General features: G+C 52.2%; 42 protein-coding genes, 1 tRNA gene and 1 pseudogene (1 of these 44 running past the window's edge). 21 read left to right on the top strand and 23 right to left on the bottom strand.

Features of this window, described 5'->3' with window-relative positions; genetic code table 11:
- Nucleotides 1-1,654, bottom strand: partial view of a glycoside hydrolase family 3 protein gene (locus ACFO3I_RS13570; protein ID WP_377334741.1) — the 5' portion only. 86 nt of this gene lie to the left of the window's left edge; 1,654 of the gene's 1,740 nt are visible here — the first part of the coding sequence; its start codon is at nt 1,652-1,654; the stop codon falls past the left edge of the window.
- Between the two features lie 215 nt (nt 1,655-1,869).
- Here ACFO3I_RS13570 and ACFO3I_RS13565 point away from each other — a divergent pair, with 215 nt between their 5' ends.
- Nucleotides 1,870-2,352: a hypothetical protein gene (locus tag ACFO3I_RS13565; RefSeq protein ID WP_377334739.1), complete on the top strand. Its 483-nt coding sequence runs from the start codon at nt 1,870-1,872 to the stop codon at nt 2,350-2,352.
- Here the strand turns inward: ACFO3I_RS13565 and ACFO3I_RS13560 are convergent.
- Complete coding sequence (locus ACFO3I_RS13560; protein ID WP_377334737.1) at nt 2,327-2,962, bottom strand: DUF2959 family protein; 636 nt, start codon at nt 2,960-2,962, stop codon at nt 2,327-2,329. The two genes, ACFO3I_RS13565 and ACFO3I_RS13560, sit on opposite strands and share 26 nt — an antisense overlap.
- Nucleotides 2,963-3,135: 173 nt before the next feature.
- Here ACFO3I_RS13560 and ACFO3I_RS13555 point away from each other — a divergent pair, with 173 nt between their 5' ends.
- Together ACFO3I_RS13555 and ACFO3I_RS13550 are read left to right on the top strand one after the other, a co-directional pair.
- The gene (locus tag ACFO3I_RS13555; RefSeq protein WP_377334735.1) at nt 3,136-5,040 is read left to right on the top strand and encodes a methyl-accepting chemotaxis protein; all 1,905 of its coding nucleotides are present in this window, start codon (nt 3,136-3,138) and stop codon (nt 5,038-5,040) included.
- 238 nt (nt 5,041-5,278) lie between these two features.
- Nucleotides 5,279-6,181 carry an EF-hand domain-containing protein gene (locus ACFO3I_RS13550; protein WP_377334733.1) on the top strand — a complete coding sequence of 301 codons (903 nt, stop codon included), beginning with the start codon at nt 5,279-5,281 and terminating at the stop codon, nt 6,179-6,181.
- Nucleotides 6,182-6,248: 67 nt separating this feature from the next.
- Here ACFO3I_RS13550 and ACFO3I_RS13545 read toward each other — a convergent pair whose 3' ends face one another.
- From ACFO3I_RS13545 to rapA, 3 genes are all read right to left on the bottom strand, one after another.
- Nucleotides 6,249-7,307: an OmpA family protein gene (locus ACFO3I_RS13545; protein WP_377334731.1), complete on the bottom strand. Its 1,059-nt coding sequence runs from the start codon at nt 7,305-7,307 to the stop codon at nt 6,249-6,251.
- 184 nt (nt 7,308-7,491) lie between these two features.
- Nucleotides 7,492-8,145 (bottom strand): RluA family pseudouridine synthase, encoded by a 654-nt coding sequence (locus tag ACFO3I_RS13540; protein WP_377334729.1) that lies wholly within the window; start codon nt 8,143-8,145, stop codon nt 7,492-7,494.
- 8 nt (nt 8,146-8,153) lie between these two features.
- The gene (gene rapA / locus ACFO3I_RS13535; RefSeq protein ID WP_377334727.1) at nt 8,154-11,063 is read right to left on the bottom strand and encodes an RNA polymerase-associated protein RapA; all 2,910 of its coding nucleotides are present in this window, start codon (nt 11,061-11,063) and stop codon (nt 8,154-8,156) included.
- A 268-nt stretch (nt 11,064-11,331) separates the two neighbouring features.
- Between rapA and ACFO3I_RS13530 the strand changes: the two genes are divergently transcribed.
- Complete coding sequence (locus ACFO3I_RS13530) at nt 11,332-12,723, top strand: PhoH family protein (RefSeq protein WP_377334725.1); 1,392 nt, start codon at nt 11,332-11,334, stop codon at nt 12,721-12,723.
- Between the two features lie 26 nt (nt 12,724-12,749).
- On the opposite strand, the gene ACFO3I_RS13525 is transcribed toward ACFO3I_RS13530, so the two are convergent.
- Nucleotides 12,750-13,415 carry a choice-of-anchor H family protein gene (locus ACFO3I_RS13525; RefSeq protein ID WP_377334723.1) on the bottom strand — a complete coding sequence of 222 codons (666 nt, stop codon included), beginning with the start codon at nt 13,413-13,415 and terminating at the stop codon, nt 12,750-12,752.
- 81 nt (nt 13,416-13,496) lie between these two features.
- Between ACFO3I_RS13525 and ACFO3I_RS13520 the strand changes: the two genes are divergently transcribed.
- Nucleotides 13,497-14,318 carry a pseudouridine synthase gene (locus ACFO3I_RS13520; RefSeq protein WP_377334721.1) on the top strand — a complete coding sequence of 274 codons (822 nt, stop codon included), beginning with the start codon at nt 13,497-13,499 and terminating at the stop codon, nt 14,316-14,318.
- Here the strand turns inward: ACFO3I_RS13520 and ACFO3I_RS13515 are convergent.
- A complete protein-coding gene (locus ACFO3I_RS13515; RefSeq protein WP_377334719.1) occupies nt 14,315-16,276 on the bottom strand; it encodes a tetratricopeptide repeat protein in 1,962 nt (653 codons plus the stop codon). The genes ACFO3I_RS13520 and ACFO3I_RS13515 overlap by 4 nt on opposite strands.
- Before the next feature lie 71 nt (nt 16,277-16,347).
- On the opposite strand from ACFO3I_RS13515, the gene ACFO3I_RS13510 reads away from it, so the two are divergent.
- Nucleotides 16,348-17,169 carry a kinase gene (locus tag ACFO3I_RS13510; RefSeq protein ID WP_377334717.1) on the top strand — a complete coding sequence of 274 codons (822 nt, stop codon included), beginning with the start codon at nt 16,348-16,350 and terminating at the stop codon, nt 17,167-17,169.
- 25 nt (nt 17,170-17,194) lie between these two features.
- Here ACFO3I_RS13510 and ACFO3I_RS13505 read toward each other — a convergent pair whose 3' ends face one another.
- From ACFO3I_RS13505 to ACFO3I_RS13495, 3 genes are read right to left on the bottom strand one after another with little or no spacing between them, the layout of a single operon-like run.
- Nucleotides 17,195-17,614: a group I truncated hemoglobin gene (locus tag ACFO3I_RS13505; RefSeq protein ID WP_377334715.1), complete on the bottom strand. Its 420-nt coding sequence runs from the start codon at nt 17,612-17,614 to the stop codon at nt 17,195-17,197.
- The gene (locus tag ACFO3I_RS13500; RefSeq protein ID WP_377334713.1) at nt 17,608-18,435 is read right to left on the bottom strand and encodes a DUF3034 family protein; all 828 of its coding nucleotides are present in this window, start codon (nt 18,433-18,435) and stop codon (nt 17,608-17,610) included. The genes ACFO3I_RS13505 and ACFO3I_RS13500 overlap by 7 nt, the downstream gene beginning before the upstream one ends.
- A complete protein-coding gene (locus ACFO3I_RS13495) occupies nt 18,432-20,762 on the bottom strand; it encodes a bifunctional diguanylate cyclase/phosphodiesterase (protein WP_377334711.1) in 2,331 nt (776 codons plus the stop codon). The genes ACFO3I_RS13500 and ACFO3I_RS13495 overlap by 4 nt, the downstream gene beginning before the upstream one ends.
- Before the next feature lie 232 nt (nt 20,763-20,994).
- Here ACFO3I_RS13495 and ACFO3I_RS13490 point away from each other — a divergent pair, with 232 nt between their 5' ends.
- Complete coding sequence (locus ACFO3I_RS13490) at nt 20,995-23,256, top strand: patatin-like phospholipase family protein (protein ID WP_377334709.1); 2,262 nt, start codon at nt 20,995-20,997, stop codon at nt 23,254-23,256.
- A gap of 13 nt (nt 23,257-23,269) precedes the next feature.
- The gene (locus ACFO3I_RS13485) at nt 23,270-23,995 is read left to right on the top strand and encodes a hypothetical protein (RefSeq protein WP_377334707.1); all 726 of its coding nucleotides are present in this window, start codon (nt 23,270-23,272) and stop codon (nt 23,993-23,995) included.
- 11 nt (nt 23,996-24,006) lie between these two features.
- Here ACFO3I_RS13485 and ACFO3I_RS13480 read toward each other — a convergent pair whose 3' ends face one another.
- Entirely contained in the window at nt 24,007-24,471 is a 465-nt protein-coding gene (locus ACFO3I_RS13480; protein ID WP_377334705.1) for a hypothetical protein, read from the bottom strand.
- Nucleotides 24,472-24,605: 134 nt separating this feature from the next.
- Complete coding sequence (locus ACFO3I_RS13475; protein ID WP_377334703.1) at nt 24,606-25,550, bottom strand: helix-turn-helix domain-containing protein; 945 nt, start codon at nt 25,548-25,550, stop codon at nt 24,606-24,608.
- 115 nt (nt 25,551-25,665) lie between these two features.
- On the opposite strand from ACFO3I_RS13475, the gene ACFO3I_RS13470 reads away from it, so the two are divergent.
- The 3 genes from ACFO3I_RS13470 to ACFO3I_RS13460 all read left to right on the top strand — a co-directional run bounded on the left by ACFO3I_RS13470 (nt 25,666) and on the right by ACFO3I_RS13460 (nt 27,581).
- Complete coding sequence (locus ACFO3I_RS13470) at nt 25,666-26,058, top strand: rhodanese-like domain-containing protein (RefSeq protein WP_377334701.1); 393 nt, start codon at nt 25,666-25,668, stop codon at nt 26,056-26,058.
- A gap of 190 nt (nt 26,059-26,248) precedes the next feature.
- A complete protein-coding gene (locus ACFO3I_RS13465) occupies nt 26,249-27,061 on the top strand; it encodes a hypothetical protein (RefSeq protein WP_377334699.1) in 813 nt (270 codons plus the stop codon).
- Between the two features lie 73 nt (nt 27,062-27,134).
- On the top strand, nt 27,135-27,581 hold the full coding sequence (locus ACFO3I_RS13460; RefSeq protein WP_377334697.1) for a hypothetical protein: 447 nt from the start codon (nt 27,135-27,137) through the stop codon (nt 27,579-27,581).
- A 3-nt stretch (nt 27,582-27,584) separates the two neighbouring features.
- On the opposite strand, the gene ACFO3I_RS13455 is transcribed toward ACFO3I_RS13460, so the two are convergent.
- Complete coding sequence (locus ACFO3I_RS13455; RefSeq protein ID WP_377334695.1) at nt 27,585-28,442, bottom strand: AraC family transcriptional regulator; 858 nt, start codon at nt 28,440-28,442, stop codon at nt 27,585-27,587.
- A gap of 72 nt (nt 28,443-28,514) precedes the next feature.
- Here ACFO3I_RS13455 and ACFO3I_RS13450 point away from each other — a divergent pair, with 72 nt between their 5' ends.
- Nucleotides 28,515-29,063 (top strand): acyloxyacyl hydrolase, encoded by a 549-nt coding sequence (locus ACFO3I_RS13450; RefSeq protein WP_377334693.1) that lies wholly within the window; start codon nt 28,515-28,517, stop codon nt 29,061-29,063.
- 69 nt (nt 29,064-29,132) lie between these two features.
- Here ACFO3I_RS13450 and ACFO3I_RS13445 read toward each other — a convergent pair whose 3' ends face one another.
- From ACFO3I_RS13445 to ACFO3I_RS13430, 4 genes are read right to left on the bottom strand one after another with little or no spacing between them, the layout of a single operon-like run.
- Nucleotides 29,133-29,744 (bottom strand): TetR/AcrR family transcriptional regulator, encoded by a 612-nt coding sequence (locus tag ACFO3I_RS13445; protein WP_377334691.1) that lies wholly within the window; start codon nt 29,742-29,744, stop codon nt 29,133-29,135.
- Nucleotides 29,745-29,792: 48 nt separating this feature from the next.
- Nucleotides 29,793-31,205: an efflux transporter outer membrane subunit gene (locus tag ACFO3I_RS13440; protein WP_377334689.1), complete on the bottom strand. Its 1,413-nt coding sequence runs from the start codon at nt 31,203-31,205 to the stop codon at nt 29,793-29,795.
- Nucleotides 31,206-31,215: 10 nt separating this feature from the next.
- Nucleotides 31,216-34,332 carry an efflux RND transporter permease subunit gene (locus ACFO3I_RS13435; RefSeq protein WP_377334687.1) on the bottom strand — a complete coding sequence of 1,039 codons (3,117 nt, stop codon included), beginning with the start codon at nt 34,330-34,332 and terminating at the stop codon, nt 31,216-31,218.
- A gap of 12 nt (nt 34,333-34,344) precedes the next feature.
- A complete protein-coding gene (locus tag ACFO3I_RS13430; protein WP_377334685.1) occupies nt 34,345-35,508 on the bottom strand; it encodes an efflux RND transporter periplasmic adaptor subunit in 1,164 nt (387 codons plus the stop codon).
- A 191-nt stretch (nt 35,509-35,699) separates the two neighbouring features.
- Here ACFO3I_RS13430 and hemN point away from each other — a divergent pair, with 191 nt between their 5' ends.
- The 6 genes and pseudogenes from hemN (at nt 35,700) to ACFO3I_RS13400 (ending at nt 43,319) form a co-directional block, all read left to right on the top strand.
- A complete protein-coding gene (gene hemN, locus ACFO3I_RS13425) occupies nt 35,700-37,064 on the top strand; it encodes an oxygen-independent coproporphyrinogen III oxidase (RefSeq protein ID WP_377334683.1) in 1,365 nt (454 codons plus the stop codon).
- 60 nt (nt 37,065-37,124) lie between these two features.
- The gene (trhP, locus tag ACFO3I_RS13420; protein ID WP_377334681.1) at nt 37,125-38,459 is read left to right on the top strand and encodes a prephenate-dependent tRNA uridine(34) hydroxylase TrhP; all 1,335 of its coding nucleotides are present in this window, start codon (nt 37,125-37,127) and stop codon (nt 38,457-38,459) included.
- On the top strand, nt 38,444-38,641 hold the full coding sequence (locus tag ACFO3I_RS13415; protein ID WP_377334679.1) for a YfhL family 4Fe-4S dicluster ferredoxin: 198 nt from the start codon (nt 38,444-38,446) through the stop codon (nt 38,639-38,641). Before trhP ends, ACFO3I_RS13415 begins: the two co-directional genes overlap by 16 nt.
- A 73-nt stretch (nt 38,642-38,714) precedes the next feature.
- A complete protein-coding gene (locus ACFO3I_RS13410) occupies nt 38,715-39,155 on the top strand; it encodes a nucleoside deaminase (RefSeq protein WP_377334677.1) in 441 nt (146 codons plus the stop codon).
- Nucleotides 39,156-39,238: 83 nt separating this feature from the next.
- A pseudogene (locus tag ACFO3I_RS13405) lies at nt 39,239-40,669 on the top strand (diguanylate cyclase domain-containing protein).
- 232 nt (nt 40,670-40,901) lie between these two features.
- Entirely contained in the window at nt 40,902-43,319 is a 2,418-nt protein-coding gene (locus ACFO3I_RS13400) for a TonB-dependent receptor (protein WP_377334675.1), read from the top strand.
- A gap of 83 nt (nt 43,320-43,402) precedes the next feature.
- Here the strand turns inward: ACFO3I_RS13400 and ACFO3I_RS13395 are convergent, their stop codons facing one another.
- From ACFO3I_RS13395 to ACFO3I_RS13375, 5 genes are all read right to left on the bottom strand, one after another.
- Nucleotides 43,403-43,954, bottom strand: coding sequence for a hypothetical protein (locus ACFO3I_RS13395; protein ID WP_377334673.1), 552 nt, complete (start codon nt 43,952-43,954; stop codon nt 43,403-43,405).
- Nucleotides 43,955-44,028: 74 nt separating this feature from the next.
- Nucleotides 44,029-46,458, bottom strand: coding sequence for a TonB-dependent receptor (locus ACFO3I_RS13390; RefSeq protein WP_377334671.1), 2,430 nt, complete (start codon nt 46,456-46,458; stop codon nt 44,029-44,031).
- Nucleotides 46,439-47,692, bottom strand: a complete 1,254-nt coding sequence (locus tag ACFO3I_RS13385) for a sterol desaturase family protein (protein WP_377334669.1) — start codon at nt 47,690-47,692, stop codon at nt 46,439-46,441. Before ACFO3I_RS13385 ends, ACFO3I_RS13390 begins: the two co-directional genes overlap by 20 nt.
- Nucleotides 47,693-47,911: 219 nt before the next feature.
- Nucleotides 47,912-49,279, bottom strand: a complete 1,368-nt coding sequence (locus tag ACFO3I_RS13380) for a sensor histidine kinase (RefSeq protein WP_377334667.1) — start codon at nt 49,277-49,279, stop codon at nt 47,912-47,914.
- Nucleotides 49,280-49,365: 86 nt separating this feature from the next.
- Nucleotides 49,366-50,472, bottom strand: a complete 1,107-nt coding sequence (locus ACFO3I_RS13375; protein WP_377334665.1) for a DUF3369 domain-containing protein — start codon at nt 50,470-50,472, stop codon at nt 49,366-49,368.
- A gap of 244 nt (nt 50,473-50,716) precedes the next feature.
- On the opposite strand from ACFO3I_RS13375, the gene ACFO3I_RS13370 reads away from it, so the two are divergent.
- Nucleotides 50,717-52,021: a methyl-accepting chemotaxis protein gene (locus tag ACFO3I_RS13370; protein ID WP_377334663.1), complete on the top strand. Its 1,305-nt coding sequence runs from the start codon at nt 50,717-50,719 to the stop codon at nt 52,019-52,021.
- A gap of 33 nt (nt 52,022-52,054) precedes the next feature.
- Here ACFO3I_RS13370 and ACFO3I_RS13365 read toward each other — a convergent pair.
- A tRNA-Ile gene (locus tag ACFO3I_RS13365) sits at nt 52,055-52,128 on the bottom strand.
- Nucleotides 52,129-52,263: 135 nt separating this feature from the next.
- Between ACFO3I_RS13365 and ACFO3I_RS13360 the strand changes: the two genes are divergently transcribed.
- Nucleotides 52,264-53,580, top strand: coding sequence for a tyrosine-type recombinase/integrase (locus tag ACFO3I_RS13360; protein ID WP_377334661.1), 1,317 nt, complete (start codon nt 52,264-52,266; stop codon nt 53,578-53,580).
- A gap of 709 nt (nt 53,581-54,289) precedes the next feature.
- Entirely contained in the window at nt 54,290-56,548 is a 2,259-nt protein-coding gene (locus tag ACFO3I_RS13355) for a nitric-oxide reductase large subunit (RefSeq protein WP_377334659.1), read from the top strand.
- The last annotated feature ends 1,123 nt before the right edge of the window (nt 56,549-57,671 follow it).

The raw sequence follows: 57,671 nt of genomic DNA, 5'->3' as shown, positions 1-57,671 counted from the left end.
AAGGCCTGTCAGCGGTCAGCGGCTGCTGGTTGTAGCTGTAGGTAGCCAGACGTAAGTCGGTCACAGCGGTAAATTCGGCAAGCTCATAGGGTGTGCGCAGTGCGACCAGCAGATTCTGTTTGCCTTGTTGTCTGGCGTAGGTCAGTGCCTGCAGCATTTTTTGTTTTTGGGCGGCCGGGCTCAGCTGTACAGGCTTGAGTGCCAGCAAATCGGCAAGGACCCCAAGCTCTGCAGCGCTTTGTACCGGGCTTATCAGCGAACCCAACACTGTGTCTGCCTGGTCGATAAGTGCTTTCAGTTCCGCGTCTGACTGCTCCAGCGTTGCGCAAGTGAGTTGGCTTAACTGCACCTGATGCAGCGCCAGTGCCTGCTGCCAGCCCCGGCATTTGGTTTGTTCCGGTGCAATCAGCAGCAGGCGTTGTCCATTCAGCTGCCAGTGCTCAGGAAGTTGATTGTTGCCGACCTGGGTCAGGCTGGCTTCGGCCAGTTGCTGCTCCAGCAGTCGATCGGCGGCTAACCGCTCTGGTTGTGGGCTGAAATGGCTGGCAGAGGAAAGTGCGTTGCGCAGCTTCAGCACCCGTTCGGCGGATTGCCGCAACTCTGTCGCTGACAGCTGGCCTTGTTGTACAGCACTGACAACCGCATCGATCAGTTGCTCCAGTTCGGTCAGGTCCTGCAACGAGCGGATTTCATAAGGCATCAGGGCAATATCTGCCCCGGCGGCAAAGGTTTGGATCACGGCATCGGCAGGCGAAAAGAACTGGCTGATACCGGCCATATTCAGTGCATCTGTGATGATCACGCCATCAAAACCCAGCTGTTGTCGTAATAAGCCGGTCAGCATCTGCCGCGACAGCGTGGCGGGCCTAAGCATGCTGTCACCTTGTTTATTCAGCAGGGTGCTGCTGTCCAGTGCCGGGTATTGAATATGGGCGGTCATTACCATGGCCGGCTGACTTTGCTGCAGCACCTGAGCGAAAGGGGCTAAGTCTGTGTTCAGCACCTGCTGCATGGAATGATCGACCCGAGGCAGGCCGGTATGACTGTCGACATGGGTATCGCCATGGCCGGGAAAATGCTTAATGGTGGCCAGCACACCATGCTGCTGCATGGCTTCCACCATGGCAGCACCCGCCTGAGCCACCAGCGCCGGTTGATCGCCAAAAGAGCGGACATTGATCACCGGGTTGGCCTGATTGTTGTTGACGTCTAAAGTCGGGGCGAAATTCAGGTTAATGCCAAGTTCGCGTAACTGCAGCGCCATCGCCGTTGCCACCTGCCGCGGGTAATGGTCGCCAGAGTGAGCCAGAGTGGCGCCCAGTGCCATAGCGCCGGCAAAAGCCGGGTACTCAGCGACCGGCAAACGGGCGACCCGGCCGCCTTCCTGATCAATGCCAATCAGCAGTGGCAGACCATCGCTGCTGCTTTGTGCCAGCTCAGCTGTCAGCTGACGGATTTGCTCGCTGTGCTTGAGGTTGTTGGCAAACAGGATCACCCCACCTAACTGCATGTTCCGGATGCCAGCGGCGTACTCAGCCGGCAACTGGGTGAGGTCCTCACAGCGTTGATCCGGGCCACAGATCTGACGGATATCGATCATCAGCTTCTGTCCTATCCAATAACGCAATTGGGATTCGGTGGGGTTTGGGGTCATACATCCTCCGGCGAACAGGCTGCTGGCGCAGAGCAACAAGAGTGGGAACTTCAAAGCCAGCCTCTTTATTAAAGTCAGTTGCCGCTACTATATCAGCCCTGACTCAGCGCAGCAGCTTTGCAAGCCCAAATTCACACCGCCTTCCGCTAGAAAAAGGTCGCGCCGCGGATCCTGACAGGTATAATCGCAGTTGCCTGTTTGCAGTGGAGTTCAAGATGTACAAGCCAACACCTTTATTGAGTTTTTTCTGGGGGTTATTCAGCGGCCTGATTATTTCCGCATTCTTAGTGAATAGCCTGACGGCGACGGAAAAAGTACCGGTAAAAGAGCAGAAGCCAGCTACAGTGCAAACAGAACCGAAAGCTGTGGCCGCCAAAACTGTTGAATTAAGTCTGGCTGCTAGGGCTGAATTACTGCAAAAGTATTACACCATTCGTGATGGTGCTGAAGATACCAATCTGGCGCCGGCGTTAGAACGGAATGGTCACCTGGTGATTTTTCAGCAGATGCTGGCGCAAAGTAATGCCGATGTCAGCGATCTGATCCAATCGACACAATCCTTCACCGCTGCGCAGTTTTATGCAGCTTTGGTTCGTATTAAACAAAAAGACGAAGAAACTCAGGCCAAAGCGGCTCTGGAACTGCTGAAACCAGCCCAGAGCGAGCGCAACACTAGTCCTGCTGTAAGCGGGCAATAAATTTATTTGATTCATTGATCGCCTGGTTCATCTCCTGAACCAGGCTTCTCAGATCCCGTTGCAAGCCCGAAAAATCCTGCTGTACGGCGCCTATCGCTTTGGCATTCAGATTGTGCTTTAAGAACAGCACATTGTCGTTCAGCACCCTCAGCACAGGCTGGGTTTTGCTTTGGGCAGAGCGCATTTTTTTCAGCAACTGCTGAAATTGGCGTTCGGTTTGGACCAGCTGCTGCTGGCTTTGTCGTTTTAGTTGCTGGCTTTGGTACTGCTCGAGTTCGTCACGCCATTCGTCAAACAGCGCCTCTGCCACCGACTGCACTTTATCGACCCGGCTGCCTATCAGCTCGGCCGCCTTTTTGCTTTGCTGGTATTGGCTGCTCAGTTGCTCGTACTGGGTTTGTAAATCGCCACCGTCAAAGTTCAGCAACTGACTGAGTTCGTCCAGTGCATCTTTAAATTGCTGTTGCCCTTCTTGCTGGGCGTCCCGCGCATCTTTTACCCGGTCAACCAGGATTTCCCGTTTTTCGACCCCAAATTTTTCCATTGTTGCGTAATAGGCTTGCTGACAACCGGTCAGTGCCAGCACACAAATGAACCAGAGTGCTTTCATTGGCTTCTCCATGATGTTTTGAGGCACCTTAGCATAGCTGTCGGACAAGTCGCGAATTTGTGTGAAATCAATGCGAAAAAACGGGATTTCATGAAAACTTAATGAATCTATTTTTACAGCGAATGATAATAGCGGCTTTCTAGTGCAGTCATTGTAGTGAGCAGGAGTCACTGATGGGGAACTGGTCGATTCGGCAGAAATTGTTAGTGAGTTTAAGTGGTGCCGTCTTAGTGGCTACCTTACTGATTAGCCTGATAAGTCAGGTCATGACGGAACGCGTATTGACGGAACGCAGCTTACAAAAGGATTTACCCGCCAGCCTGAAACAGATCAAACATAACATCGAAGCAGAAATTCGCAGCCTGGAACAAATTGCCGAGCAGCTCGCCACGTCGGTCGTGTTGCATCAACTCACGGCCAATGGCCGCGAACCTGCCGCTGAAGCGCAACTGGTGGCGGAGCTGGAGCAGGTTCGGCAGGTGCATGGGCTGCAGGCCGCGTCATTTTGTGACCGACAGTCAGCCGATTACTGGAACGAGCGTGGTTTTTTGCGCCGTCTGACACCAGCAGAGGATGCCTGGTTTTTTGCCTTTAAAGATTCGGGCAAAGCCCGGCAGGTGTCTGTGTATAACAGCCCTGAAGTGGGTTACCAGATATTTGTGAATTTCCAGCAGACCGACGGGCGCGGGTTATCAGGTATTGCTAAACCTTTGACTGATATGGTCAAAATGATTAGCCAGTACAAAATTGAGCAGACTGGTTTTGTTTTTTTAGCCAACCAGCAGGGGCAAATTCAGCTGCACCCAACACAGTCAATTGGTACTGAACTGAGCAGTCAGTTTGCCGCTGGCGTTGCAGCGCAGCTGTTAAAGCCGGGCCAGGTGAATCTGGTGACAACAGAGCTAAACGGCGAAGCCACAGTGCTGGCCTCCACCTACATTGAAGCGCTGGATTGGTACCTGATTGCGCAGGTTCCGGAGCAGGAAATTTTTGCCGTGATGCAGCAAATTAAGCTGACCAGCTATTTCACCGCCGCAGTGGTGACGGCTCTGATTGGTTTCTTATCTTTGTTTATCAGCCAAAGCATCAGTGCACCTATCCGCCGGCTCGGGCAGTTATTTCAGCAACTGGGGCAGGGTGAAGCCGACTTGTCGGTGCGGCTGGACCAGAATGGTGGCCGTGAGTTGCAAGAGCTGACGCAGGGTTTTAACCAGTTTGTCGCTAATATCAATCAACTGGTGACGGATATCCAGCACAGTAGCCGTGAGCTGGCCGGTGAATCGAAGGAACTGAACAATGCGGCAGGACATAGCCTGCAACACAATCAGCAGCAGCTGGATGCCAGTGCTAAAGTGGAAGCCGCTATTGGGCAGATGGCCGCTACCGTAGCAGAAATAGCGCAGAATGCTTCGTTGTCGGCTGACAGTACCAGCAAAGCCAGTCAGTCGGTAGTCGCAGGGCAGCAGCAGGTTGGTTTGAGTCTGCAAGGTATTAAACAGCTGGCCGGTCATGTGGAAACTGCGCAGCAGGTGATCCGCCAGCTGGCTGACAAGGCGGGCAGTATTGGCCAGATCCTGGATGTGATCCAGGGCATTGCCGAGCAGACCAATCTGTTGGCGCTGAATGCGGCCATTGAAGCGGCCAGAGCGGGGGAGCATGGGCGTGGTTTTGCCGTTGTTGCAGATGAAGTGCGGCAATTGGCTGCCAGAACCCAGGGTTCAACCAAAGAAATTCAGCAGGTGATCAGTGACTTACTCAGTCAGACTGAGCAGGCGGTGCAGGCCACTGCGTCGGCCAGTCAACAGGCACTGGACAATGTCCGTCGGAGTGATGCTGTCGAGACGTCTTTGCAGCAAATTACTTCGCAAATTCAGCAGCTTGAAGGGATGAGCATTCAAATAGCTGCTGCTACAGAAGAGCAGGCTATGGTGGTGCAGGATGTTGGTCAGCAGGTGCAGACCATGCATCAGATCAGTGAATCAAACCTGCAAAATGCTGGCGAATTGCAACAGCTTGCCGCCCGATTGGGGGATTTGTCTTCAACCCTGACCCAGTTGACCGGGCGGTTTTCTGCGTGATAGCACTAGTTGGGCGGCAGTTTTTTGCCGCCCACCACTGCTCAATTCCTTCATCTTACCAAGGTGCTTGCTTTAGGGCACAAAACTCTGGGCGAAGCTGCGCTGACAATGGCGCTCTGCATCTTAAAATCTGACTCAACTTTACCCTGCCTTTACTTTTCTCAACCTGGACTGGCCGTGACATTGCAACCAAACAGGGGCGATTAATTCTGATCGCGCTATGAAAAGGAGCCAGTCTATGGCGATTCAATTTTCATCAGTCTCCAGTGGAGGCTATGCAGCTATGAGGTCGACGCCGACTGCTGAGCAACTGCAACAAAAAAGTCAGCAGTTGTTCAGCCAGTTGGATCAGTCCCAAAAGGGTTATCTGGAGCAATCTGATTTTGACAGCCTGCTCAGCGGTTTGAAGGACAGTGCCGCCAGCGAAAACAGCACAGAGCTGTTTGCCAGCATGGATAGCGACGGTGACGGCAAGCTGACCAGCGCTGAATTCAGCGACCAGGCCAGCCAGTTAATGTACAACGCACAGGGCAAGATGCCACCTCCACCATCTGGTGGTCCGCAGGGGCAACAGGATAACGGCAAAACCGCCGATGAACTGTCTGCGATGCTGGAAGAGGTCGACAGTGACGATCCAATGGCTTCGATGCTGCAGAATCTGGTGGATAACTTTGATGAAGCAGACAGCGACGGTGATGGCAAAGTCACCATGGATGAAGCCAAGGCTTATCAAGAGAGTCAGGATACATCTTCGGCTCAAATGATGCCGCCTCCACCACCACCTGGCGGTATGCAAGGTCAGGAAGACACAGGCAAAACTGCGGATGAGCTGAGTGCGATGCTTGAAGGGGCGGACAGCAGCAACCCGATGGCAAGCATGCTGCAGAGTCTGATTGATAACTTCGATGAGGCGGACGCAGACGGTGACGGTAAAGTCACTATGCAGGAAGCCAAGGCCTATCAGGAGTCTCAGCAATCTGACAGCACGGCCAGCACCAGTAGCACCACAACCGAAACGCAAAGTACAGAATCAGATTCTATGGGCCAGCTGTTACAGCGAACCCTGCAGCAACTGATGAAGACTTACGGTTCTGTTGCCCAGCAATCGGGCAATGAGTCGGCGTTGCAGTTAACGGCCTGATCTGCCTCAAAAGAAAAGGCCAGCTGCATTGCTGCAGCTGGCCTGTACTCACAGTCAGCAAAACAGATTAACGTTCTACTTTCTCTTTTACTGTGGCCGTTACTTTCGCTTCGATGCGACGGTTAGCCGCGTGAGCAGCAGGGGTATTTCCTGCTACTTTTGGCTGAGTAATACCGTAACCACGGGCAGAAACGCGGTTAGAAGCAATACCGTGTTGCTCGACCAGGATCTTGGCAATAGCGTCTGCACGGCGTTGTGATAACTTCAGGTTGTACGCAGGAGTACCTACGTTTGACGCGTGGCCGCCCACTTCAACGTCAGTACCTGGGAAGCGTTTCAGGAACGCAGCCAGCTCAGCAATTTCAGCGTCGTATTCTGGTTTGACTACAGCAGAGTCGTTGGCAAACTGTGCTTTCAGGGCGAAGCTGACTTCTTTTTCCATGAAAATTGAACAACCAGTCGCATCGACTTTGTCTGTGATCGGAGTGCCTGGGCACAGATCGCTGCTATCTGGAACGCCGTCTTTGTCGCTGTCTACCGGGGCCTGAACCGGAGCTACTGGCTCTGGTGCCGCTGTAGGTTCTGGTGCCGCTGGAGCGTCACCAAACAGCACTGACATACCCAGTTTTACGTTGGCATCAGCAAAGCTTTCGCCTAAACCCTGGAAGCGGTTCATCTCACCGAACAGAGAAACGCGTTCAGTCAGGTAAGCGCGGTAACCCACACCGATATTCACTGCTGATTCGTCACCTGCATCTTCCACGTCCAGACGGTTTAAACCACCTAATACATAGAAGTTGCTGCCAGTGAAGTTATGCACAACGTTCAGACCAATACGGTCACCGTCGATTTTGTCGTCAGTGGTCGTTTGAGGTAAACGTTGTTTTACCAGATCCAGGCGTAAAGCCCAGTTTTCATCCAGGTGGTAACCCAGCTCCAGACCGTAACCCCATCCTTCATGGATATAGCCATAGTCTGCAGTTTCACCTTTGTCCTGATCTGGCAGGTAATACTCAGTGAACACAGAACCAAAGACACGGTCGGACACTAAAGGTTTGTCAGCGGCGACTGCGGCTGATGCAGATAAAGCAGCCAAAATGGCTAATGCGCTAGTACTTAGTTTCATCCTTCTCTCCTAAGAGTAAATTGCGGCCACATTTTATTTGATTACACCGAGTTAAACAAATAGTGACCATCGGTTATTACAAAAATAGGATTATTTTTGTGTTTATTTAATACTCTGTGTCCAAGTTTACTTTGAAAAACTGAACCTTAAGTTAATAGAACGGCATTTTTTCTGGTCATTCCCTTTAAAAAGGGCAAGATGCTTCAAAATATAGTTCATTTGCGGTCGAAGGGTGAACAAAGCGCAAGCTAAAAGCATGAAGCAACAGGCGATCTGCTTTTTGATAGCCTTGCTCTGAAGCATAAAATTTATCCCCCAGGATAGGATGCCCCAGCCACTGCATATGAACTCTTAATTGATGAGAGCGACCAGTGACTGGTTTTAATAAAACCCGGCTGCAGTCCGTATTCTTTTCCAGCAGCTCAAAATAAGTCAGAGCCTGCTTACCATGCTCAAAGCAGACTTTTTGTTTGGGCCGCTTTGGCCAGTCACAGATTAAAGGTAGCTCAACAGCCCCTTGTTCAGAGATCACTTGTCCCTCTAAAACTGCCAAATAGCGTTTTTGCGTCTGGCGCTGTTGGAACTGTCGGTTCAGGTGACGTTGCGCTTCAATATGCATGGCCATTACTACCAGGCCTGAAGTGGCCATATCCAGCCGATGCACAATACGGGCCTGTGGCCAGACCCGGCGTACCCGGTAATCCAGGCTGTCAAAATGTTCAGGCGCTTTACCCGGTACCGTCAGCAGCCCACTCGGTTTATTCAGCACCAGAATGTCTTCATCCTGGTACAGGATCTCCAGATAAGGTGTCTGTGGTGGGTGGTAGTCCAACAGCATGGCTGTCCTTAGTCGTGGCTGACGATAACAACTCGCAGTGCGTCCAGTTTTAACCGGGCTTTTTGCATATAGAGCGCGAGCTGCTGTTGACGGTGTTGCAGATGCACAATTTCTTCTTCGCGCACCAGTGGGTTTAATTGCCGTAACGCGGTCAGCCGTTCAATTTGCGCATCCAGTTCGCTGTTCATTTTCTGCTCTGCCTGTTGCACCAAAGCCGGGACTTGTGCCTGCGCTTGCTGCAAGCCTTGCTGTAACAGTGGATGCACCAGAGTCTGTAGCGCTTTCACCAGTTTGGATGCAGTCTGACGACCTATTGGCTTTAACTGTTTGTTGAACTGCTCGAAGGCGACATTGGCCGACAGGTTCTTGCCTGTTTTCTCCAGCAGCAGACGGATTGGCGTGACCGGCAGGTAGCGTCCAAGCTGCAGCTCTGGTGGTGCACTGGCTTCGAGGATGTACAGCAGCTCAACAAAATAAGTGCCTGCCGGCAGCGCTTTGTTGGGTAGCAAGGCGACAGAACTGTTGCCGAGCTCAGCATTTGTCAGTATGTCCAGAGTGCCCAGCACCATCGGGTGATCCCAGCTTAATAACTGCAAATCTTCCTGCGCCAGCGCGGTGGCCCGGTCGAAGGTCACGCTGATGCCATCGTCATCCAGCATTGGGTAATGGCTGTGCAGTTGCTCGGAAATACTCAGCACTATGCTGTTTTCGCCGCGGTCATCCTGATTCACACCCAAGACATCCCAGGCTTTGAGCATAAACATCGGCAGACGCACATCGCCATCCTGTGCACTGATTTGTTCTGCCAGTTGCTGCGCCTGCTGGCCTCCTGAGCTGTTCAGTTCCAACAGCTTATCACGGCCCTGTTCCAGCTTTTCTTTTAACGTCTGGTTCAGGGCGGCGCTTTGGCTGACAAGTTGTGTCAGTTCGGCTGGCTCTGTTTGTCCAGCCAGCAGGTTTAGCAAAGCTTCGCTGACTTCGTCGTACACAGCCCGGCCAGTCTGGCAGGTGTGCGCGAACGCATTCAAACCCTGTTGATACCATTGGTACAGCCAGTCTTGTGGTTCACCGGCAAAGTAAGGCAGGTGAATTTGGATATCTTGGGTTTGGCCAATACGGTCAAGGCGACCAATACGCTGTTCCAGCAGGTCCGGATTGAGCGGCAAATCGAACAGTATCAGATGGTGAGCAAACTGGAAGTTACGGCCTTCGCTGCCTATTTCTGAGCAAAGCAGGATTTGCGCACTGTTGTCTTCCTGAGCGAAATACGCGGCCGCCTGGTCGCGCTCCAGAATGCTCATGCCTTCATGGAACACTGCTGCCCGGATGCCTTCTCGCACCCTTAACGCTTCTTCCAAAGCGACAGCGGTGTCGGCATGGGCACAAATCAGCAGGAATTTTTCCCGTTTAAATTGTTTCAGCAATTGGATCAGCGTGTCGACGCGTGGATCGAATTGCCACCAGCTGCTTTTGCTGCCTTCAAACTCCTGAAACACCCGCTCCGGGAACAGGCTGGCTTTGGCCCGTTGCTGAACCGTTTGCTGGCCGCTGAAACTGCGTTGTACTTTCAGCGCGTTTTTGTATTGGTCTGGCAGCTGCAGCGCAATAGGATTCGGCTGGCGCTTTGGAAAGCCCTGAATAGTATGGCGGCTGTTACGGAACAGCACCCGGCCTGTGCCGTGTCGGTCCAGCAATTTGCGCAGTACAGTTTCGCGGGCTGTGCCAACGTCTTGGGCGTCACTGTTTTGCTGCAACATTGCCAATTCGTTGTGAATATCGGTTTCGCCCAGTATGGCTGTCAGTGCTTTGGCAGAGTCGGCAGTTAACGGCTGCTCTTGTTGTAACGCTGCGGCCAGGCTGGCAATTTGTTTATAGCTTTGTTCTTCGGCCAAAAAGGCCTGGTAATCGTAAAAGCGGTTCGGGTCCAGCAAGCGCAGACGGGCGAAATGGCTTTGATGGCCTAACTGATCCGGAGTTGCTGTCAGCAGAATTAAACCCGGTGTATCCTGCGCAAGCTCTTCAATACGCTGGTATTCGGTACTGGCCTTTTCTTCGCTCCAGTGCAGGTGGTGCGCTTCGTCGACCACCAGCAAGTCCCAGTCTGCGTCGACGGCATGCTGGTGCGCGTTACGCTTTTTGCAGAGAAACTCCAGGCTGGTCAGGACCAGTTGTTCGGTTTCGAACGGGTTGCCGCCATCGGCCAGGGATTCGGTGTAGCGCTCGTCATCAAAAATAGAAAACTTCAGATTAAAGCGGCGCAGCATTTCGACCAGCCATTGGTGCTGCAGGGATTCGGGCACCACAATCAGCACCCGTTTTGCCAGCGAGGCCAGCAGTTGCTGATGAATAATCAGACCGGCTTCAATGGTTTTACCCAGGCCCACTTCGTCGGCCAGCAGAACACGAGGCGCATGCCGGCTGCTGACTTCGTTGGCGATATACAGCTGGTGCGGTATTAAGCTCATCCGGCCGCCCGTCAGGCCACGTAACGGGCTTTGTTGCAATTGGTGCAGGTGAGACCAGCTCTGGTAACGCAGTGGGAAGGTTTCAAAGCGGTCAATCTGGCCGGCAAACAAGCGGTCTTGTGGCTGGCTGAAACTGATAAAGTGGTCGAGGAACATTTCCCGCAGTTCAACCAGTTCGCCGTTGTCGGTGCGCTGACCCAGATACACCAGGCAGTCATTTTTTTCCTGCACTGAGCTGACTGTCAGCTCAAAGCCGTCGGCGCTTTTGATGGTGTCACCCGGATTAAATAACACCCGGGTTAATGGGGCTTCCTGCATCGAGTACAGCCGGGTTTCGCCACTGGCCGGGAATAGCAGCGTCAGCATCCGTCCTTCCAGAGCGACCACTGTTCCTAATCCCAAATCGGATTCACTGTCACTGATCCAACGTTGACCTAAAGCGAATTTATTCATGCTGTCCTCACTGCAAAAAATGGCGCGCCATGGTACAGGGAAACCGGGCTCACTGCATCTGCTGGATGCGCTAAGTCGTCTGACAGATTAAAAAACGTCATCTTATTGTCATACCTCTTCAGCGATTTTTGCTCTAAGCTTAGATTATCAAAACGAAAAACTGGCCCGGCACATGAACTTAGCTCAGTTCTCCGAGGTCATGTAACTATCAGGATTGTTGTAACAGCTGTGCCCCAGGCATGGCGTCCCCTGTCGCTAAGGAGCTCTTATGGCGCGAAGACGATCTAAAGATAAAAAAATCTACGTTCTGGACACCAACATTCTACTGCACGAACCATTCGCCTTCTTAAATTTTCAGGAACACGATGTAGTCATCCCGATGACGGTTCTTGAAGAACTCGACCATATCAAAGACAAGCACAAAGACGTCAGCCGGGAAGCCCGGGTGGCCATTCGTGCAATGGAAGATGCGCTCAAAGACGCCACCCCGGAGCAAATGCTGCAAGGGGTGGCGATGCCATCCCATGGCGAGCAAAAGAGCTCCGGTCACTTGTTTATCGTCAACGACCACCATATCAGTGACCAGATCCCTGGTTTGCCCGGTGGCGAAAATGATCACCTGATCATCAACACGGCCCTCTACCTGCAACGCGAAAAAGCGCCGGCCAAAGTGGTGCTGGTGACCAAAGACATCAATATGCGGCTCAAAGCCAAAGGTGCAGGCCTGAAGCATGTGGAAGATTACCGCACCGACCAGCTGATTGATGACGTCCGTTTTTTGTATAAGGGTTATCACAAGTTTCCCGGTGATTTCTGGTCGCAGGTAAAAGACTGCCGCAGCCACAATCAGGGCAGCGATACTTACCACTTTGTGCCCCGTTCTGTGTTGCCCAATGCCTATATCAACGAATACCTGATTGACGAGGCCAAAACCTTTGCCGGCCGGGTGCTGGATATTTTTGATAACGAAATCAAAATTCTTGATTTAGGTTTTGAACGGCTGATGCACAAGCATGCCTGGGGTATCCATCCGAAAAATATCTATCAGGCGATGGCGATGAATGCTTTGCTGGACCCGGATATGGACCTGGTGATCCTGACCGGCCCGGCTGGCTGCGGCAAAACCCTGATTGCGCTGGCGGCAGCTCTCGAGCTGGTGATTGAAAAAGGCGTCTACGACAAAGTGATTGTCACCCGAAATACCCCGGAAATTGCCGAGTCCATCGGTTTTTTACCTGGCACCGAAGAAGAGAAAATGGCGCCCTGGCTGGCGGCCATTACCGATTCGCTGGAAGTGCTGCATAAAACCGACGAACACCCGCATGCCAGTGTGAATTACATTATGGAAAAGGCCAATATTCAGTTTAAGTCGGTTAACTTTATGCGCGGGCGCAGCATTCAGAATGCCATCGTGCTGCTGGATGAATGCCAGAACCTGAGCGCCGCTCAGCTGAAAACCATTATTACCCGCTGTGGCGAAGGCACTAAACTGATCTGTTCAGGCAACCTGTCACAAATTGACAGCAACTACCTGACGGCGGTGACTTCGGGTTTGACCTATATAGTGGAGCGGTTTAAAAACTTCGAAGGCAGCACCACCATTAATCTCAATGGGGTGGTGCGTAGCCGGTTGGCTTCTTTCGCCGAAGCCAACCTCTGAATGCGTGAATCCGGTTGTGGTTATACTCAGGCTCTGCGGCGACGCAGGGCCTGTTTTCTGAGCGGAGCCAACAGCAGCAAAGCCATCAACCAGCTCCAGTGCAGACTGCCACTGTCTTCTTCGATAATCACCACGGGTTCCCGGTCATAACTTAAATCTTCCAGTGCTAAATCGGCCAATGCGCCACTGTCGTTGCCGCTGATTTCGGCCAGCAGGTCGCCATAATCGGCGTCGTACACCCTCAGTACTAAATCGTAATAGCCGGTGGGTATTGAATGGAGCAGCTCAGATTCAATGGCGAACCAGTCATTGGCACTGGTGCCGTACAGGGTAAATACCGAACTGGTGTGAATAATCACTTCCGCCTGGCCTGGGCGGCGCAGCGCGTAGTGCACAAAAACCGGTACTTCGTTGTAGGCGGTGTCGGCGTCAAAGCGCACATAGATGTTGTGGAAAAAACCGTTGTCGTTGCGATCACCGCTTAACGAGATATCAATGCTGTCAAACCAGACATTATTTTCCACCGCCTGGATCAGGTCAGAGCCGGCTTTCAGCGGCTGCGTTTTTGGCGTGGCTGTTCTCGCTACTTCAGAAGGCTGGACAAAGGACTCGGTATTGTTGGCGACCGGCGTTTCGGCTGCCAGGCTGAACCAGGGTAACAACAGAAAAACGAACGGACTGATTTTACGCATACATAGCCTCCTGTGCTTTGGTATCATTACAGGCGTGAGGCGCTGAATAGCGGCTGAATTTCTCAGGGTACGGAATTTATTTTGAAGATCAGTAAAAAGTTTGTGGTCACAGCGCCAGGTCTGGCAATTGACCTGCTGGTGACGAAGTTTCCAGAGCTCAGTAAAGCCCGGCTGAAAGACGCCATGACCAAAGGGGCTTTGTTGTGGCGTCGTGGCAAACAAAACAAAAGACTGCGCCGGGCGCAGACCGACTTGCAGGCCGGTGATTCGCTGGAGTTGCACTACGACGATGAACTGTTGTCCAGAAGCTGTGACGCCGCAGTACTGCTGCAGGATGAACGGCACTACAGCCTTTGGTTTAAACCGGCCGGCATGTTGTCGCAAGGCAATGAGTGGGGCGACCACTTAAGTTTGCTGCGTTTTGCTGAGCAGCATTGGCAAAACAAAAGGCCGGTGTTTTTATTGCATCGGTTGGACAGAGAAGCCAGTGGTCTGGTGTTGCTGGCGCACAACAAGGCGGCTGCGGCGGCGCTGGGCCAACTGATTCAGCAGCAGCAAATCAATAAAACCTACCATATTCAGGTGAAAGGCCTGGTGGCTGAGCAGGGCAAAATTGAGTTGCCGCTGGATGACAAAGCCTGCCTGACCCGTTACCAACGCCTGGCGATAGATGAGCAGGCCCAGCAGAGTCTGGTTGAAGTTGACCTGGTGACTGGGCGTAAACATCAGATCCGCCGGCATTTTGCCGCAGTGGGTCATCCGGTGATGGGTGACCCTGCTTATGGCAGTGGCAATAAGAACCAACAGGGGTTGATGCTGCAGGCGGTGCGGCTGAGCTTTCGCTGCCCGCTGCTGAAGAAATTGCAGCTGTTCGAGCTGCCAGCCCAGTTACGGCAGGGTTAAATCTGCCGTAACTGGTACTGTAAACGGGCGCCGATCGATTCCTGATTAATCACCAGTTCCAGTTGCCCCAGACTGATGGCATTAAACAGGTCCTGCTTCAGGCTGTCTTTATGCCAGGACAGGCTGATAGGCGAGGGGCAGAATAGCGTGGCATGGTAAGGCGCGGTCAGGGTTTGTTGTTGGGCCAACGCCCAGCATTGCCAAATCAGGTAGCGGATATCGGCCAGATCCGGTAAGGCCTGTGCTGAACCGGCAAACTGCTTTAATTGCACCAGTGCGGTATGGCAGGGCAAGCCAAGCTGCGCAGCCTGATGGGCCAGGCGTTCAGCCAGATCCAACTGGTGGCTGTACAACCACAGTTCCTGCTCATGCCAGCAATAAAACAGCGCCAACTGACTGAGCGGAGCATAGTGTGCGGGTAACTGCTGGTATAGATCCGGTCCCTGTCTCAGTAATTGCTGACTGAGATCCGCCGGTGTAATCACCAGCACGCAGGCTTCCATCTGGCCAGGCGCAGATTGCGCCACCAGCTCCTGAAACTGACGCCAGCCCGACTGCTGTGGAACTGTCTGGGGAGCGCTAAAACGACGTTTTAACCAGAGCAGCGTTGTGGCCAGGGCCAGGATCAGGCTTAACAGCATTGCCCACAGACTGTATTGCTTTTGACTGGCCAATTGGCTTTCCGCCAGGTCCACAGCCCGATGTAAATCCAGACTTTGCTGCAGGCTGTTGGCTTGCAGTTGTTGTTGGGCTTTAAATTCAACTTGCTCTTGTTCATTGGCCAGGCGTTCGAACTGATAGGCCTGCTGCCAGTTTTGCTGCTGCTCCGCCAGCTGTGCGCTCAGTTCGTAGTAGCGTTTTTGTAAGAATTTGGGGGCGGCCGAAATACCTTCACCCACTTCAGTCAGCAACTGTGCAGCAGCAGCCAGATCCTGCTGTTTGATATAGAGACTGACCAGAAACAGGCTGACTTCTTTCAGTGAACTTAAACTATTGTTCTGACTGAACAGTTGGTAGGCTTTTTCCAGTAACTCTTTGGCCTGCACCAGATCGCCGCGTTCAGTGGCCAGTTCAGACTGGCTGACATAGACAGTGCCAATGACAAAAGGATCCTGCGCCTGTTGCGCCAGTTCCAGCGCCTGTTGATACTGCTGCTCCGCCGCTTCCTGCTGATGATCGCTGAGTAATGAATCGCCCAGATTGGTCAGGGTATTAATTAAGTTCGAGGTAAACTGCAGCTGTTTATAGAGTTCGACCGCCTGACTGAATTGAGCTATGGCTGCTTTATGTTGATTAATCTTCTGGTATAGCATGCCAAGGCGGACATAAATGGCGGCCAGGGCTTTGTCATTTTTCTGTGTCCGTGCCAGCACCAGTGCCAGTTCAAATTCATTCAATGCAGTCGCCAGCTGATTATTCTGCAGTTCCAACCGGCCCAACATCACCCGGGCGTCCAGTTCTCGTTGCGGCGCCTGGTGCTTTAGCGCCAACGCCAGGCTTTGCCTGGCGTACTCCAGCGCTTTGTCCTGCAGGCCTTTTTGGTTGTAGGCCTGGGCAAAACTTTCCAGAATGTCCATTTTCAGCCGCAGTACGTCAGGGTCCTGTGATTCAGGTAACGACTGCTCGGCTTGTTCCAGCAGCGCCAGCGCTTTATTGGTATCCCGTTTGTGTACACCAAAATTCAGCGCCTGCAGTAAATAGAGACGGCTGCGCAGTTCTGGGTCGCTGGTTTTATCCAGCGCCGTCTGGCTGTGGCTTTGGGTATTGTCGGCATTGCCAATCCGGTAGTAGGCATAGGCCAGATAAAAATGGTGCTCTGGCATATCTTGCGGTGAATCCAGCAGCTTTTGCAGCTGCTCTTGCGGTTGCTGATTAATTAAATCCATTTGTTGTTGCCGCATGGAGTCTGCTTGTACCCAAGCACTGAACCCCAGCAGGCAGATGATCAGAAAACGCATGCAATTTACCTGTTGTCGGGAGATACTGCAGTGTACTTGAGGTCAACAACAGCGCCAAGCAGGTTATTGAAATGTCATCTGTTTCCAGTTCCGGTTCGTCGTATTGGCGGCGGATTTTAGAATCTTTTTCGTTAAACCAGCCATTACCCATGCCGACCGACCAGCAGCCTTTGCTGCTGGCGCTCAGTGCTGCTCAGGGCAGCGGCAAAAGCACCTTGTGTCAGAAACTGCAGCAACAATGGCAGAAACAAGGACTGAAGGTTGCAGTGGTGTCGCTGGACGACTATTACCTGGACCGCGCTGAACGTCAGGTACTGGCGCAGCTGGTGCATCCGCTTTGTCTGCAACGTGGCGTGCCAGGCACTCATCATAGTGGTCAGCTGATTGATGATTTGCAGGCATTCCTGCGGGGGCAGGCGGTGGCCTGGCGGCGCTTTGATAAGGGCACTGAGCAAAGTTATCTGGATACGCCAGTGCAAGCGGACATTGTGTTGCTGGAAGGCTGGTGCCTTGGCTTACCGGCACAGCCGGACGAGGATCTGCGGCAGGCGATCAATCAACTGGAACGCCAGCAGGACCCGCAGCTGATCTGGCGACGTTGGGTCAACCAGCATCTGGCAGGCGACTATGCGCAGCTGAATGCGCTGGCGGCTGAACTGGTCTGGCTGCAGGCGCCGGATTGGGCAACCGTCTGCCGCTGGCGGTCACAGCAAGAAGAAGCATTATGGCAAAAAGGCCAGGGGCAAGACCCGGCTGAACTGGCTGAGTTTATGCTGTATTTTGAACGATTGACCCGTTTTAGCCCGGTACTGACCACTATTGCTGACTGCCGGTTACAGCTGGGACCAGAACGGCAATGGCTGCAGCTGAGCAGCCGTTCTTCGCAGCGCTGAGCAGCGAAGAATGGCTCAGGCCTGATTAACGGTAAACCACATCCTTGTACATAGGTGCCAGCATGCCCAGCAATTCATTTTGTGCGCTGATGCTGACGCCTTGATGCTGCATGGCATCGATGAGCAGGTTGACCAAGGCATCAAAATTGGCTTTGCTGATCTGAAATCCGGTATGGCTTTCTTGCATGGTGACGCCGCTGTATTTGCAGGGGCCCTGGCTTAATTCGCATAATTGCTCGATTAGCAGCCGGCGGAAATTCGCAATATCGGTATCTTCAAAATGACGGGCAATGCTGGGGTCGTTGGCAATGCCTTGCAGCAGATGATCAACAATCTGCTCCAGGCCTGTCTGCCCGCCCAGGCGCTGATACAATGGCTGGGGTGGCGTTGGCTGGCAGGCGGCCAGCATCAGACTAAACCCAAGCAATGTGAGCCATTTCACCATGTCCCCTCCAGCGATAAATACCAACCGTCCTGCGCCTGAAATCCGGCAATGTCACCCAAGTCGACAAAACCCAGCACTACAGATAAATGTTTATTAACAAAATAAGCGGCAAACAGGTCCCGCCAATGCTGCTCATCGGCAAAGCCAAGCTGATTGGGTTTTTGCCGAAACTCGGTGCCTAAGGCCCATTGGTAGTCCAACAGCAGTACAGCTGATGCTTCCAGCAGCCATTTACGCTCTGCACCCTGGCCACCAAAACCCAGCAGGCCAATCTGGTTGGCGTCGGTATTTCGCAAGGTGGCGTTGAGCAGTACATTGCGACCAGCGGTGGAATGGAAAAAGACTTTGCTGGCAGCCAGGTAATAATCCACACCCGAATCCTCTGCTGCACCGACCGCAGCAGGCAGAGTAAAATCCCGATGTTTTTTATACTGCAGGCCCAGGCTGAGCTGAGGCATGCTGCTATACAGCAGCTCACCGGCCAGCCGGTATTTCACACCCCAAACGTCCTGGCGCAATTCGCCGCCCAGACTGTCGAGCTGAAATTTTTGCCTGGCAAAGGACCATTCCCAGCGATCGTCGTAGCTCAGTCCTAACCCGACATTGTGCAGACTGAAGTCGTCTACCTGTACAGTGGACGCAAAGGTATTGACGGACCACTGCTCGCTGCTGGCGTAACCGTTAATGACAGCCCAGGGCACAATGCCACCACCGGCAGCGCCTTCAATGCTGGTGGCGCCTCCTGTTGCTATCACTTTGTCGGCCGCGGCCAGCACCGGCATCGACAGGGCCAGACAAAGGAGGCTTAAAGCTTTATTCATCCGATGTCCTCCGGAGTAAACCATTGATTCTGTTTTGCGCTGAAACCGCCCAGCCAAATACCAAATTGTTCGGCAGTGAGCGGTTTGGAAAAATAATAGCCTTGCACAATATTGCACTGATGCTGCAGTAAAATAGCTAAACCAGCTTTATTTTCCAATCCTTCTGCGGTGACCTTTAAACCCAGCCCATGAGCCAGCTGCACTGTGGCGCTGACGATCAGCTCGTCCTGGTGGTTGTGCTCAATGTCTTTCACAAAGGCCCGGTCAATTTTCACTTCATGAACCGGCAGTTGCTTCAGGTAAGCCAGCGACGACTGTCCGGTACCAAAGTCATCAATCGCCAGGTCAATTCCCATTTGTCTGAGTTGATGCAGCACGCGGATCACTTGTTTGGGGTCTCTCATCACAGCCCCTTCGGTAACCTCCAATGCCAGTGCTTTGGAAGGCAACTGGTGTTGCTGCAGGATAGATGCAATATGTTCGGGTAATCCTGGGTTACTTAAATCGTGAGCAGATAAATTAACGGCCACTTGCAGTTCGATGCCTTGCTGACGCCAGGATGCCAGTTGCCGGATCACCGCGCTCAGCATCCAGTCCGTCACCTGATTGATTAAACCGGCATGTTCGGCCAATTGAATAAATTCGTCCGGCGGGACAAAACCCAACTCCGGGTGTACCCAGCGGATCAGGGCTTCCGCCGCATCACACTGATACTGGTGCAAATCAACCTTTGGCTGATACACCACAAACAACTGGTTGCTCTGCAACGCCAGTGGCAGATCGCGCAGTATGGTCAGGCGGCGCTGGTGATGTTCGTCCTGACCTTGCTGATAAAAGCTGTATTGTTCCTGCAGTTGCTTGGCGTTACTCAGCGCAATGTCCAGCCGGCGCAGTGCATCGCTGACTGGCAGGCTGTCAGCTTCAATGCAATAAATACCGAGCACAAAACTCAGGCTCAGGGAGGAACCATCCAGGTAATAGCCCTGCTGCAGCTGCATTTTCAGGATCAAGGCGTCAGAATCCTGAAAAGGTCTGGGGTAGGCCATCAGGAATTCATCTCCACCCAGTCGGGCCAACAAGCTGGCCGATGGTTTGACCAGCTGTAAACGCTCAGCCACTTGTTGCAGTAACGAATCCCCTGAATTAAAGCCGAGTGAATCGTTGATATGGCGGAAATTTTTAATGTTCAGCAAGATCAGGCTGCAATGGTGTTGACTGAGTATTTGCTGCAATTCCTGCTCGGCAAAAGTGCGGTTTTTCAGGCCAGTTAAATGGTCATGCCGTGCCTGTTGCACCAACTGTTCTTCCCGTTGCTGGACGGCCTGCTGCATTTTGCAAAGGGTCTGTCCCAATACACCGACTTCGCCGGTTGCCTGTGGCAAGCGGACATTGGACTGGCCCTGAGCAATGGCAGTGGCAAACTGAGTCAGCTGTTTCAATGGTTGAGTAATACTGCGCGCCACGACCAACGCCAGGATGAGCGCCAGTGTCAGACTGACACCAAAAATGGTCAGGAGTTGCTGGCGGATTTGCTGGTAGCTGCTTTGCCAGCGCTCCGTTGGGTAATGCAATAAGGCCCAAAGGATATGGTGCTGATCCAGCGGCAATGCCAGCGACAGGTACTGCTCATCTGCGCTGGAAAACGGAATTTGTGGGCCTGCTTTGAACTCAGGCAGTGAGGTCAGCACCGACGGCTGCAGATGAGAGGCCAGTGTCGAGTTATTGGCAACGGCGCTCGGACCACCAGCATTGGTAAAGCTGATATCCAGTCCGGTAATGCCTTTAATCTGCTCTGCCAGTTGTTGATCCAACTGAAACCCCATGCCAATCCAGGCGATGGTTTGTGGCGCCCGCACCGGCACCAGCACCAATTGATACGACTCGTCGCCTAACTTTTGAATATCATTAAAGTCGGTTGCACTGCGGCTTTGACCTTGCGTGAAAAAAGAGCTGAAGTCGGTGCTGCTGAGGGCTGGATTGGTACTGGCGAGTAACTGACCTTCAGGTGAAAACAACACCGCCAGTGCTGCATCGACCCGGCTGCCATGGTTATCCAGCACCGATAAAATAGTTTCCTGCTCTGCAGTCGCAATGGCACGACGAAAGCCATAATCGCTGGCCAGCAAGCGAACCGAGTTGTTCAGCTGAGTTGCTCTGTTATCCAGCGCCTGCAACAGTACATTGGCAGCAACCTGCAGTGCCTGTTCTGCCTGTTGCCGGCTGTCTTGTTTCATCGTTGTTAACGTGGCCAACCCACTGGCGATGGCCAGCACAGTCAGCAGGCTGAGTAATGTCAGGATCAGGCGGCTGCGCAGTGAATCGAACATCTGACCTCGTGAAAAGAATTTAACTGGCTACCTGTCTCAGTATCTGCGACCTGTGTCGGCCTGTTCGTCATGCTTGACCTGTGGCACCCAAGAGGGGGAGCGTCCTGTTCTTGTACTGCAACAAACATTAGCAATAAGCACCGCCGACCTCAACCTTAAAACAACAAAAGCATTGGAAAAGTGGCTGATTTTACACAGAATAACCTAGGTAGCTTTGGTAAGGGTTGACGACATGAAACTGAACTTCATCGCTGGATTAAGTCTTTTGCTGTGTTGCAGTTTTGCACTCTCAGCGACCGATGCGCAACCTATCTGTGCCCAGGCGCTGCAGCGGCCTTGTACGGCGCTGGTGCTGGGCGGCGGCGGTGCCCGCGGTGGTGCCCATCTTGGCGTGTTGCGTCAGCTGGAGCAGCAAGGGGTCGCGATAGACCTGATTGTCGGCACCAGTATTGGCGCATTTATTGGGGGCTTGTATGCCACAGGCCACAGTCCGGACCAGATAGAACAAATTTTGCGGCAGCTGGAATGGGGCTCAGGCTTTCGTGACAAAGTCTACCGTGACGAAATGCCACTGCGACAAAAGGAGCAGCAGGATGCCTTTCCAATTCGCTTAGCTTTGGGGGTCGATGAAACCGGTTTGAAAGCTCCCAAAGGGGTATTGCTTGGCCAGGCCATGGCGGAGCTTATCTTGCAGGCCTATGGTGCGGAGCTTAATCATGCGGATTTTAATCAGCTGGCCATTCCGTTCAGGGCGGTAGCGACCGATCTGACCAACAGGGGGACTGTAGTGCTGGCAAAGGGCAGTCTGTTGCATGCGGTGCAAGCGTCGATGTCGATCCCCGGTGTTGTTCGTCCAATGGAGCTGGATGGCCGTTTACTGGTCGATGGTGGTGTGGCGAACAATCTGCCGGTCAGTATCGCTCGCGGCTTGGGAGCTGAACGGGTCATTGCGGTCAGTATTGATGCGCCTTTGCTGAATAAAAACCAACTGGATTCAGCTTTTGCTGTCACAGACCAGCTGACCAACTTTTTGGTGCGGCAAGTGGTGGAGCAGGAGATTGCATCATTGGGGTCGGATGATCTGCTGATCGAGCCTGAGCTTGGCACTATTGGCACCCTGGATTTTGGCCGTTTTCCTGAGTCGATTGCCGCTGGTACTGCAGCGGCACAGGCGCTGCATCAACAAGTGCAGCGTTTTGCCGCCGCGCCGGCAGACTATCAGCAGTGGCTGGTGCAGCAACGGGCAGAGCGTTCCGAGCGGGTACAGATTGATCGGATTACGCTGGATAACCAAAGCCGGATGGGCGATCAGCTGATCCTGGACCGGCTGGCATTGCAACCGGGCCAGCAGTACCGCAGTTCGGATTTAAAAGAAGGTCTGCGGCAGGTTTATGGTGTGGATACCTTTGAGCGGGTGTCGATGCAATTGGTGGAAGCTGAGGATGGCACTGAACTTAAAGTGCAGGCGCAGGAAAAATCCTGGGGGCCAGGTTATCTGAACTTTCGTTTTGCGCTGGAAGATGATTTTCAGGCAAATCGTTATTACCAGTTAGCGGCCTCTTATACCTACACCAATTTGTCGCCTCTGGGCGCCGAGTGGCACAGCGCTCTTGCGTTGGGGTCAGATAAACAGCTGCAGACAGAACTGTACTGGCCTGTATTGAGTGCCCGGACCTATGTCAGTGTCGGTGCTGTGCATAACAACAATGTGCTAGGAGTGCAGGACCAGGGCTTGCTGTCATTGGGAGAGCTTCTCAATGAAGAAAACCTGCTGTACTCCGAAACCGGCTGGGATTTATCTGATCATGCCCGGCTCAGCCTGAAATGGCAGCAAATTCGCGGCCGCTATGAATTTCCCCGTTTTGTCGGTGAGCAACTGGGCACGCATTACCTGGCGTACCGGCGCGATGGCCCGGGCATGGAGTTTGTATGGGACCGCTTAAATAACCCGGCGTTTCCAAGCCGCGGCTGGCGGATCAGCATAGCTAAACATTGGCTGGAAGATGATGTGCTGGCACAACGCACGTCCAGCCAAAGCCAGGACTTTGACGTGATGGCGGCCCGCAGCTGGCAGCCGCATACGCTGAGAGCGCGCTGGCATTGGCAAAAGTACCAAAGCGCAGAAGGGGCACTGGCGCTGGAGCAGCATTCATTGGGTGGTTTGCTGAATCTATCCGGTTACCCGAAAAACTACCTGTTTGGGTCGGAAATCCGTTTTGCCAGCCTGGTCTACCTGTACCGGATGAATGAAAACCGGTTTAGCATTGTCAACGCGCCGTTTTATCTGGGGACATCAATTGAGCGCGGCAAAGTGGCTGGCAATATGATTAATTTGCGCGAGCTGGCCAACCAGACAGACTGGATTTGGGCGGGCAGCCTGTTTGCTGGCTGGGATAGTCCAATAGGCCCGATTTACCTGGGCTATGGTGTGGCTGAGCAGGAGCATGGCCACCGTACTCAGCGCTATTATCTGAGCATTGGGCAGAATTATTAGGAGTGATGGCGGGATGAAACCAGGCGTATTGCTGTTGGCTTTGTGTTGCAGTCTGAGTTTGTCTGCCCGGCCTTTACTGGTGGGGATCAGTCAGGATGTGTTGCCGGACCAACGGAGTAACACCATCAGCTTTGAGCAGCAGTTGTTGCAACAGCTGTTGACTGAAATGGGCTACCAGGTGGAATTTGTGCCAGCACCCCATGCCCGAATGACCCGGATGTTACAGCAACATCAATTGGATATCGCCGCCAGGCAAGGCGGCGCGCCACAGCAAGGCTTGTTTTACACTCAGCCGTACCTGCAGGTTGACAACAGGGTGTTTGCGCTGGCGTCTTTTCATGGCGCCCTGAACTCAGTGCAGGATCTCAGCCGTTATCACCTGGCCAGTTTTCAGAACGCGAGGACGATCCTCGGGCCTGAATATGCCGCCGTCGTGCACAAGGCACCGTCGTACCGCGAAGTGATTCATCATGCCCAACTGGTCGACTTGTTAAAGAAGCAACGCACCGAGTTGCTGGTGCTGGATAAAGTGACATTTGAACGGCGCTGGCTGGAAACGGGTGGTACGCTCAGTGAGGTGAAAAGTTATGTGTTGTTCCCTGCTGCCAGCCATCGTTTTGGTTGCCATCAGGCCGACGTATGCCGCGTACTGGATCTGCACTTGCAAAAGTGGCAACAAAGCGGGGCTTTGCAGCAGTTACGCCAGCAAATCCGGGCGCAGCAGAATTCGCAAAACTAAAGCTGCTCAGGTTAGTTTTGCTCAGCGGCCAGTTTCTCTGCCGCTTGTTTTATAATGGCTTCTTTTTGCTGTTGCAACAGTTCCAGCTGCTTCTGCTCAGCATCACTGAGTTCGCCTTCTTTGTTCATCAAGGCATCAATTTTTTCTTGCAGTTCTTCCAGCTTTTTCCGGTCCAGGCCTGTTTTATTGTCCAGCACCTGCTGCAGCATTTTTTCCAGCTGGTCTGAATCGATCGCGTTTTGAGACTCCTGCGGCTCTGCCTCTGCAGCTTGCGCCTGCTGTTTCTGGTTGGCTGCAGCATTGGCCTGGTTCAGCAGTCGTTGGTAGCTGTAATCCGGGTCTCTGACGCCGTTCGATAAAGTCACTTTGACCGACTCGGTGCCGGTGTTCTGCTGCTCCGGTTGCATGGACGTACTTTTGGGTTGCAGCTGGTAGCTGGCAAGGGAGTTCAGTGCACTCAGGGCTGTACTGATCATCAGGGCATCTCCTGCTTAGTGGTTGCTCTGCTACAGAGCAAAACCAATGCCATCCTGATAACCTATTGAAATTAAAAGATAATTCTACTCTTGGGCTGTTGATGGCCGCCACAGGGCGGCAATAAAAAGCCGCCTCATACCTGCGAGCGGCAAAATTGCTGCTGGTAATGCCGTGGCGTGACACCGTAATGTTTTCTGAATTGCTGGCGCAGGTTGAGTACAGAGCCGAGCCCGGTTAAGTCGGCAATTTGTTCCAGCGAATATTGCTCTTGTTCCAGATAATGCCGCACCAGTTGCAGCCGTTGCTGGGTCAGCCATTGCAGCGGGCTTAAACCGGTACTGGCTTTGAACTGGCGATCGAAGCTGCGTCTGGACATACAGGCTTGTTGGGCCAGCTGGTCGACCGTTAATGCGGTGGCAAGGCGACTGATGGCCCAGTCCAGTGTCTGGCTAAACAAATTGGCTTTTTTCTGCAAGGGCATTTCAACAAACTGAGCCTGACCACCCTGACGGTGAGAGGCGATGACCGCACGTTTGGCCACCTGGTTGGCTTTTTCGAAACCATAGTCCCGCCGGATCAGTTCCAGGCCTAAATCCAGAGCGGCGGCACTGCCGGCCGAACAGCCAATCTGGCCGTCAAAGCAATACAGCACATTGTCCTGGTAACGACATTCCGGATACCGACGTTGAAATTCTGCCGCATAACGCCAGTGGGTGGTAGCCGCTTTGCCGGTCAGTAGCCCCAGTTCCGCCAATAAAAAAGCACCGGAACAAAACGATATCAAACGACAGCCACGCTGATGCGCCTGCAGCAATTGCTGGTGCAGCAATGCCGGAGGTTGCGGTGAGCTGACGGACCAGTTGGGAATGACGATGGTCTGGTAGCTGCTCAAATCCTGTATTTGCGGTACCAGCAGTTGCAAGCCACCTGTCGCCAGCAAAGGGCCCGGGTGGAAGCTGATGATATCGGTCTGATACCAGTCGTCATATTCAGGTCGGGTCAATGCAAAGAGTTCACTGGCACAACCCAGTTCAAAGCTGGAGACCGCAGGTCCCAGTAAAATTGCCACTTTGTGCATAATCACCCCTTTTTGGCCTGAATGTAACTTAATATGGTATTTTAGCCAGGTGTGGGCAAGTCGCCAAGGCCTTAGACTGATTTGGTTTTGCCACTCAACTAAAAGGAAAACTAAGATGTCCTCTATGGTATCCAGGCCCCAAGTCGCTTCCGCCGATCTGGCGTTGGCACATTTTTCGGCATTATTGCAGTGTGAAACCGATTGTTATGATGTTCATCACGCGATAAGCAATGGTCGGCAAGACTTTGTGTTGCTGGACGTACGGGGCGAAGCCGCTTATCAGGCCGGCCATATACCGCAGGCCCTGTTATTGCCGCACCCACGTATTAGCGCTGATGCCCTGACAGAGTATCCAACTGATACTTTATTTGTGGTGTACTGTGCTGGCCCGCATTGCAATGGCGCCGATAAAGCGGCGCTGAAACTGGCGAAGCTGGGACGACCGGTTAAAAAAATGCTCGGTGGTATTACTGGTTGGCTGGATGAAGGTTTTTTGCTGCAGAGTTGAAAAAAAAAAGGAGGCAGGGTGATGCACCTTGCCTCCGCAAAAAATCCAGGACAATCCAGAGAGAAACAACACAACAGGGTGTCTTTTCCGGGCGTTATCATGCCGCCTTTCGATGACATATTTATGACCTGAAAATAAAACTTTGGCGGCAGTGGAACTGCAGGTCAGAATAGTCAGAGAAGGAGGCGTCATGCTGAAGAAATATCTGCAACAGATCCGTCAGGGCAAAGCGGTGCATTACGGTCGGATGCTGGAGTTCTTACCGCCAGATTTTGTGCGACGAAAATCTGAACTGTTCAAAGTACGTCAGTTGGGCTCAGGTCGCTGGCAGGTGCATATTCTTTCCGAACCGCTGTTTGCTGAGCTGGAGCGTTATGCCATTCATCCGTCATCACGGCGCGAAGCTGCATTACTGGGCGATTCACACCAATTAGGCACCGGAGTGTTGTTTCAGCTGGTGTACCACCAGCAGTGCCAGAACCAACAGCCTGAAGCTGTGGTGCTGACCTCCACTCAGCAGTGGCAAAGTTATCAGCCAAAAAACAATTTGCTGCTGATTGAAAACGAGCACTGCTTTTTCCGCTATCCCGAGTTTCTGCCGGTATTGAGCCAGATGCTGGCGTTGCCAGTAGATGTATCGGAATTTGATCTGGCTTATGCGGCGGGCAGTAAAGCCAGTTCGGCCCTGTTAACCCGGTTCTATCAGCAATACCAGCGGATTTTTTGTGCCTTTGATTTTGATGCAGCCGGGCTTGAGCTGTATGACTTATTGCGCCAGCGTCAGGGCGAGAAAGTGCGGTTTGTCGCCCCGGCTGATTGCAGCCCCTGGCTGGATTTATTTGTACACAAAGCCAAACAGCCGACCGCTATGGTCAAAGCGCTGGCGCTTTGTGAGAAGCATCAGCTGTTTGGCTTGCAACAGGCGCTGCAGCAAAAGGACTGTTTTTTGGAGCAGGAAGCGTTGCTGCAAACGAAGCACAGAGACAGGGCTGTAGTTGACTGAGCCGCGTCAAAATTTTGCTGGCTCGGATTTTGCTTAATCTCGACACCTATCGCGGTAAAGGCAGGAATAGCAGATGAATGTAGGGACTTCACTTTTTGACACATTGTTCCAGATCCGCCAGCAGTCTCAGAGCCAGGCGCAGACGCTGACCGAAAAATACTCAGCCTTGTATCAGGACAAACTGAAGGGCAGTGACAGTACGTCGCAGACCGAACAACCCAATACCAGCAAAACACTGGATTTCAGCCAAATTCAGCGTGGTCAGGCTGAGCAGTGGCTGGATAAGCAGGTAAAGGCGGGAACCTTAAACCAAACTGAAATTACCGCAATGCGGACACTGCTCTATAGTGGCAGCAATGACAGTGGTGACTCGGAGCAGCTGGCAAAAGAGCAGCTGGATCTGATGGACAAAGCCAAAACAGGCTTACGATCTGCCATTCTGCGCAAAGACAGCAGTGGCATGGCGTTTTGGGCTCAGGCGCTGGGCGCGATGAAGAAGTTCCAGGGCGAAACGGCCTGATCTTCAAGCCGCCTGTTGGCTCTGCTGTAACCATTCTTTCGGTGACAGGCCTAGTTTTTGTTTAAAAGCCCGGTGAAATGAGGTCAGGCTCTGATAACCGACGGCTGGCGCTATTTGTTTTAATTCGGCGCCTTGCAACAGCTTTTTTCTGGCAAGGCTGAGTCGCCAACCCAGTAAATAATCGGCTGGAGTCTGGCCAACCACAGCGCGAAAGTGCTCGGCAAAGCGGGCGCGTGACATGCCTGTTTCTAACGCCATCAATTCCAGTGTCCAATGGCGCTCGGGCTGCAGGTGCAACAAATTAAACAGTGGGGCGAGTTTTTTATCGGCAAGACCGGCCAAAACCCCTTGCTCGGGTGGGCTCGACGTCATGATCCAGCGCAATAACAACACCAGCAAATACTCTGTCAAGCGCTGTACCGCAGTGTGGTGGCCACACTGTTGCTGCTGATTCTCCTGCCAAATCATACACATCACCGCTCTGAGTTCAGGGCATTGTTGCAGCGGGATCAGGCTGATGTCCGGCAAAGCGTTTAACAGCGGGTTACCTGCCTGGCCACCGCAATCCAGGGTTGCACAGTGGAAGGCCAGGCTGGCCCCCGGTTCGACGGCAAACTGATGCGCCAGGCCTTGTGGAATAAACAGCAGGCAGGGCTCACTGATCGCCAGTTGCTCAGCACCGAGCCGGATCAGGCCCTGGCCGGATTCAATCAAATGCAGGTAAGCGCGTTGTTGTTGTGGGCAAAAGTCTGTTTTCTGGCAACTGCTGCCATGAAAATACAGAGTAGCTTGTGGGGCAAACTGGGTGAGTAAAGGGCTGAGTCGGTCCATTTGATACGATTTGGTAGTGAATTGATACATATTGTTTCTTATCGTTCCTGATAATAGCAGCACAAATTGAGCCTGGCTAGTGCCAGAGTAAATGAGGTTGTTATGAATTCCGGTAGTAAATCAGGTCGCACAGTGCTGTGGGCTCTGGGCTTGGTGTTTGGACTAGGTGCGGCTTCTGCCCATGCAGAAAACCAGCAGGCGCTGGCGGTCGATTACCTGCAAGGGGAAGGCGATGTGCAAGGCATTAAACTGGCTTATCAGTACCGGGTGACAAACCCGACGTGGGTGCCTGAGCAGGTCGAGCTCTGGCTGGAAAGCAGCGCCAATTTCTGGCGTTATGGACCACACAACAGCTCAGATCGTAATCTGGTCGTGGCGGCGTCGCCTGTGTTGCGTTGGTCGTTGGGGCGCGTCTGGGATCTGGACTGGCAGGGCGAGTTTGGTATTGGGGTGTCTTTTTTGGATGACACCTATTTTGCCGGTAAAAACGTCAGCACCCATTACCAGTTTGAAGACAGGCTTGGCCTGATGGTCTGGATCTCCGACCATGAAAGCCTGAGCCTGCGGTACCTGCATTATTCCAATGCGGGTTTAAAACATCCGAACCCAGGGTTGGATTTTGTTAGCTTGTCCTATGGCTATTACTTCTGAAAAAAACAGCCTGGCACGTGCCAGGCTGTTTTTTTGAAGTGCAAATTCAGCGGCGTGTTGCTGAGATAGTTAGGGCGTCAATAAGGTTTTAAGAACAGGGTTCAGTGCCAGCAGAATCGTGTCTTTATCCAGTTCCGGGTGCAACACCCGGCGCATGGTCAGTCCGGTGATCATCGAAAACATTACGGCAATACGGGCATCCAGTTCATGTTCAGGCAAATGCCGGATCTGGCTGCGTTCGCTTTGCATCAGCTGTTTCATTAAAGCGCGGGCTTGGGTATCGCTTTGTGCTAACAAAGCGGCAACTTTTTCGTTGCGGGCGGCTTCCGACAACATCTCCAGTTCGAGCGCTGAGCGCTCCAAATCCAGATGTTTTTCTACACCGTCATCAGCGCCATCGACCATGATTTGCAATAAATCCCCTGGCTGCTCCAGAAAACCGTTGAATACCGAAAACATTTCTTCTTTATCGCGTTCAATAATGGCTTCGATAATGGCTTCTTTGCTGTCGAAATAATTGTAAATATGGCCTGCACTCATGCCTGCTGTTTTGGATATCTCCGCCATCCCTGCAGCATGGTAGCCTTTGCGCCGGAAGCAGTCAGAGGCGGCATTGATCACCTGTGCCCGCCGTGCTTCAGCTAATTGCGGGTCCAGGTGACGTTTAGGTTTATCAGACATCAGAATACTCCGCAGGGCTACAGCCTGGCTGTAGCCCTGAATAACCGGTTAAGGGGCCGGGCTTTGTTGCCAGCCACCACCCAGCACTTTGTACAGCGTTAACTGGCCTTGTAACCTGGCTTGTTGTCCGCTGATTAATTGTTGCTGCGCGCTATACCAGTTGCGTTGGGCGTCCAACACTTCCAGATAACTGTCTGCTCCCTGCTGATGACGGGCATTGGCTAACTCAAAAGCGCGTTCACTGCTGTGCGACAATTGTTGCAGGGCATCCAGCTGGCTGCGGTAGCCAGCCTGATCAGCCAGCGCGTCCGCCACTTCACGAAAGGCCTGCTGCACTTTTTGCTGATAGCTTTCCAGTGCAATCTTGCCGTCCGTTTCTGCGATGTCCACATTGGCCTGAGTGCGGCCCCAGTTAAAAATTGGCATTGAGATTTGTGGCACAAAACTCCAGGCGCCAGAGCCACCTTCAAACAGCCCGCCTAGCTCTGCCGACGCAGTGCCCGCCGTAGCTGTCAGGCTGATACTGGGGAAATAGGCCGCTTTCGCCACGCCAATATTGGCGTTGGCAGCTCTGAGCTGATGCTCAGCGGCTTTTAAATCCGGCCTTTGCGTCAGCAACTCAGCCGGTGCCCCTGCCGGTAAGTCCGGCAGGGTCAGCAGTTTGGACAGTGGCTGCTTGGGTAGCAGGTCTGCACTGACTTGAACGCCAGCTAACAAATCCAGCGCATTTTTCGCTTGTTGCAACAGCCGTTGGTAGCGGCTTTGTTCCACTTTGGCGGCGGCCACTGTGCCACGCAGTTGTTGCACTGTCAGTTCAGAGGCGGCGCCCAGCTCATAACGTTTTTCGGTCAGTTCCAGTGTTTTGTTCTGGCTGTTCAGTGTATGCGTCGCCAGCTCAAGCAGTTGCTGGTTGGCGGCATAGCTGTACCAGCTGGCAGCCAGCTCGCTAATGAGGCTAATTTGAGCAGAGCTTTGGCTTTGCTCAGACGCATAAAACTGCTGCAGCGCCTGTTCAGACTGATTCCGCACTTTGCCAAACAAGTCAAGTTCATAGGCGGTGATACCCACATTCACGCCATACTGCGACGAGACCGCCGCCTGGCCCGTGCCGGTCAAGTCACCCGGCAACCGCTGGCGGGTCCCTGAGGCGGCTAGATCCACACCAGGGTAGAGCGCGGAGTCGGCAATCTGGTATTGCGCCCGCACCCGCTCGACGTTCAGAGCCGCCAGGCGCAGGTCTTTATTCTGCTCAAGCGCCTGACTGATTAACTGCTGTAATTGCGGTTGGTTGAAAAACTCAGACCAATGCAAAGTACTGGCATTGTTGTCCACTGAAGCATTGGCTTGCTGTGGGTAATTGGCCGGCACTTGTGCCAGCTGGTCAGGGGTATCGGGCGCCAGCGAGCAGGCTGACAGCACCAGCAGGCTCAGGGCCGATAACAGAAAACTTTGGCTGTTCATCTTCAGCTCCTTAGTCTGCTTTGGCTTTGATTGGGAACAAACGACGCACCAGCACAAAGAACAGTGGTACGAAGATCACCGGCAGGATACTGGAGGCCAGAGTGCCGCCAATCACTGAAATACCCAGCGCATTTTGCGCACCTGAACCGGCACTGGAAGCAATTGCCAATGGCAATACACCACAGATAAAGGCCATCGAGGTCATCAGGATTGGACGCAGGCGCAAACGTACCGCTTCAATGGCAGCTTCCACCAATCCCAGGCCTTGTTCCATCCGATGAATGGCAAACTCCACAATAAGAATGGCGTTTTTCGACGCCAGACCAATGGTGGTCAGCAAACCAACCTGCAGATAGATGTCATTGGACAAATTACCCAACAAGGCCGCTGTGGCGGCACCAAACACGCCCAGTGGAACAATCATCATGACGGCGGCAGGCACAGACCAGCTTTCATACAAGGCGGCCAGACACAGGAACACCACTAACAACGATAAGGCATACAGCAGAGGTGCCTGACCGCCACTGGAGCGTTCTTCATAAGAAATACCTGTCCACTCGTAACCGATACCTGCAGGCAGTTGTTTGATCAGACGTTCCATTTCATCCATCGCCTGGCCGGTACTGTAGCCAGGTGCAGCAGAACCCTGAATTTCCATCGAGGAGAAGCCGTTATACCGTTCCAGACGAGGTGAACCATAGGCCCAGTGTGAACTGGCAAAGGCAGAGAACGGCACCATGTCGCCCTGGTTATTCCGCACATACCATTTATTCAGATCTTCCGGCGCCATCCGGCTATCGGCATCGCCTTGCAGGAAGACTTTTTTCACCCGACCACGGTCGATAAAGTCGTTGACGTAGCTGCTACCCCAGGCGGTCGCCAGCGTGTTGTTAATATCGGCCTGGCTGACACCCAGTGCAGTGGCTTTGGCTAAATCAATATCCAGTTTCAGCTCTGGCGTGTCTTCCTGGCCATTTGGCCGTACACCGGCCAGCACAGGGCTTTGCGCCGCCATACCTAACAACATATTACGGGCTTGCAGCAGTTGCTCGTGGCCCATGCCAGTTCTGTCCTGCAGGAACACGTTAAAACCATTGGCGGTACCCAGCTCCACCACGGCTGGTGGTGGGAAAGCGAATACAAAGGCTTCTTTGATGGTGGCGAAATAGCCCATGGCTTTACCGGCAACAGCACCAACGGATAAATCCGGACGCTGGCGTTCATCCCAGTGTTTCAGGTTCACAAAGCCTAATGCAGCATTCTGGCCTGAACCAGCGAAGCTGAAACCAACCACAGCAAACACAGATTTGACCGCTTCACCCTGGTCATTCAGGAAGTGATCTTCCATTTTCTTCACCACGTTCAGCGTCTGCTCTGTGGTCGAACCTGCAGGTAACACCACCTGGTTAAACAGAATGCCCTGGTCTTCATCCGGTAAGAAGGCTGAAGGTAAGTGGCTGAAAATGTACACCATACCGCCGACAATCAGGGCGTAGATCACCAGATAACGTTTGGCCTGACTGATCATGCGGCCAACAAAGCTCTGGGTGCCTTTATTGGTGCGGTCAAAACCACGGTTAAACCCGGTAAAGAAGCGGCCCAACAGCGACTTGTCGTTGTGCACATGGCTGGGTTTGAGCAAGGTGGCACAAAGTGCCGGAGTCAGGATCAGCGCCACCAGCACCGACAGTGCCATCGCCGACACCAGGGTGATAGAGAACTGACGGTAAATGACACCAGTGGAGCCGCCGAAGAAGGCCATAGGCACAAAGACTGCCGACAGCACCATGGCGATACCAACCAACGCGCCTTTAATTTCGTCCATTGATTTACGGGTCGCTTCAATAGGCGACAGATTTTCTTCCGTCATGACCCGCTCGACGTTTTCCACCACGACGATTGCATCGTCCACCAGCAGGCCGATGGCCAGTACCATGGCAAACATGGTCAGGGTATTAATGGAGTAGCCAAAGGCGTAAAGAATAGCGAAAGTACCCAACAAGACCACAGGAACGGCAATGGTGGGGATCAGGGTGGCACGGAAGTTCTGCAGGAACAGATACATCACCAGGAACACCAGGACCACGGCTTCAATCAGGGTGTGTACCACTTTTTCAATCGACAGTGAGACGAACGGGGTGGTGTCGTAAGGCACCACGGATGTCAGGCCTGCCGGGTAGTAGGGTTCTAGATCGGCCAGTGCTTTTTTCACCCCGGCCGCGGTTTCCAGTGCATTGGCACCACTGGCCAGTTTCACACCAATACCTGAAGCCGGTTTACCATTGTAGCGGGCCACCACGCCATAGCTTTCACCACCCAGTTCCACTTTGGCGACGTCACCCAAGCGCACTACAGAGCCATCGCTGTTGGTTTTGACCAGAATGGCTCGGAACTGCTCCGGCGTTTGCAGCCGGCTTTGGGCTGTCACGGTTGCATTCAGTTGCTGGCCTTCAATGGCAGGCATGCCGCCGAGCTGACCAGCGGAAACCTGGGCATTTTGCGCGCTAATGGCGGTGCTGATATCGGCTGGGGTCAGTTCGTAGTTTTGCAATTTGGCCGGGTCCAGCCATATCCGCATCGCGTATTGCGAACCGAACAGCTGCACTTCACCCACACCTTCAACCCGCGACACGACGTCCTGCACGTTGGAGGCAATATAGTCGCCGATATCGACGTTGCTCATGCTGCCGTCTTCGGATACAAAGCCAGCCACTAACAGGAAGTTACGCGCCGATTTAGCCACAGATACGCCCTGACGCTGCACTTCTTGGGGGAGCAGTGGGGTGGCCAGCGCCAGTTTGTTCTGCACCTGAACCTGGGCAATATCCGGGTTGGTGTCGGCACTGAAGGTCAGGGTCAGTGTGACTGAACCATTGGATTCTGAGGTGGATGACATATACAGCAGGCCATCCAGACCTTTCATTTTCTGCTCAATGACCTGGGTGACTGTGTCTTCCAGGGTACGGGCAGAGGCACCAGGGTAGCTGGCCGAAATGGCAATAGCTGGTGGTGCAATCGATGGATACTGGGAAATGGGTAATGACTTAATCGCCAGTACACCGGCGAGCATTACCACTATCGCCAGCACCCAGGCAAAGATGGGGCGGTCAATAAAAAAACGGGACATCCGGTTTCTCCCTTACTTTGAACTGGCAGCGTTGCTGCTAGGGGTGGATTCTGCGGCTGTGGCGGTTGCCGGTGCACCAGGACGGATTTTTTGCAGGCCTTCGACAATAAGCCGCTCACCGGCGCTCAGGCCTGCAGTCACCAGCCATTCACTGCCAATACTGCGTTCTGTGGTCAGTACCCGGGGTTCCACCACTCCGTCTTTATTCAGCACCATGGCAGTGGCTTCGCCTTTGGCATTGCGGCTGACCCCACGTTGTGGTGCCAGGATCACATTGCTTTTCACACCTTCTGGCACCGAGGCCCGTACATACATACCTGGCAGCAATAATTTATCGGGGTTCGGGAACTGGGCTCGTAACGTGACAGAGCCGGTGTCCGGGTTCACTGTGACTTCCGAGAACTGCAGGCTGCCTTTGTGGGCATAAGCAGTCCCATCTTCCAGCGTAAGTTCTACCACGGCTTCGGCGCTGCCAAGCTCACCTGACGCCAGTGCTTTTTTCAGCTGCAGCAATTCAGTGCTGGACTGAGTTAAGTCGACATAAATCGGGTCCAGGCTGGTGACTGTGGCTAAGGCTTCCTCCTGGTTGGCGCTGACCAGAGCACCGGCAGTGACGCTGGATTTACTGATTTGACCGGAAATCGGTGCTTTCACTTTGCTGTAGTTCAGATTGATTTGTGCAGTTTTGATTTGTGCCTGAGCGGTCAGCAAGTCGGCACGGGCCTGCTTATATGCGGCGTCAGCCTCATCCAGCTCTTGCTGGCTGATGGCTTTGATTTTAATCAGCTCACGGTAGCGGTTGGCTTTGGCTTCGCTGCTGGCAATAGCTGCGCTGGCGCGGGCTTCAGCCGCTTTGGCACTGGCGAGTGCGGCTTCGAAAGGCGCCGGGTCAATTTGGTACAAAGCCTGACCGGCTTTCACTTCAGCGCCTTCGGTAAATTGACGCCTTTCGATAATGCCGCTGACCTGAGGACGGATTTGCGCAATTTGATAAGCACTGGTGCGACCCGGCAGTTCGCGGCTCAGAGTCAGGGTCTGGGCCTTGAGTTCCACCACGCCAACGGCTGGCGCCTGCTGACCTTGAGCTGCTCCTTGTTCAGCCTGACCACAAGCGGCCAGTAACACAGAGCCCGCCAGGGCAGAAAATAAATACAGAGTGATGCGGTTAGGCTGCATGAGTAAATCTCCATTTAGAGTGAACGTTCATTCTAAACTTTTTGCTGGGTCATTTCCAGCGCATTTTGTCGCCATATATTGGGTTTTGGTCTGACTGGTACAGATTGAAACAGCGTTTTGTTGTGCTGGATCAAAACTAAACATAGATGCTGTTTGTAAACTTGCGGCCAGATTTCATCTGGAGAATGACTGTGACAGAGCTGCTGTGGTCGCCTGAACTGGTGCAAAAATACAATGTGCACGGGCCTCGCTATACCTCTTATCCAACGGCGCTATCTTTGCAGCCTGGCTTTCCTGTGTCAGCCGTTAAGGCGGCGTTACGGCAGGGGCCGCAAGCGCTGAGTCTGTATCTGCATATCCCGTTTTGTCAGCAACTTTGTTATTACTGTGGTTGCACCAAAGAGGTCACTCGTCATTCGTTTAAAGCAGACCGCTATCTCGATGCTCTGGAGCAGGAAGTGGCGCTCTATCAGCCGCTGCTGGCAGAAAAGCAGATTAATGCGGTGCATTTAGGCGGCGGTACGCCAACCTTTTTAACCCAAGAGCAGCTAAGCCGCTTGGTCGGCTTGCTGCGAAATGCGCTGCCGTTGCAGCAGGACGCTGAATGGTCGGTGGAAATAGACCCGCGCAGTTGCGACAGTGCCAAGCTGGCGCATTTGTTTCAGTTGGGCTTCCGGCGGGTCAGCTTTGGTGTGCAGGATTTTGACCCAGCGGTGCAGCAAGCCATCAACCGACTGCAGTCCTATGCCATGGTGGAAGCACTGGTGCGTCAGGCACAACAGCTGGGCTTTGCATCGGTCAATCTGGATCTGGTCTATGGCTTGCCATTGCAGCGGCCAGACAGCTTTGCCAGCACGGTGCAGCAGGTGATTGCACTGAACCCAGACCGGGTGTCTTTATTCAGCTACGCCCATTTGCCTACCCGCTTTGCGGCACAGCGCAAGATCCCAACCCAGAGCCTGCCTCAGGCGGAAGATAAACTGGCGTTACTGCAGCTGGCGATTGAACGTCTGACTGGCGCTGGTTTTCAGGCTATTGGTATGGATCATTTTGCCAAAGCTTCGGATCCACTGGCACAGGCGCAGCAGCACGGCCGTTTGCAGCGTAACTTTCAGGGCTACACCACGCAGGGGCAGGATGCCTTGCTTGGGCTTGGTATGTCATCCATCAGTCAGGTGGGCGGGGTGATGTGGCAAAACCATAAAGAGCTGCAGCCGTATCAGACCTTGCTGGCTCATGGAGCCTGGCCGGTGGAGCGCGGTTACAGTTCAACAGCGGACGATAAAATCCGCGCTGCATTGATCAGCCAATTGATCTGTCATTTCCAGCTAGACATAGCTGCATTTTCTGCCCAGTGGCAGCTTGCTGATTTCTGGGATTATTTTGCGCAAAGTCGCAGCCAGCTGCAGCCGCTGATTGCCGATGGTCTGGTTCGGGTGACGGCACAGCGCATTGAAGTAACAGCGCTTGGCCGCCTGCTGGTGCGTCTGGTCTGTGCCTGCTTTGACCGCTACCTGCAATTGGCGGTGCAAACCAGCTATTCGAAAGTCGTGTAATCCATTCATTGACAGGCGGCGGGCTTTGCGGTTCGTCGCCGTTTTATTTTTGAGGTCCTTGTGAAAGCTGAATTATTAGCACCGGCCGGCAGCTTAAAAGCAATGCGGCTGGCCTTTGCTTATGGAGCGGATGCGGTGTACGCCGGTCAGCCGCGTTTTAGTTTGCGCGTGCGCAATAACGAGTTTGACTTAGCTCGCCTCGAGCAGGGCATTACCGAAGCACACCAGCTCGGCAAAAAGTTTTACCTGGTGGTGAATATTGCACCGCACAACAGCAAGCTCAGCCGTTTTGTTGAGGAGATGGCGCCCGCTGTGGCGCTTCGGCCTGATGCGCTGATTGTCTCAGACCCTGGTGTGGTGTATTTGCTGCGTCAGCATTTCCCCGAACAACCGCTGCATTTGTCGGTGCAGGCCAATACGGTGAACTGGGCTGCGGTGAAGTTCTGGCAACAGCTTGGCATAGAACGGGTGATTTTATCGCGCGAGCTGGCACTGGATGAAATTGCTGAAATCCGCCGCCAGGTGCCAGCCATGGAGCTGGAAGTCTTTGTGCATGGTGCGCTCTGTATGGCCTATTCCGGTCGCTGCTTGCTGTCAGGTTATTTTAATAAACGCGACCCGAACCAGGGAGCCTGCACCAATGCCTGCCGCTGGAGTTATCAGCTGCATCAGGCCACCGAAGACGAAGTTGGCCAGTTTGTGCCTGTCTCTGAGCAGGTATCTGGATCTGTCTCTGCGCCTGTGTTGCTGGAGGAACAAGGCCGGCCAGGGGAGCTGATGAGTATGGAAGAAGATGAGCACGGCAGTTACATCCTGAACTCGAAAGATTTACGGGCGGTTGAGTTTGTGCCGGAGTTGCTGGCGATGGGCGTGCATTCGCTGAAAATTGAAGGCCGGACCAAATCGCCTTATTACGTGGCCAGAACCACCCAGGTGTACCGTCGTGCCATTGACGACGCTGCGGCTGGCAAGGGGTTTGACCCGGCATTGCTGCAGGAGCTGGATGGCATGGCCAACCGAGGTTTTACTGCGGGTTTCCTGCAGCGCCATCAGCCGCAGCAACTGCAAAATTACCAGACCAGTCACAGCGAGGGCCAGCAGGTATTGGTTGGCGAATTCACCGGCGCTGTGGACCGCATGGGCCGCGCAGAGCTTGAAGTGAAAAACCGTTTTGCGGTGACAGACCAGCTGCTGCTGATGCACCCGGCTGGTAACCAATGGCTGGCACAACCAGAGCTGCGGGATGCGCAGGGGCAACCTGTGCTGCTGGCGCCTGGCTCTGGTTACACAGTGTATCTTGCGTTGCCGGACGGCCTGGCACCCCGCCATGCCATGCTCATCCGTCAGGCCAGCAGTGAGCCGCGCTGCGGGGAGGCCAGATGTCGCTGTGGATAGAGAGCAGCTGTATTAACTGTGATATGTGTGCCCCTGAATGCCCGAATCAGGCGATTGCTTATGACGGCAAGCAGTACCAGATAGACGACAGCCTCTGCACTGAATGTGCAGGCTTTTACGACAGGCCTGCCTGTGTTGAAGTGTGCCCGCTGGACTGCATTGAGGCTTTGCCATCTGTCTGAAAATACTGACTATCTTTTGCAATCTTCCCTGTCTATAGTTTGGGCAGGCAGGTGCAACAGCAAGGAGTCAGGGATGCAGGATCCCTTTATGCAGGCGGCAATAGCCCAGGCCAGAAAGAGCCTGGCTGAAGGTGGCATCCCGATAGGTTCAGTGCTGGTGATCGACGGCCAGATTGTCGGTCAGGGTCATAATCAGCGGGTACAGAAGGGCAGTTGTGTGCTGCACGCCGAAATGGATTGTCTGGAGAATGCTGGCCGGCTAAAAGCCAGCGACTACCGCAAAGCCACACTGTATTCCACCTTATCGCCTTGTGACATGTGCAGCGGCACTGTGCTGCTTTATGGCATAGGCAAAGTGGTGGTCGGTGAAAACCAGACCTTTCAGGGGCCGGAAAGCTATGTGCAAAGCCGTGGTGTGCAGTTAGAGGTATTGCAGGATCCGGAGTGTGTCCAGCTGATGCAAGACTTTATCCAGCAACAACCGGAGCTCTGGAATGAGGATATAGGTGAATAATCCAGGCTGGTTTTATTTGTGGTTACTGGCGGCCATCGGCATTTGTCTGGCCTTGCTGGTGCTATGGTACATCAGCCGGATCAATGGCCGGTTGCAGAGGGGTATTGCGCCAGGAGCGGCGTTCCAGTTTATTGCAGCAGCATCGAAGCCGGGTTTTAAGCCTGCTGGTGGAGCAGGTTCCACTGCAGCAGCTGCTGGATGCGCTGGTGGAAGGCGCAGAGCAGCTGGACCCGACCGCCACCTGCACTGTGTTGCTACTGGATGATCAGGGCAAACTGCATGTGGCGTCGGCGCATGGCATGCCTGGGCCTTATAATCAGGCGATCGAAGGGTTGCAGGCCGCTTACGGTGTTGGTTCCTGTGGTACGGCGGCAGCCACAGGGCAGCGGGTGATCGTCAATGATGTAAGCACCGATCCGCTGTGGGCGCCTTATCAGGCTCTGGTTGAATTGGCGGGCATTGGTGCCTGCTGGTCTGAACCTATCAAAGACAAGTCCGGCAAGGTGCTGGGCACTTTTGCGATTTACCATAAAACCATCTCAGCCCCCTCGGCCCAGGATATTCAGCTGATTGAAGAAAGTGCAGCCTTGGCTGAAATTGCCATTGAACACAGTAAATCATTGCAGTTGCTTAAACTCAGTGAAGAGCGGCACCGCTTGCTGGCTGATAATGCGACGGATCTGATTTGGACTATGGATAAAGAAGGCGGCTTGACCTATATCAGCCCGTCAGCCAGTAAGCTAACCGGCTTTAGCCGCAATGAACTCAAAGCTGCCAGCCTGAAGCAACTGCTCTGCGCCGCTTCGTACCGTAAAGTGTTGTTTCAGCTGCGTCATGCCATGACAGTGATGAATGCACAGCTTCCTTATCCGGAGTTTGCTGCTGAGCTGGAATTGAACTGCAAAGGTGTAAAAACGGTCTGGCTGGAAGTGAAAACCAGCGGTATCTATGACGAGACAGGACGCTTTGTCGGTATTCTTGGGGTTGGCCGTGACTTAACTGAACGCCACAAAATTGAGCAACAAATGCGGTATATGGCGCAGCACGACAGCCTGACTGGCTTACCAAACCGGGCTTTGTTTGCCGACCGCTTTGCGACCGCATTGCATTATGCCCATCGTCACCAGAAAAGTCTGGCGTTGTTGCTGCTGGACCTGAACCGTTTTAAACCTGTCAATGACAGCTATGGCCATGCGGTTGGTGATTTGTTGTTGCAGCAAGTGGCGCAGCGTTTACTGCAGTCGGTGCGTAGCTCTGATACGGTGGCGCGGATTGGCGGCGATGAATTTATTATTCTGCTGCATCAGGTGGACGCCGAGGCTGAAGTGTAGGCCGTGGCGCAGAAAATCCAGCAGCAACTGCAGCAGGATTTTGTACTTAATGAGATCCGGGTGCAGATCAGCTGCTCTGTCGGTGTAGCGCATTATCCGCAGGATGGCCGGACCGACCTGGAGCTGATGAAACTGGCGGATCAGCGCATGTACGATCACAAATACCAAAGCTGCACACTCTAAGCTGAAGTACTTCAGTCATCATCCCCATAAATTAATCGGCCATTTATGCTAGAGAATTCCGAGAATAACTCAGAGGATTGTGATAATCGCTTCGCTCAATTATGAGAACCCACAATGCCAGCGATAAAATGTGATGGTATAACACTTTATTTTGAGATAGTATCACAAAATAAAACGTGACAATGTCACATGTCATTGAAGCCAACAGGCATTTTTCGGGGTCAAAGGCGTTATGAGAAAACCACATCAGCTGGCGTTGGCTGTTGCAGCTATATGCTGCAATGCCGCAGTAGCCCAGCAAGTCACGGGTAAAATTGTCGATGAACAAGGGCTGCCGGTGTCCAATGCACTGGTCAGTCTGGCTGGCAGTAACACTGAATTCAAAACTGCGGCGGATGGCAGTTTTAATCTGCAGCTGAAAAAGGCTGGCACCGTTGAGTTGCATGCAGAAGCAGATAAATCGGTACATAAAAACTGGCGCTTGCAAGTGCCTGCCGAAGGCCTGAATGGTCTGGTACTGACTTTACCCACCACGGCGCTGGAAGTGATTGATGTGAAAGCCAGCCCGTTTCATGCCTCGGCTGTCGAATCGGCGATGCCGGTCACTGTGTTGTCTGGTGAAAAACTGAAGATGAATCAGGCGGCCACTTTGGGGGACACCCTGAAAAACGAAGTCGGGGTGCACAGCACCTTTTATGGCTCTGTGGCCAGTAGCCCTATTATCCGAGGCCTGGATGGCCCTCGGGTGTTGATTACGCAAAATGGCCTTGATGCCGGTGATGCCTCCCGCGTCGGACCTGACCACAGTGTGTCGGCCGAAGCCAGCACTGCCGAACAGATTGAAGTGCTGCGTGGCCCAGCCACTATGTTTTATGGCAGTGGTGCTATAGGCGGGGTGGTCAATGTGGTAGACCAACGTATTCCAACCACGGATCAAACCAAAGCCAGTTATCTGCTGCAACGCGAATCAGTGAATAACGAAAAGCTGGTGTCTGCAGCTGGCCAGACCGCGGTCGGTCAGATGGCGCTGTATGCCGATGTCTTCCATCGTGAAAACGACAGCTACAAAATTCCTGGTACGGCAGAAACCGAACCTGAAGCAGGTGAAGAACAAACTGGCCGGGTAGAAAACACCCAAGGTGAAGCCACAGGTTACACGCTAGGCAGCAGTTATTTGCTGGACAATGGTTATGTTGGACTGTCGTTTGGCCGGTTAGACCGCGAGTATGGTATTCCGGGCCATCACCATCATCACGAAGAGGATGCTGCTGAACAAAACGAAGCGGCTGAGTCTGTTTATGCCGATATGTCACAAAACCGCGTTCAACTGCTGAGTGAATTGCACTTTGACCACAGCTGGATCAGCGGCCTGAACAGCCGTCTGGGTTACACCGATTACCAGCATGCTGAAATTGAAGGCGGTGAAGTCGGTACCACCTTTACCAACCAGAGCGAAGAAGCCCGTTTTGAATTGCTGCACCGCGAATGGCAGGACTGGAAAGGTGGCCTGAGCCTGCATTACAAACACAGTGATTTCGCTGCTCTGGGTGAAGAAGCTTTTACGCCGCCGTCAGACAGCAAAATGCTGGCGCTGGGCTGGATGGAAGAAAAACACTTTGGCCCTGTATTGCTGCAGCTGGGCGCGCGGGTCGAACAGGTGAAAATTTCTGCGACTGATGTGTTGCTGCCTGAGCTTGAAGTGCATAGCCATGATGAAGATGCCCATGACGAGCACGAGCACGAGCACGAGCACGACAGTGCAGAGCTGGTGCCTTTTGCCACCGAACATAAGTTCACACCGAACAGCCTGTCGGCAGGCCTGGTGTGGGATTTCACTGAAGGCTACAACCTGGGCTTCTCGTTGTCCCGTTCTGAGCGGGCGCCTTCTGCTGCGGAGTTGCTGTCCTTCGGTGCGCATGCCGGTACCAGCAGTTATGAGATTGGTGCGCTTTTTGTGCGAAACCCGGACCAGGACGCCGAAGACGCTTTTGTGCTGAACACAGACCCGATCAACATGGAAACTGCACATAACCTGGACCTGACGCTGCGTAAAATCAGCGGTGACTTTGGTTTTGTACTGAACGCTTTTTACAACCAGGTGGATAACTACTACTACCAGGCCAATACCGGGCTTTTTGTCGAAAACGCCGAGGAACACGCCGACGAAGGAACTGATGCTGGGCATGAACACAGCGATGAGCTGCCGGTGTACCTGTTCCAGCCGGCTGATGCCCGCTTGCATGGTTTTGAAGCGCAGTTGGTCTGGAAACTGGCTGAGGACTGGACCTGGACCAATCAGGCTGACTATATCCGCGCCCGGCTGAAAGATGGTGGTGATTTACCGCGCACGCCACCACTGCGGTTCAGCACCGAGCTGGCGTATCAGGGTCAGTGGTTTTCCTCTGACATGCGGCTGACCCATTATGGCAAGCAAGACAAACTGGAAGCGCTGGAAACTGAAACTGCGGGCTACACAGTGCTGGACGCCAACCTGAACTACTACTTTGACTGGGCCGATCAGGCAATGGCGCTCTACCTGAAGGGCAGTAACCTGACTGACAGGGAGGCCAGAGTTCACAGCTCCTTCCTGAAAGACCTGGCCCCATTACCTGGCCGTTCTATCGGTATTGGTATTCGTGGCGAGTTTTAACCTTTGTGGCTGCAGCACCTTGTTCCTGGCGGTGCTGCAGTTTTTTTTCATGACATTGATACCTAGTTAAGAAAAAGCGGCCTTCAGGCCGCTTTTTGTTGTTGGATAAAGCAGCCGATCAGCACAAAGTGCAGTGCCAGTGCCAGATGGAACAACCCCATCGCAAGGTCAGGTTCAGGCAGTAGTGCACAAAGCGGCACCAGGCCCAGCGCAATCAGGGCAGCGATCAGCTGCGACTTAGGGGCGCAACATTGGATCAGCCGTAGCAGTGTCAGCACCAAAGCCAGATCCGTTAGCAGGGCAGGGGCACCTAACACAGGGCTGGTACCCAGTGCTGCAAACGCCACAGTCAAAGGGCGGGGGCCATTGCTCCAAAGCCATAACAGAGTGCAGAGATACAGCGGCATCGCCACTGTTTTAGACCAGTACGAGGCCCAGTCATGCCAGCCAATAATAGCGGTGTCACCCAGATAGCGGCTGGCGCCCATACTGGCGGTGACCGCAATAAAACCCAAGACCAAACCAAGCGTCAGTACCGCCGGTTTCGATAAAGCCGGATGGCGCTTTAAGCTGTAGATGGCAAAAAATAACGCGGTTATTAAACAGAGTTCGCCAGCAAAGGCCAGAATCATCATAGGTTTGCTCCAGAGAAACTGAAAGAAAAACCCCGGTGCAGCCAGGCTGGACACCGGGGTTTGCCTGAGCTGGCTTAGAACGTCATACCAAACTCAACGCCATACATACGTGGCAGGCCCGGAGTGGCGATAGGCGAACCTACCGCCATGGCCTGACCGCCGGTCTGGATAATGTATTCTTTATCCAGCGCGTTATGGACGTAGAAGGATAATGAGAAAGGATGGTTGTCGCTCTGCCAGCTTAAACGTCCGTCCAGCAGGCCATAACCTTTGATTGAGTTCAGCGCATCATCGTTCAGACCCGTTACCGATCCCTGCTCAAATGGCAACACCGCCAGTTTGGGTCCGTCCACGCCCTGGGTTCTATCGCCCGTGTAGGCGTAACTCAGGTGCAGGTTAAACTGACCGCTTAAACCAGCAAAATAATAATCCAGCCAGACACTGGCCTGATTTTCCGGCATGCCCGAAATGGCCTGGCCCACTTTGCTGCCACTGCTTTCCCAGTCAAAGTACTGCCACTTGGTGTATTCAGTTTCGACATGACCATAGTTGGCGGTCAGCCGCAGATCCGGCGTGGCCTGCCAAATCACTTCGGCTTCGTAGCCATTGCCTTCCGCGTCCACGTTGCGCAGGTTGTAAGTCGGTACGCCGCCTGGCGGGCCCACCAGTTCCAGCTGTTGCAGATTGGTGTAGTCGTATTGGTACAGTGACAGGTTCAGTCGAAGGCGGTTGTCCAGCCAGCTGGATTTCATACCAATTTCAGTGTTCTGCACTGTTTCTTCTTTCACCGGCGGTGCTTCACCCAGGGTGTTAAAACCACCAGCTTTAAAACCTTCCGCGTAGGAGATGTAGGTCATCAGCTGTGGCGTCCACTGGTAATCCAGCACCGCACGAGGAGTAAACTTGGACCAGTCCGCTTCTTGCTGTGCGCTTTGTGGAATAAACGCCACGGCCAAGGGCACCTGACCGACCCCACCAAAAGGCACGGTAAAGAAGTTTTGCGGTTCGCTGTGCAGGTAAAAGTCTTTCACGTCATAGGTCAAACGGCCGCCTAACGTCAGGTCCAGCTTGTCGGTCAGCGCATAGGTGCCGTCAAAATACAACGCAACACTTTCGGTGACGCCGTTGTTGTCAAACTGCTCCATATGCTGGCCCAACACTTTGGTCAGGTTGGCGTTGATCAGCGTATTGGCCACAGACGCCTGAGCCTGAGCGAAGGTCAGGCCTTGCATCATCAGCCGGCCAATTTCGGTGGCCACGGCCTGCTGGGCTTTGGCAGTGCCCATCGTCATATAAGCACCGGCCACGCCAGTGCCCATCGGCAGCACAATACGTGGGTCCAGCCCCATCTGTACCACCGCCAGACTGTCGAAGGTCAGGGTATTAAAAGTGGCCTGAGTGGTCTGGTCTATGTCTTCTTTGTACCAGTTGGTGCCAAAGGTCCATTTGAAGTTGTCTGTGTTCTGGCTTAAACGGAACTCCTGACTGAACTGGCTCTGATCTTCAATCAGGTTACTGACAAAGTATGCACTGGCGTAGGCTGAACCGTCGTCTTCCATCGCATTGCCGCGTTCAAACTGGCGGTAGGCGCTGATGGAGGTGAAGCTCATGTTGTCACCCAAATCATAATTCAGCTCGGCAGACAGGCCACCTGCTTCGCGGGTTTCATGGCCTTCAAAATCGTACTCAATAGGGCCGAATGGGTCACCACTGCCAAAGGTGGTGTTTAAGGTGACCGCAGGGCGGGCCTGCTGGTCGATATCCGAATAGTCTGCGCGTAGAATCAGTTCAGCCCGCTCCCAGGCCCATTCCAGTGAACCTCGTACTGCCCAGTCGTTCTGGTTGCCGTATTTTTCGTCGCTGTCTTTCACATCCAGGTAGCCGTCGCGTTTATTGCGGTTCAGGCTGATGCGGCCATTCAGGTTGTCACCCAGCGCAGTCGTGCCGGAAAACTCCATTTTGTGTTTGCCGTGGCTGCCGAGGGTGGCCTTAAACTGGCCTTCCGGGTCGGCGCTGGCGGCTTTGGTAATAATATGAATAGCACCTGCGGCTGAGTTACGGCCAAATAAAGTGCCTTGCGGGCCTTTCAGTACTTCCACCCGTTCCACATCGTTGAAGTTCAGGTTGGACGTGCCGCGACGGCCGACATAGACACCGTCAATATAGACCGCCACTGCCGCATCTAAACCGATGCCAAAATCGTTGGTGGAAATGCCACGGATATTAAAACTGGTTTGGGTGGCGGTGGCATTGTTGGTTTCAAGGCCTGGTGTGATCAGGCCCAAATCGTTGATATTTTTCAGGCCCATTTTATCAATGGTGTCGGCGCTGAACGCGGTGATGGCAATCGGCACTTCCTGCATATTCTCAGCACGTTTTTGCGCTGTTACTTCAATCACTTCAATGCCTTCATCACTCTGTTGCGCCTGCACCAGGCCACTGGCCAAAGCCAGGCTGACGGCCAGGCATACTGGCGTCCGTGCTCTACTGCTGTTGTGACTCATAGTCTCCCCTGTCGTGGTGTTGTTTTATTGTTTTAATTTTTTTGCCATGCGCCATCACTAGCAGCAGGCTGGCAAGCAGCAGCCACAGCAGCAGGTAAGGGGCAGAATCAGGTCCTAGATACAGGTAATACAAGGCAGTCAGCAGCAGGTTCTTGCCTGTTTCCAGCCACAGCAGATAACGCCGTTGCTGCTGGTAATAGCCCTGACAAAATAAGGTGAATACCAGCAGAGCGGCGCCTTGCAGTATGCCGCTGTGGCTCATGGTGGCGGAGGCCAGAATAAACTGCAGGACCAGGGCTATCAGTGTCAGGTGCTGCAAGGCGACATAAAGTTTTTGCCGGGCTGACAAAGGGCTGTCAAACTTCACCTGCTGGTAGGGATCGAAACGTTTGTTCGGGTAGGCTTTACGCACATCGGCAGGGCGCCAGCCGGTTTTTTTAAACCAGACTTTCAGTTTGTCGGCCCATTTTTCAGCACGCCAGCTGTCTTTGGCCAAGGCCCAATACACATCCAGATTGGCCCAGACCGGGTTCCAGCTGGCCAGTGGTTTGGTGACGCCAAAAATCACCGGTTCCTGCTCCAGTTCGGGCTGAAAGGTGCCAAAGAGCCGGTCCCAGACAATAAAGACCCCACCATGGTTTTTGTTCATATAAATAGGGTTTTGCGCGTGATGCACGCGGTGATTGCTGGGCGTAACAAAAATAGCCTCGTACCAGGCCGGCATCTGTTTGATATGACGGGTATGCACCCAGAACTGATAAATCAGGTTCAGCGAACCCACAGTCACCAGCACATAAGGTTCAATGCCAATCAGTGCCAGCGGCAGATAAAATAAAAAGCCCAAAAAGGTGCCGCTGCTTTGCCGCAGCGCTGTACTCAGGTTGTATTCTTCGCTTTGGTGATGCACCACATGACCGGCCCAGAACACATTGATTTCATGGCTGATGCGGTGAAACCAGTAGTAGCAGAAGTCGTAAGCAATAAAGGCAAAAGGCCAAATCCACCAGCTGTCATGGCCCAGGTTCCACAGCGCTATCTGGTCAAACACCAGCAGGTAGGCACTGAATTGCACCGTTTTCTGCGCAATACCAGTCACCTGGCTCATCATGCCGAGGTTCAGTGAGTTAATGGCGTCGTTAAATCTGTAGGTGTGTCGCTGATAGCGCCAGTCGAGATAAATCTCCAGCAGGATCAGCAGTAAAAAAGCAGGTATTGCGTAAATGACGAAATTCATAGGCGTTATTATTATCAGAATTTAGCCAACTGTTCAGACCAGACTAGCAGAGCTGCTGCTATTGTCTACAGCTTTTTATCGTAACAGTCTGTTGCAATCTTTTGGCCCTGCCTAAATAGGGTGGTTATGTATCTGATTGATAACAATCAGAAAAATCGTGAATCTTCTAGGGTGCTACAGTTTTGTTACTGCTGCGGTGCAAGCGATAGCTGCTGTTGATCAGGTCTGAGCTGTCGCTGCAGGCGTCGCGGCTAACGGCAGCTGAATTTCAAACAGACAACCTTGCTGAGGTGCACTTTGTACACGGATTTTGCCTCCCAGTTGCTGTACGGTCAGGTTGTAGGCGATGGAAAGTCCAAGCCCACTGCCGCCAGCTCCTCGTTTGGTAGTGAAAAACGGGTCGAAGATTTTCTTTTGGATCTCGGCAGTCATGCCCTGCCCATTGTCCTGCACCTGGATCAGCACAAAACCAGCCTGTGGCAGTACGTTAATGGTCAGCAGCGCATTGTTGGGTTGGTGTTCAAAGGCATGATGCAGGGCATTCATCACCAGATTGGTAATAATTTGGCTGAGCGAACCCGGGTAGGAATCCAGCATGATGCGGTCTGGGCAGTTCAGCGTCAATTGACAGACCTTTTTACTGACGGGCTGCAGGTTCTGAAGAGTCCGGTTCAATACATCGGCCAAATCGAACTCTTGTTTAATATCAGAGCTTTGGTCAACTGCAGTCTTTTTGAAGCTTTTCACCAGAGTCGCTGCCCGCTCCAGATTACTTTGTAACAAGCTGGCAATACGTTGCTGCTCTTGCAGCGACTGCACAAAATTGTTTTCGTCTAACAGGCCGTCGGTAAACAGCTTTTGCAGTTGTTGCAGTGACTCAGTCAGCAAGCTGGTCGCGGTAATCGCAACGCCCAAAGGAGTATTTACTTCATGGGCGACGCCTGCCACCAGGCCGCCCAAAGCCGCCATTTTTTCCGATTCCACCAGCTGACGGTGGGCGGTCTCCAGCTCGGCATTGCGCTGGGCCACCCGTTGCTCCAGCTCGGCGTTCAGCTGTTGCAGCTGCGAGCGGAACGACATCATCTCCGCGGCGTTAATAGCCCGGCCAATCAGATCGCCCATGCTGCCCGCAAATACCACATCTTCAGACCGCCATTGCCGCGCTTCACCGCGGTGTTCACAGCAGATAATACCGATCAGCTCGCCATGATGGCGCACGGGTACATCCAGCATGGAATTAATGCCAAGCGGAGTCAGGTAACACTCGCTGAATTCGGCGGTGGCTTCATGGGTATGAGCGTCGTCGGCTGCGATGACACGGTCATGCAATAAAGCGCTGAAATAACGTGGAAAGCTTTGTTCTGTCAGCACTATAGGTTCGTCTAAAAAGCCGCTGGTCCTGTCCAGTAACTGCCGGCATTGGATCTGACTGCGGCTGGCATCAAACAACCAGATGCCGGCACGGTCAACCTGTAAACCCTGACAAAGATTGTCCAGCACCAGTTGCATCGCGGGTTCGGCTTCACCGGCGTCAATCCAGGGACTTTGAGACACCAGCCGCATAATGCCCTGATAGTGTTTAGGCATGGCTGACATCCGGTAATGAATGCAGGATCTGATAGAACTCGGCTTCATGTTGCATAAACAATGTGACCAGCGCCGGGTCGAAGTGTTTACCAGCCTGCTCCGTTAAATGCTGTTGGATCTTGTCGGCTGGCCAGGCCGCTCAGCCGCGCCAGTTTTTCTGTATAAAGTGCAACCCGGCGTACATGCATGCCGGTTTCTTTACTGCGCTGCTCCACCGCTTCGCCCAGCATATAAGCCATTTCATGCTGGGATTCGATAATGTCTTCTTTGGCCAGTAACATCTGGTAGGTCAGTGCCACATTGGAACAGTACATGCTGAGTAAAGACTGCTCGACTTCGGTCAAGGGCCGGGCCAGCTGCAGGTACAGCACATTCTCGTAACCGGCATCGGAAATATGGTAGGCGACATAACCGGCTGCTGTTTGCACTGAGGCCTTCAGCTGCAATGACTTTTGAATGGAATCCCGCACGTCCTGTGGCAGAATTTCCAGTTTGCTGGATGGGTCCAACCGAACCCAGTCAGCGGTCGCTGCCAGACAGTGGTTAATCTGAAAATCACCCCGGCCGGTAGCCTGAGTGACGCAATAAAAGCCGGTGGCGTTAAGATCGATCACTTCTACCACCTGCTGCAGCACGCAAGTGGCGAACTCGTGCAAGGAAGAAGAGGCCAGCACCCGGCTGGTATTTTGAATCACCCGCATCAGCCCGCGGCGGTGGCTTTCGATAGTCAGTAAGTCACGGTAGCCACGCAGGGCAGCGATGACCACGGTACGTAGCTTGGCTGCCGTCAGTTCCGTTTTGTCTTTGTAGTCATTAATTTCGTATTTCTCAATGACCTCAAACTCCGGTGCCTGGCCTGGTTGGCCAGTACGCAGAATAATCCGCATCGTCAGGATGGCCATCTGTTCGCGAATATGTTTGACCAATTGCAGACCGGCATCGTCGGTTTCCATTACCACGTCAACCAAGGCCACGGCAAAATCGCGATCGTTTTCCAGTATGGCGATGGCTTCGGCGGCGCTGTACGCCCGAACCAGCTCCAACGGCCGTTGTTCAAACCTAAAACTGCTAAGGACCAGCTCGGTCACCTGGTGAATAAACTCGTCGTCATCAACCACAAGCACTCGCCATGGCGCTTTTACTGCTACTGTTGTTGGGCTGGCTGAAGATGCAGGGCGGAACAGGTTATTCATAGCGTAGTCCTCGAAGACTGTCTTCCGTAGCGATTCACAGTTTGTCGTCCTTGCGGTTGCCGAAAAAACATACCAAGAGCTCTTGAAAAACAATTAAAAAATGATAATATCTGTAATAATGAAAAAAACATGGCGTCGTTATTTGTCAGGTCTGTGCTAGGAACCCCCGTTGGGCTCAAGGCGATGTTGCTGATAGGCAGACAAAATCAGTGTAGCTGTCATAACTCAAGCGGGGGACAGATTAATGTTTTTTACCAAAGCAAAAACGGCGGGTGTTACGGCTGAACTGGCAGAGATGAAAGTCCGCCTGGACAGTTTTGAGCAGGAACTGATGGCGGTTAAACGCAACACCGCTTTTATCAGTTTTACCCCAACAGGCCAAATTCTGGACGCAAACCCTATCTTCCTCGAGGTGATGGGGTACCGGCTCGATGAAATTATCAGTAAGCATCATCGGCTGTTTTGTCAGGACAGCTACGCACAAAGCGCAGACTATAAAAAACTCTGGGAGAGTTTGGGCCGGGGGCAGGCCTGCAGAGGCAGTTTTGAGCGCAAACGCAAAGACGGCTCAGTGGTGTATCTGGAAGCCAGCTACTTTCCTGTGCTGGCTGAAAACGGCTCAGTGGTGAAGGTGATTAAAATCGCCACCGATGTGACAGAATCCAGGTTACAGCTCAATGCCCGGGAGGCGCTGCTGCGTTCATTGGACCGTTCACTGGCTGTGATTGAATTTAAGCCGGACGGCACAATCGTTACGGCGAACCAGAATTTCCTTAATGTAATGGGCTACAAACTGTCCGATTTGGTTGGGCAGCACCACAAGATGTTTTGTGAAGCCTATTTTTACCAGCAAAACCCGGATTTCTGGAAACGTCTGGCCACAGGGCAATTCTATTCTGGTCGCTTTAAGCGACTGGATGCCAGCGGCAGAACCATTTGGCTGGAAGCGACCTATAACCCTATTGTTGATGAAAGCGGCAAAGTGGTGAAGGTGATCAAATTTGCTTCGGACATTTCGTCGCGGGTAAATACCGCTTTGCTGGCAGTCGAAATGGCAGCCGCTACTTCGGAAGAAACAGCCCAGATCACCCACAATGCGGTGGACGTGCTGCATGAGGCCGTTGCGACGTCGCACCGTATCGCTGCTCAGGTGAAAGTGGCTTCAGGGCTCGGTGTGCAGCTGACTGAGCAGTCAAAAAGCATTAATGAGATTGTGACGACCATTAGCGGTATTGCAGAGCAGACCAACTTACTGGCACTGAATGCAGCCATTGAAGCTGCGCGGGCAGGTGAGTCAGGCCGTGGCTTTGCGGTGGTAGCCGATGAAGTGCGTAAACTGGCAGCGCGTACTGCAGAGGCGACTGCTGAAATAGCCAAAGTAGTACAGCGCAATTCCGGTCTGATTAAATCGATTGATCATGAACTTGGCGCCATCAGCGGTATAGCCCTGCAAGGCGAAGACAGTATCAACCAGGTGGCTTCGGGCTTAAATGACGTGGGTAATGGCGTCAGCCGCTTTGTCGAGCTGGTGGAGAAACTGAAACCTTAAGCGGCGAATACGAGGAATACAGGAGAGTGAGTATGGTGGCCCCACCTGGACTTGAACCAGGGACCTGCCGATTATGAGTGCAGCCAGGGCCACTTACCAGCAGTTACTTTATAGACTACTGATTTACTTTATAAACGATTAAATTCAATAGGTTATAGCCAGTTTGGTTATCTCTGATGCATAAGGGCGTTGTGATTCAACGCGTTATGAATTGAGTGCAAAGTAGCACAGAGGTAGCACCAATGACTCCACAAACCAAAATCCGTTTTACTGAAACTGATGTTAACGCCATTCCGTTTTCTGCTAAGCGTGTCCGTTGGCACGACAATCAAATGCCTGGGCTGGTCTTGGATGTCACCAGCAAAGCTAAAGTATTCAGGGTGTATAAAAAACTGTCTGGCCGACGTGTACCTGTGTCAGTGACTTTAGGCTCTTTTCCGGCTTTATCTGTTGAGGCAGCCCGTAAGCTTGCCCGTAAAGCGATGGCAGATATGGCTGATGGCGTGAACCCCAATGACAGTAAGCGGCAGTTCCGCGCTGCTGCTGTCACCTTGCAGGATGTGTTTCAGGCGTATTTAGAGCAACGAGATTTAAAACCTGCAACATTGCGAGGCTATCACGCCAATATGAAGCTCTATATTGCCGATTGGCATAACAAGCGTTTGTCTGATTTGAGCGAAGATATGATCGCCAAGCGCCATCTGGAACTAACCAAACGCAGTAAGGCACAGGCTGACTATTGCATGCGAATGCTGCGGGCTTTGTTTAATTTTGCCAAAGCTGAATACAAAGACTCCAACGGTTATTCGTTATTTCCCAATAATCCGGTGCAGGTGCTGTCGGCAAAGCGCAGCTGGAACAATGTAGCTCGTAAGCAAACCAGATTAAGGCCCTCGCAGTTAAAACCGTTTTTACAAGCCATCACCGAAATTCGGCAGCAAGCCAGTACCTATCGTCAGGATTCAACAGTGGCCATGTGTGACTATATCGAATTTATGACTTATACAGGCCTGCGAAAAAGCGAAACCATGACTTTGGCTTGGCCTGATGTTTATATGGCAGATGGCTTTTTTATGGTGAAGGACACCAAAAATGGCGACGATGTAGAGCTGCCAATCACTGTGCCCTTGCTTGCCATCTTAAAACGGCGCAAAGACTATAAAATCAATCACTATGTGTTTGGCGTTGATAGCCCAAAAGGCCATATCGTTGAGCCCAAAAAGACGCTGGAAAGAATTCGCCAGCAAGCTGACGTTAGTATAGGCCTGCACGACCTGCGCCGCACTTACTGCTCCATCGCTGAAAACACTGGAGTAGGGCACTACACGCTAAAGCGCCTGTTAAATCATAAAACAGGCCGTAACGACGTAACAGGTGGCTACACCATACTGACCGCAGAAGAACTGCATGAACCTGCTGAACGCATCGCACAGCGGATTATGCAGTATGCAGGTTTGGTCGAGCAGAAGAAGGATACTGATATCGCTGGTTTTAAAAACTTGGTTTCTGGTTTTACCAAGGAGCAGAAGTTGGCGCTGTTGGCTGAGTTGATGGGGTAATTCTTGGCAAGAGGGGGATATTCGCTGTCCCTCTTTTCACAAACAATGAGCCACACCAAAATTGTCAACCTCACTTCGACTGCAAAGAGCGAATAGCAGACATTAACATTTGTATATTGTGCCGGCACGCTTTCTCTGGTTTTACCAGATGGATGGTCGGCGTTAACTTATTGATAAAAAGTAATTAATTATAGTGAGCCACCGCTAACTGCGACCAAAAGCGTGCTGGCACATTATTACTTTTATTTGTGCTGTTATTTTTTGGTTGATCCAAGATAAGTATCTAAACTAGAGTGTTTTTCCTTCTTCAGCAACAAATAAATGTGCCTGCTGATTTGCTCAAAGCTTGCTTGTTTTATGGTAAAAGCAAATAACGCTGTTTATTCGTCCAGATGTACAACCAATGTCCGCAATTGGCACAGAGCTACTTTCCAAGTCGCTTGGTTCGCCGTTGCAACGAGTGGTCAGAACCAGGGAGTTCTTTAAATGCCGTTTATTGTGATTGTCTGACTCGAGCTTGAATAGAAGCGATGTATACGAACCTAGCCAGCACTTATGCTTAACAGGTTACAACAAAAACATTTGCGGTTAAAAACTGGTCTAACTCTTGTATTGCTACTAGAGTATTAGATAGCTATCTAATGCATTATTACAATAATAGGAATTTAAATGGCTTGTTGGCGCTTTATTAGTAGTTTTTGGAGGGATTATGGCTGGATATCGTAAACTCTGGTCGGTATTAATCACCGTTTTAGCAATTACCTTTGGTGTGCTGGGTTATTTTGGTGCAGAAGTTTACCGCTCTGCTCCACCTATTCCGGCGAAAGTAGTTAACCAAGACGGTAAGGTATTAATGACCAATGAAAGTATTTTAGATGGTCAAACTGCCTGGCAATCTGTCGGGGGTATGCAGCTAGGCTCTATTTGGGGTCATGGTGCTTACCAAGCACCAGATTGGACTGCAGATTGGTTACATCGTGAATTACTGGCTTGGTTAGAGCTTGCCGCTCAAGATCAATATAACAAAGCTTATGACAGTTTAACGCCAGCTGAGCAAAATGGCTTACAGTTTGCGTTAAAAGAAGCTTATCGTACTAACACTTATGATAAAGCCACTGACACCCTAGTGCTGTCAAGTCGCCGTATACAGGCCATTGCAACAACTGCTGATCACTATATTAAATTATTTGGTAATGATCCGTCGTTAAGCGAAACCCGTGCTAACTATGCAATGAAAAACAACACCCTGCCTTCACTAGAGCGCAGAGAGCAAATGGTACAGTTTTTCTTCTGGACGGCTTGGGCTGCTTCAACTGAGCGTACTCCAGATGCAGCCACTTATACCAACAACTGGCCCCATGAGCCGTTAATTGATAATAAGCCTACAGCTGAAAATTTAATTTGGTCTTTAATTAGTATTATTTTATTAATTGCTGGTGTTGGAGCCTTAGTTTGGGCTTGGGCATTCTTACGCAAACACGATGACGAAGAGCCGGTGTCACCAAAGTTCGATCCTATAGCTAACCTTAAACTTACCCCCTCACAAAAATCGTTGGGCAAGTATATTGTAGTGGTAGTTGCACTATTTACCCTGCAAGTGTTCTTAGGTGGCTTTACTGCTCACTATACCATTGAAGGTGATGGTTTCTATGGTTTAAATACAACCGAATGGCTACCCTACAGCCTAGCCCGTACATGGCACTTACAAGCGGCTATGTTCTGGATTGCGACGGGCTTTTTAGCCGCAGGTTTATTTTTAGCACCTATTATTAATGGCGGTAAAGATCCTAAGTTCCAAAAGCTTGGCGTAGATATTTTATTCTGGGCCTTAGTGGTTTTAGTGGCAGGTTCATTCGCCGGTAACTACTTTGCCATTATGCAAATTATTCCGCATGAATATAGCTTCTGGTTTGGCCATCAAGGTTATGAATACATTGATATTGGTCGCTTTTGGCAAATCATTAAATACATCGGCATTTTATTCTGGTTAGTGCTTATGCTACGCGCCATAGTGCCCGCCTTTAAAGCCCCAGGTGATAAAAACTTACTAGCTTTATTTGGTGCTTCGGTTATCTGTGTTGGTTTGTTCTATGGCGCCGGTTTATTCTACGGCGAACGGACTAACTTATCGGTAATGGAATACTGGCGCTGGTGGGTAGTTCATTTATGGGTAGAAGGCTTCTTTGAAGTGTTTGCTACTGTATCTTTAGCCTTTATTTTCCATAGTATGGGCTTAGTGTCACGCACTATGGCAACTAGTGCTAGCTTAGCCTCGGCATCCTTATTTATGCTAGGCGGTGTTCCTGGTACTTTCCACCACTTATATTTCTCGGGTACCACTACCCCGGTTATGGCCGTTGGGGCAACTTTTAGTGCCTTAGAAGTAGTGCCTTTAGTGGTATTAGGTTATGAAGCCTTTGAACAGTGGCGGATGAAAAACCGTGCGCCTTGGATGGCAGATTTAAAATGGCCATTAATGTTCTTTGTTGCCGTGTCATTTTGGAATTTGTTAGGCGCTGGCGTGTTTGGCTTTATGATTAACCCACCTATAGCGCTGTATTATATTCAAGGCTTAAACACCACGCCAACTCATGCCCATGCCGCATTATTTGGTGTTTATGGCTTCTTAGCCTTAGGCTTCTGTTTATTAATATTGCGCTACATTCGGCCACAGTTGCAGTTTGACGAAAAGCTAATGAAGACTGCATTCTGGTGGTTAAACGTGGGCTTAGTATTAATGCTATTCACTAGTTTATTACCAATAGGCTTTATCCAGTTTTATGCTAGTGCCACAGAAGGCTTATGGTATGCACGAAGTGAAGCCTTTATGCAAAGTGATTTACTGCATACACTACGTTGGATCCGCACTATAGGTGACGTGGTCTTTATCATAGGTGCCTTAGCGGTAAGCTGGCAAATTGTTAAAGGGGTGTTTGACACTAAAGCAGCTAAGCAAATTAGCAGCTAAGTTAAACAAACTAATAAAAAGCACTACAGCTTTGCTGTGGTGCTTTTTTCGCTTTAGTTCGAACTGAATTTTGTTGTTCTATGCTTAATCGTTATTCAGCGCTTAACCGATAATCTACCTATTAATGGTTACATCGCTCCCCCCAAGATGGTCACTGCAACTTTAGACATAAGAAAAATGTATCTAGCTACCCCCCCTCTTTATTTGAAAATAATATGGTGTTTCTCTGAAAACTTCATCTTCAGTTGGTTTTTCACTCTTCAACCAACATTAATGCATGAGTTTTACTTTTCGGAGTTAAAAGGGTTAAGAGCTTGGATTGGGGCGGACCAACAAGAAAGTATTTTTCAAGTCTGACTTGGCTACCTCCAACGAGCACTTTGCTTGTAGCCAGATAATACTTGACCACTACATTATGGCCACAAGTAAGGGTAAACGCACCAGAGAATTAGTCAACCTCTCCATTATTCGGTACCCCCCATAACTCCGTAAGACTGATTATTATTCAGCTCAGATATTCTTTGTTGAAATGTCTGCTTCTGGCACAAAACGGTCACAAGGCTCTAATCGGTGGGTCTATCTTCCCTGCGAACTTCATGATCTCTAAGAGAAATAATGCGTGTAAAATTCACTACTGAGGCAATTTCAGCATCAGTTAGGGTCTGGTCAATGTGTTTGGACAACACTAGTGCTTTTGGGCTATCTCCTTTTTCACAAATCAGTCGTTGAATGTAGCTGCTTGACTATTTGTCGATATGGCAAACATCGCAAAACCCCGATTCTGGGGCATCAATAATAAGTTATCTTTCTTTTCAGTGATAAAGAGTTACAGCGTCGTGTTTCTGTAATCGTTCTGTAACTACAAGCCATGCTATGTAAGGCTTTGTGGGCAAAATTTTGCTTCCTAAGCATCGAATGAGGATTTCCAAAAGTACGATAAAAATTCCCAAAAGTACGTGGCTATCCACTCCGAAAAGTACGATGGTTTTTACAGCTTTCCCACTGGCTATATACAGCTAGCTTTGTAGTGGCACACTGAATTTGGCCACCTGATTAGAGGTGTTATGATCCACCTCGTAAGCAATTAGGTGACATGATGAACAAAAAGACAAGACCCACATTC

This window comes from Rheinheimera marina (genome assembly GCF_042654345.1).
GTDB lineage: Bacteria > Pseudomonadota > Gammaproteobacteria > Enterobacterales > Alteromonadaceae > Pararheinheimera > Pararheinheimera marina.
The sequence above is the reverse complement of the archived record's forward strand: the minus strand, read 5'-3'. Positions and strand labels throughout refer to the sequence as shown.

Bases quoted from the DNA above. Each gene is read 5' to 3' on its own strand.
- ACFO3I_RS13410 (WP_377334677.1), top strand. From the start codon at position 38,715: ATGCAGGATCCCTTTATGCAGGCGGCAATAGCCCAGGCCAGAAAGAGC.
- ACFO3I_RS13490 (WP_377334709.1), top strand. From the start codon at position 20,995: ATGAAACTGAACTTCATCGCTGGATTAAGTCTTTTGCTGTGTTGCAGT.
- ACFO3I_RS13565 (WP_377334739.1), top strand. From the start codon at position 1,870: ATGTACAAGCCAACACCTTTATTGAGTTTTTTCTGGGGGTTATTCAGC.
- ACFO3I_RS13560 (WP_377334737.1), bottom strand. From the start codon at position 2,962: ATGAAAGCACTCTGGTTCATTTGTGTGCTGGCACTGACCGGTTGTCAG.
- ACFO3I_RS13540 (WP_377334729.1), bottom strand. From the start codon at position 8,145: ATGCTGTTGGACTACCACCCACCACAGACACCTTATCTGGAGATCCTG.
- ACFO3I_RS13380 (WP_377334667.1), bottom strand. From the start codon at position 49,279: ATGCCTAAACACTATCAGGGCATTATGCGGCTGGTGTCTCAAAGTCCC.
- ACFO3I_RS13465 (WP_377334699.1), top strand. From the start codon at position 26,249: ATGCTGAAGAAATATCTGCAACAGATCCGTCAGGGCAAAGCGGTGCAT.
- ACFO3I_RS13450 (WP_377334693.1), top strand. From the start codon at position 28,515: ATGAATTCCGGTAGTAAATCAGGTCGCACAGTGCTGTGGGCTCTGGGC.
- ACFO3I_RS13435 (WP_377334687.1), bottom strand. From the start codon at position 34,332: ATGTCCCGTTTTTTTATTGACCGCCCCATCTTTGCCTGGGTGCTGGCG.
- ACFO3I_RS13505 (WP_377334715.1), bottom strand. From the start codon at position 17,614: ATGGTGAAATGGCTCACATTGCTTGGGTTTAGTCTGATGCTGGCCGCC.
- ACFO3I_RS13415 (WP_377334679.1), top strand. From the start codon at position 38,444: ATGTCGCTGTGGATAGAGAGCAGCTGTATTAACTGTGATATGTGTGCC.
- ACFO3I_RS13555 (WP_377334735.1), top strand. From the start codon at position 3,136: ATGGGGAACTGGTCGATTCGGCAGAAATTGTTAGTGAGTTTAAGTGGT.
- ACFO3I_RS13455 (WP_377334695.1), bottom strand. From the start codon at position 28,442: ATGTATCAATTCACTACCAAATCGTATCAAATGGACCGACTCAGCCCT.
- ACFO3I_RS13545 (WP_377334731.1), bottom strand. From the start codon at position 7,307: ATGAAACTAAGTACTAGCGCATTAGCCATTTTGGCTGCTTTATCTGCA.
- ACFO3I_RS13515 (WP_377334719.1), bottom strand. From the start codon at position 16,276: ATGCGTTTTCTGATCATCTGCCTGCTGGGGTTCAGTGCTTGGGTACAA.
- ACFO3I_RS13370 (WP_377334663.1), top strand. From the start codon at position 50,717: ATGTTTTTTACCAAAGCAAAAACGGCGGGTGTTACGGCTGAACTGGCA.
- ACFO3I_RS13355 (WP_377334659.1), top strand. From the start codon at position 54,290: ATGGCTGGATATCGTAAACTCTGGTCGGTATTAATCACCGTTTTAGCA.
- ACFO3I_RS13475 (WP_377334703.1), bottom strand. From the start codon at position 25,550: ATGCACAAAGTGGCAATTTTACTGGGACCTGCGGTCTCCAGCTTTGAA.
- ACFO3I_RS13470 (WP_377334701.1), top strand. From the start codon at position 25,666: ATGTCCTCTATGGTATCCAGGCCCCAAGTCGCTTCCGCCGATCTGGCG.
- ACFO3I_RS13525 (WP_377334723.1), bottom strand. From the start codon at position 13,415: ATGCGTAAAATCAGTCCGTTCGTTTTTCTGTTGTTACCCTGGTTCAGC.
- ACFO3I_RS13395 (WP_377334673.1), bottom strand. From the start codon at position 43,954: ATGATGATTCTGGCCTTTGCTGGCGAACTCTGTTTAATAACCGCGTTA.
- ACFO3I_RS13430 (WP_377334685.1), bottom strand. From the start codon at position 35,508: ATGCAGCCTAACCGCATCACTCTGTATTTATTTTCTGCCCTGGCGGGC.
- ACFO3I_RS13550 (WP_377334733.1), top strand. From the start codon at position 5,279: ATGGCGATTCAATTTTCATCAGTCTCCAGTGGAGGCTATGCAGCTATG.
- ACFO3I_RS13500 (WP_377334713.1), bottom strand. From the start codon at position 18,435: ATGAATAAAGCTTTAAGCCTCCTTTGTCTGGCCCTGTCGATGCCGGTG.
- ACFO3I_RS13375 (WP_377334665.1), bottom strand. From the start codon at position 50,472: ATGAATAACCTGTTCCGCCCTGCATCTTCAGCCAGCCCAACAACAGTA.
- ACFO3I_RS13360 (WP_377334661.1), top strand. From the start codon at position 52,264: ATGACTCCACAAACCAAAATCCGTTTTACTGAAACTGATGTTAACGCC.
- ACFO3I_RS13445 (WP_377334691.1), bottom strand. From the start codon at position 29,744: ATGTCTGATAAACCTAAACGTCACCTGGACCCGCAATTAGCTGAAGCA.
- ACFO3I_RS13480 (WP_377334705.1), bottom strand. From the start codon at position 24,471: ATGATCAGTACAGCCCTGAGTGCACTGAACTCCCTTGCCAGCTACCAG.
- ACFO3I_RS13440 (WP_377334689.1), bottom strand. From the start codon at position 31,205: ATGAACAGCCAAAGTTTTCTGTTATCGGCCCTGAGCCTGCTGGTGCTG.
- ACFO3I_RS13495 (WP_377334711.1), bottom strand. From the start codon at position 20,762: ATGTTCGATTCACTGCGCAGCCGCCTGATCCTGACATTACTCAGCCTG.
- ACFO3I_RS13460 (WP_377334697.1), top strand. From the start codon at position 27,135: ATGAATGTAGGGACTTCACTTTTTGACACATTGTTCCAGATCCGCCAG.
- ACFO3I_RS13485 (WP_377334707.1), top strand. From the start codon at position 23,270: ATGAAACCAGGCGTATTGCTGTTGGCTTTGTGTTGCAGTCTGAGTTTG.
- ACFO3I_RS13390 (WP_377334671.1), bottom strand. From the start codon at position 46,458: ATGAGTCACAACAGCAGTAGAGCACGGACGCCAGTATGCCTGGCCGTC.
- rapA (WP_377334727.1), bottom strand. From the start codon at position 11,063: ATGAATAAATTCGCTTTAGGTCAACGTTGGATCAGTGACAGTGAATCC.
- ACFO3I_RS13510 (WP_377334717.1), top strand. From the start codon at position 16,348: ATGTCATCTGTTTCCAGTTCCGGTTCGTCGTATTGGCGGCGGATTTTA.
- ACFO3I_RS13400 (WP_377334675.1), top strand. From the start codon at position 40,902: ATGAGAAAACCACATCAGCTGGCGTTGGCTGTTGCAGCTATATGCTGC.
- ACFO3I_RS13385 (WP_377334669.1), bottom strand. From the start codon at position 47,692: ATGAATTTCGTCATTTACGCAATACCTGCTTTTTTACTGCTGATCCTG.
- ACFO3I_RS13530 (WP_377334725.1), top strand. From the start codon at position 11,332: ATGGCGCGAAGACGATCTAAAGATAAAAAAATCTACGTTCTGGACACC.